Origin of the sequence: Peribacillus simplex (assembly GCF_030123325.1) — a bacterium.
GTDB lineage: Bacteria > Bacillota > Bacilli > Bacillales > DSM-1321 > Peribacillus > Peribacillus simplex_D.
Genome location: NZ_CP126106.1, coordinates 5215001 through 5272671 on the forward strand (window position 1 = coordinate 5215001; position 57671 = coordinate 5272671).

The following is a 57671-nucleotide window of genomic DNA, read 5'->3' on the forward strand; positions in this document are numbered from 1 at the left end:
CTTTACTTATTCAGTACCGCTTTTTATGAAGCCATCAAGTTCAGCAGAGAAAAAGGCAAGGTGAATGGTACGACGTTTTTATTCAGCTTTACTTTTGCTTTGATCTTCACACGGATCACCTACTTGTTTCACCCCTATTAAATAAAAGCAGTAAGTCGGGAGACTTACTGCTTTTATACGGAAATGTGCGCTTCTTTATTTACCTTGCTTTTCTTTTCATCCTTTAAGAACATCATCAAACCACCCAATATGATGGTACCTCCAAGGACCTGCGTCCAGAGTATCGGTTCATCCAATATGAAGTAAGCCAGAATTGTCGCTCCCGCCGGTTCTAGTAAGATCCCCATCGAAATCGTAGAAGTGCTTAACCACTTCAGTGACCAATTGAATAAAGAATGCCCTAATAAAGTCGGGAAAATGGCAAGCAAAACGAAATAGATCCAATCGGAAGCAGGATAAGGCGCCAATGCCTCTCCTTTGAAGATCACATAGAAAAACAATGCGACAGCGCTGATTGCATACACGACAAAAGTATATGTTATAGAAGAGATGCGTTTTCGAACATTTTGACCAAACAGTAAATAACCGGTTACCAGCGCACATGCGATAAGCGAAAGAATATCTCCCCAAAGCGCCATACCGCTGATTCTAAAATCACCCCAGCTAATGACAAGGCTGCCTGCTATTGCAATGACGCCGCTCAATATCGCCTTCATTGAAAATCTTTCTTTAAAAAACAGGTAGGCCCCGGCAAAAGCGAATAAAGGCTGGAGGGTGACAAGCACAGTTGAACTCGCGACCGATGTGTAATTAAGCGATTCAAACCATAAAATAAAATGAAAAGCCAAAAACACTCCTGCCACAATCGAATACAGCCAATCCTTTTTATTAATGAACTTAAGTTCATGACGGTATTTCACCAAGAAAACCGGCAACATAAGAAGGACAGTAAATAATAAACGGTAAAAGGCGATAACACCCGATGGAGCGGTCGCCAATTTAACAAGGATGGCCGAAAACGATACGGATGCCACACCGATCGCTAACGCTACATAAGGATTCACTTTTGGCATTTGACTTAAATTCCTCCTTTCAACGGAATTACGTTTCATTGAACTCTATTCTACTATGTTAAAATTATTAGGGTAGCTTTTTTTAGAAAACGGGTATATGGCAATAGACGATCTTATTATTCGATAATAATTCGGAAGTGGTGAAACAAAATGGAATGGACATTCGACCCTCAATCGGAATTGCAAATCCTTATCAAATTGGGGATTTCGGCTCTCCTTGGACTAATTATCGGACTAGAGCGAGAAATGAAACGAAAACCCGTTGGATTAAAAACAAGCCTGGTCATTTCAATCGTCAGCTGTTTATTAACGATCGTTTCCATGGAATCCGCTTATAAGTTCCCGGGGAGCGACGACGTAAATATCACAATGGACCCCTTGCGTCTAGCGGCTCAGATTGTTTCCGGCGTCGGCTTTATCGGCGCAGGCGTCATTCTCCGGAGGGACAACAACAGCATATCCGGTTTAACGACAGCCGCCATCATCTGGGGAGCGGCGGGAATCGGAATCGCCGTTGGAGCAGGATTTTTTCTCGAAGCAATAGCTGGTGTCATCCTATTGATCATAAGTGTCGAATTGGTGCCCGCAATCGTCACCTGGCTCGGACCGATGAAGTTAAGGCAAAAAGAAATCTATCTGCAGCTGGTAGTACAGAATAAAGATGACATTGCCATCGTACTGAAAAAAATCAAAGACGAAAAAATATTCATCAAAAACCTTAGAATCAAAGATGTAGCAAATGACAACCACCTTTTGACGCTTAAAGTTCTGGTCGATCATAAAATCAGAACATCGGAAGTGTATTACACCGTCTCCAATCTTAAGGAGATTAAAAGGGTAGAGATCGAAAATACATGATAATAAAACCATTTGACTGCCCTCGAACAGTTCACTAGAAAAAAGGGGTTCGGAATTAAACAATCCGAGCCTCTTTGAATTTCCCTCAACATTAAGAGATCAAGCCTCTACAAGCCCACTATGCTAGATCACTTTTGACCCTTGGCAAAGTCCAATTGGGCATCCTCTAATACTAATGGCTAAGTCTTGCCTGCACAAAGCAATCGAAACTTCCGCAACAATGAAAAAGGTCTAGTGTTACGAGACTTCACTGTGGCCTGATCCATTACTTATTATTTAAGGGGTCCACTACATACATATTTTTTTAAATTTGCAAAATAATCAAACCGATATCCTTCTCTATACGTTTATATAGTGAAAGGATGAACTCCGGCTTGATTAAATTTTTCAAAGGAAGGTGGGCAGGACAACCAGCAAGAAATTGACAGGGATTTAAACATTATCAAGAAAATAATTCCCCGAGGTGAGTCATGTTTAAAAAAATGAAGTTAAAAAGTATATGGATTATCCCCTTACTATTTGTGTTTTTTATACCAAATGTAATTGGAGCTACTTCTACTAAAGGTAAAAGCCCGGTGTTAGGGACAGGCTTTGACACCCACATCACCAACAATTCCCTTGCAGTAAGTCCGGATGAGCAAATAGCGATTGTCTCGGATAGCCGTGAACAATCCATCCTGGTCTATGATCTCACCAAAGGTAAGTTGCGCAAAAAGATTGATGGTTTCGTTTCCCCAAGAAACATCGTGTTCATTGATGGCGGTTCAGAGTTTGTCGTCTCAGACAGTACACTCGGCACACTTCGCTTTTACAGCATTAAAAATTTCACCTTAAAAAATGAAGTTGTCGTTGGTCCAGGGGCATTCGGGACTGCTGTCAGTCCCGATGGAAAGACATTGTATGTGAATAATCAAGCACATAATTCCGTCACGGTCGTCGATCTGGAAAAACGAAAACCGATTGACGTCATTACAGGTTTCGCCCAACCAAGGCAAGGCATCAAAGTCTCTTCAGACGGAAAATATATCTTTGTCACGAACTTTCAAGGAGATAAAGTGTCCATCGTTGATGCCACCACTAAAAAAATCATTCGTGAAATATCAGGGTTCTCCAGTATACGCGGAATCTCGATTACCGCTGATGGAGGAACATTATATGCCGCAAACAGCGGACGCAACAGCATTTCCGCAGTCGATACGTTAGACGGTAATATAAAGGGTGAAATCAAAGTGGGACGTGAGCCATATGGCGCGGCTCTATCACCTGATGACAAACTCCTCTTTGCAAGCAACAAAGCTGATAATACGATTGACGTGATCAATGTCGCTGATCACCGTGTAGTTAAAACAATTGGGGGTTTCAAAGAACCAAGGCAAGCAATCGTCTTTAGCCATGATGGGGACCAGGCTTATGTACTGAATCGGGATCTCTCCATTGCACGTGTTGATGTTAAAACATACACCATCACGGATATGATTCAGGATAAGCCAAAAAAATATAAGCTTAAAATACTAGAATCTGACGAAGCGGGCAAATATTTAGCAGATCAAGACGGAATGACACTTTATCATTTCACAAAAGATGATTCTAGTGTCAGTAATTGCAAAGGCCCATGTCTTGAAATTTGGCCGCCATTCCATGCAGATAACATCATCTCTCATAATGGATTCGACAAAAATGACTTTAAAACAATCATAAGAGATGACGGACAAAAACAAACCACATATAAAGGGCATCCACTCTATTACTATGTGAAAGATAAACAGGCAGGTGATATAAATGGGCACGGCGTCAATAATGTCTGGTATGTATTGAATAAAAAGATTTTTGAGGAATAAGCGCAATAACAAGGAATCAGGAACGCTAATAAGCGGCACATAGAAATCTAATGTTGAAAAAGCCAATGAAAGGACCATCCCTCCTTCTTAATGATTACATTTTGCGGCTAGTCTCAATCGTATAAACAAAAAAACTGTAGGTTAACTCGATTCATCGAGTCTATAGTCTGATCCGTTTGACTGCCCTCAAACGGTTTTTTTATCATTTTTGCAAAAATCTCATATTTTATATTGACTTTTCACCAAAATCCGATAAAATAATTATTGTACCTAATACGGGGCATTAGCTCAGCTGGGAGAGCGCTACGCTGGCAGCGTAGAGGTCAGCGGTTCGATCCCGCTATGCTCCATACCAAAAACCCTTGCATAGCAAGGGTTTTTTTCTTTGGCCTAAAAGAAATAAACGAGCGGATCAAGCCACTTCTTCTTGCATGTTCGGAAGTATATCTCCTTTTATTAACAAAATGCACCTACCTCCTATACGGAAGCAGGCGCATTCAAATTCATTAAAAAAAAGCTTTGAAATAGCTTGGAGCTTACAATCCTTCAGGAGAATCTATGAAAAAAGATGCGATAAGCTGTCCTAGTCTTCGAATTCCCTCATCTATTTCTTTCTCATTGGCATAACTGAACGAAAGCCGGAGAAACTCGGTTCCATCGTTTTGATCCAAGAAAAAGTATTTCCCTGGAACATATGAAACACCCTCAGCCAGTGCCTGTGATAATAGATGCGACGTATCAACACCCGGAACTCTCATCCAGACAAAGTAACCACCATCTGGTACATACCAGGAAACGGATTCTGGAAGAAATTGTTTCATCGCACGGATTAACGCAGTACATTTAGAACGATACACATCTTTTAGTAGGTCGAGCCGTTTCTCAAAATCAGTGTTTTCTAGGTATACAGCCATTGTACTTTGAGCAAATGGATGGTCTAGATCTTTTTTAAACCACTCGAAAGCCTTAATGAATTCACTTTCTCCTGCTATCCATCCAATCCGCATTCCTGGCGCAACAACCTTGGATAATGACCCAAGTTGGAGGACTCGCCCGCATTTATCCATAGATTTTATTGGCACCGGATTTTTATCGAAGGATAATTCCCCGTATGCATCATCCTCTATAATGAGGAAGTCAAACTCGATGGAAAGCTCCAATAAATGCTTCCGGCGCTCAATTGTCATGGTCGTCCCAGTTGGATTTTGAAAGGTTGGGATTGTATATAGAAAACGCGGGAGGGTTAGACCTGTACGTTTCCTCTCATCCAGCATTTCTTTTAATCGGTACGTTTGTAGTCCCTGTTCATCTATCGGTATACTAATAATCTGCTTCGTATAGTTTTGAAAAATCTCTAAAGCTTCCATATAGGTGGGAGACTCTACCACTACGACCGCTTTATCATCAAGAAGAATGCGGGCAATAAGATCAATCCCCTGGCAAGCTCCTGATGTAATCAAAAGCTGATCTTCCAAAATGCAAATTCCACGCTCTCCCAATCTTTTTCGGATTTGATGCTTAAGTCTTGCAATTCGTGGACTCCCGATATAATGGAGCGGCAAATCCTGCTCCTCATCAAGAAGTCTGGCTACAGCTACCTTGAGATCCTCGGCAGGAACGAGAGCAGGATCAGGATAGCCTGAACTCAAGCGAATGCAACCATCTGGCAAATCTGGCATCCATGCACCGGGCGGATCATTCTTAAGTGCCGCTTTAATGTTCTCAGAAAAAAAAGATTCAACTTTCACTCAACCATACACCTTTCCGTCAATCAAACCCGATTGATTCTCGCGATTTTTGAAGATAGCTGCTTATTTCATGATGCACGCAGATAGTCATTCTTTTGTAAAAAAAACTGAAATTAATTTTAAACTTTCGTCTGATGAGAGACAACAAAGCCTCTTTTAGGAAATTCCGGAGTCTCTTTTACACAGAACTCTTTTGGCCGCTCCAATGGAATAGGAGCCATTTTCTTTAAAACTCATGTGTATAGATGAAGTGGTTTTTGCCTATCAGTACCTGTAAAGCTGATAAAAGATCCTAAAAAGTGAAGAAAGGCAGATCGTCCGCCTTTCTTCACTTTTTATGCAGCTCATTCCATTTCTTAACCAAACGCTTCGGTGCCGCACGTAAATAGGCTTCTTTAATTAGATAGGTTAATTCATCCCAGTCTCCCCTATCCGGATTTTGAATAGAAACCCAACCGTGATGTCCTATATATGGGGTTTTGAAAAAATTCTCTTTCTGTAGCAATAATTCTTGAGTTTCTCGATCTGACTTGAACGACAAGTTGAATCCTTCCTCGCTTTCACCTGAAATCACGAAGGACTTTCCACTGATTTTAAAAGTATTGTGACCGAAACCGTCAATATGTTCAACAGCTTCGGGCAGTGCAAGACAGATGGTGCGTGCAATTTCAAGCATGGCTTCCGTGTTTTTTGATTTCATGTTTTAATTCACCTATTATCAACTCTATTTTGCGTTCACATCGGGTTGATGAATTCCGAATATATTGCCCTCTGTATCAATATAGTATCCTTGCCAAGCCATACCAGGCAGGGCATATTTGGGCATTGCGACCTTGCCGCCATTCTCAATAATTTTAGCTTCCGTTAGATCGTAATTTTCCACGCCCATTGTACAAGCAAATGCATTTAATGCTTGGTCTGTATCCGGCGGAGCACTTTGACGCTGCATCAAAGCACCATCGATCCCAGGTTCTTTCTCATCGCCAGTTACCGCTCCAAAGTAAGGCATACCTGCATACTCACTCCAATCTTGAAATGACCATCCAAATACCTCTCCATAAAACTTCTTTGCCCGTTCCATGTCATTCACATGAATTTCGAAATGAACTATTCTTCCCATGATTTCCTCCTAAGTTATATATGAATTAATCATTTACTTACATTATTCAGTCTGTGTTCGCTAACCATCTATTATTATAATTTAAATGGAAATAAATTCAAAGAAATTGAAGCTTCATCATACAATCTGTCATAACCTTTTAGAAAGACCCGGGAGCCGCTTTTCAAATACCGAATAACCGTTTGTTTATCAAAAATTTGCGAAACTATGCGTATAATTTTGTGAAAGTTGGACTAGACTGCTAGTAAATAATTCTAGGAGGTTATCAAAATGTTTAGATTCGGGAAGAGAAAACTGCGGAGCAAGGTCGGTAAATTAATCGATAAGCACGGATATACACAAGAAGAGTTTGTAAGTGCATCAGGAATCTCACGTAATACGATAAGCAGAGTTTGCAGCGATCCTAAATATGTGCCGTCGGCCGGAGTTTTAAAGAAAATCATGAAGGCGGTTCGCAGCATTGATGCTGGCGCAAAGGCGGATGACTACTTTGATCTGTAAACAAAATGGGCCCTAGCGTAATGGCCGGGGCTAAATGTATTTGTTCCATTCTTGTTCATGCTCTTCATATCCATGCCCCCCTAAACCATGCTTACCTATCGCTGGAATAAAGTCACCCAGCAGCTGCATATCCTTAACTTCCCAAGCGAACCCTCCCACTTTGAAGTCACCTAGTTTCCGTGTATATATAAGATTCAACGACATCCCCCGAATTTGAAAATTAAAAACCCCCACTTCCATTAGGAGCGGGGGTTTTCGGATGATATGTATATCTTGCGGTTCTTTTGTCCCTTTTAGACAAACCCCCTGCAGTGATTTCCTTAAACAAGTGCTTGTTATCGATCAGGGACAAAAGGTTATGTATTCCGCTTGAGCTATTTTCGACTAACCATTTTCTTTATGAACCGCACCACAGGTGACACAATGGATTCATGTACATTCGTAAGGGCATAACCGATCAGACCCATTATTACCAGGGCCAAGATTAATCCTATTATCAATCCTGATGTTTCTCTAAGTTCTTCAAGTACAGCATCCATCATTCCTTACCCTCCCCGGCTTGCCGATGCGACTTAATTTTACGGTTTTACATCCATTTTACTTCTGAAAGCTTCATTTATCGTTTTTTCTTGGACTTTGCCCAATCTGTTAAATAAGGTTCATTATAACGTATTGGATGATTATGGTCGAGATGCCACTTTTTAAACGCATTCATTGATGTCACTCACCATCATTACTTACTGATAAAGGCTTTATCTCTAGCGTTTCTCTTTAAGTTAAATTATAAACCTTCGTTTCATCCGAACATACAAGAGAAAATGTAAACCTTTTCATTTGTCCAAAACCGACAAACAAATGACAGAATTATTGTTTTTTAAGAACATTGAGAATATTGTCGAAAAATCGTAAGCTTAATTTATTGAAATACATCTTCTTAGGGGGTGCGCTTTATATGGAAGCCATTACAAGGGACTTTTTCTTATTTTTATCTAAAAATAATCTGCTTAATAATATTGCTAAAAAAAGCGGAGGAAGTTTTGCTGCTGGAAAGATCATCGGCGGAACTGATTTCCAAAGTTCCATTAAATTCATTAAACAACTTAACAATAGCGGCTTGTCGGTTACAGTAGACCATCTTGGGGAATTCGTTGATTCTAAGGAAGTGACTCAGGAACGGACGGCAGAATGCATCGAAACCATCGAAATGATCAGCAGGGAAAAACTTGATTCACAGGTTTCTCTGAAGATGACTTCTCTGGGACTTGATATCGATCATAAACTCGTAATCGAGAATATGACGAAAATTCTTGATACAGCCGAAAAACACAAAGTCATGGTCACGATCGATATGGAAGATGAAGTTCGCTGTCAGGCAACAATCGATATCTTTAGACAGTTCAAAGAAAAATACAGCTGCATAAGTACCGTTCTACAAGCATATCTATTCCGCACAGAGAAGGATTTGGAGGACCTTGCCCAATATAAGCCATTCCTCCGTCTTGTAAAGGGTGCCTACAAGGAATCTGCCGAGGTGGCTTTTCCCGAAAAGAATGATGTAGACGAAAACTATAAAAAGTTGATTAAGCAAAGTCTTCTTAACGGAAATTATACGGCCATTGCCTCACATGATGACAAAATCATCGAATATACAAAAGAGTTGGCCAAGAAGTTCGACATCCCGAATACACAATTCGAATTTCAAATGCTTTATGGCATGAGAAACAAAACTCAATACGAATTGGTCAAGCAAGGTTACAAAATGCGCGTCTATGTACCATATGGTCTGGATTGGTATGGATACTTCATGAGAAGGCTTGCAGAAAGGCCATCCAATATTGCCTTTGCCTTCAAAGGGATGGTCAGGAGCTAAATATACATTCAACATTATTAATTGCTACAAAAAATCTATTAAAAGGTGTGATTATCAATGATTTCATATAAACACGAACCATTTGTTGATTTTACAAACGAGGAAAACAAAAAAGCATATCAGGAAGCACTTCAAACTGTTGAGGGCTACTTAGGGCAAGACTACCCTCTTTACATCGGGGCAGAGAAAGTGACGACTGATGAGAAAATCGTTTCATATAACCCTGCAGATAAACAAGAGGTCATCGGCCGGGTATCGAAAGCGAACAGGGATCTTGCTGAAAAAGCCATGCAGGAAGCTGTTACCGCTTTTGAAAGCTGGAAAAAAGTGAAGCCGGAAATCCGTGCTGACGTTTTATTCAAAGCTGCTGCCATCATTCGCAGACGCAAGCATGAATTCTCTGCGTTATTGACGAAAGAAGCGGGAAAACCTTGGAATGAGGCTGATGCGGATACAGCGGAAGCGATCGATTTCCTTGAATTCTATGCCCGTCAAATGCTGACGCTTAAAGATGGTGTGCCTGTTCAAAGCCGTCCGGGGGAATTTAACCGCTATGATTACATTCCATTAGGGGTAGGCATCATCATTTCTCCTTGGAACTTCCCATTTGCGATCATGGCAGGTACAGCTGTTGCCGCTATCGTTACTGGTAACACGATCCTTTTGAAACCAGCTTCGACTACTCCAATCGTTGCTGCAAAATTCGTTGAAGTGATGCTTGAAGCCGGCCTTCCAGCAGGTGTGTTGAATTTTGTTCCAGGAAGCGGAGCCGAAGTGGGCGACTACCTGGTTGATCATCCAAAAACACGTTTCATTTCCTTCACCGGTTCACGTGATGTAGGTCTGCGCATTTACAAACGTGCTTCTGAAGTGAACGAAGGCCAAATTTGGCTGAAGCGTGTCATTGCTGAAATGGGCGGAAAAGATACGATCGTCGTCGACAAAGAGGCAGATCTTGAATTGGCTGCTCAGTCGATCGTGAAATCTGCATTTGGCTTCTCGGGACAAAAATGTTCTGCTTGTTCCCGTGCTGTCATCGTAGAAGATGTATACGATCAAGTATTAGATCGCGCTGTTGAATTAACAAAACAACTAACAGTTGGTAATCCTGTAGAAAATCATTTTATGGGACCAGTTATCGATCAAGCTGCTTTTGACAAAATCATGAGCTATATTGAAATCGGGAAAGAAGAAGGACGCATTCTCGCTGGAGGAGAAGGAGATAGCTCTACAGGCTACTTCGTTCAACCGACAATCGTTGCTGATGTCGATCCGCAAGCCCGCTTGATGCAAGAAGAAATCTTCGGACCAGTCGTTGCTTTCACAAAAGCGAAGGACTTTAACGAAGCTCTGGAGATTGCCAATAACACTGAATATGGTTTGACTGGGGCTGTCATTACGACAAATCGCCTTAACATGGAAAAAGCACGCGAAGAATTCCATGTGGGGAACTTGTATTTCAACCGTGGCTGTACTGGTGCAATCGTAGGTTATCAGCCATTCGGCGGGTTCAACATGTCAGGAACTGATTCCAAAGCAGGCGGCCCGGACTACTTGCAGCTTCATATGCAAGCCAAAACAACATCCGAAACATTCTGATAATGTTCGATCAAGCAATTTGAAGATGATTTGAACCCTCTATGGTTTTCGTATCTTCCATTCTGGATACGGGAACCAAAATGAGGTTAAATGGAGGAAGTGACAAATAGGTTGCTTCCTCTTTTAAAACAAAAAATTATAAATTTCAACCTGAAGGGAGTCTTTTATGGATTACGCATTAATACTTTCGATCAGCATTTACATGGCTGGCATGCTTCTCATCGGTTACTTCGCTTACAAAAGAACCTCCAATTTAAATGATTACATGCTGGGCGACCGAGGTCTTGGACCTGCTGTCACTGCATTAAGCGCCGGTGCAGCGGATATGAGCGGTTGGCTTTTAATGGGTATGCCTGGTGCCATGTTCGCAACAGGTCTAAGTTCCATCTGGATTGTAATCGGTCTCACATTAGGAGCCTATGCGAACTGGCTGTATGTTGCACCAAGATTGAGGACCTATACGGAAGTCGCCAATAACTCGATTACGATTCCCGCTTTCCTGGAAAATCGTTTTGGTGAGGGCTCACGGATCTTAAGGTTCATTTCGGCATTGGTTATTCTCGTATTCTTTACCTTTTACGTTTCTTCCGGAATGGTGTCCGGCGGAGTCTTATTCCAAAGTACATTTGGCCTTGATTACCATACAGGTCTATGGATCCTGACAGGCGTCACCGTTGCCTATACTTTATTCGGTGGATTCCTGGCAGTAAGCTGGACAGACTTTGTTCAAGGACTGATCATGGTCGTGGCCCTGGTTCTTGTACCGATCGTCACCCTTTTCCATGTTGGCGGTTTCGGTCCATCGATCGACACGCCACGTTCCATTGATCCAGCCCTATTGAATATTTTCACAGGGACGAGCTTTTTAGGCATCATCTCATTATTTGCATGGGGCCTGGGTTACTTCGGACAGCCGCATATCATTGTCCGCTTTATGGCGATCAGTTCTGTTAAGGAAATAAAGAAAGCCCGTACTATCGGGATGAGCTGGATGATTTTCTCCACTGTTGGTGCCATGCTGACCGGATTCATCGGAATCACTTATTATCACCAGAACGGACTCAAGTTAGCTGATCCTGAAACGATTTTCATTGAGTTAGGGGAAATACTATTCCACCCATTCATTACTGGCTTCTTGATTTCAGCCATACTGGCAGCCGTCATGAGCACGATTTCTTCGCAGCTCTTGGTCACAGCCAGCTCTTTGACCGAGGATATATACAAAACCTTCTTCCGTCGTACCGCTTCAGATAAGGAGCTTGTCTTCCTAGGCAGACTTTCAGTACTGATCATTTCAATCATCGCGCTTATTCTCTCTTGGGAGAAAAATGACACGATTCTTGGACTTGTCGGGTATGCTTGGGCTGGATTCGGTTCTTCATTCGGTCCATTGGTCTTACTAAGCCTCTGCTGGAAACGCATGACAACATGGGGGGCATTAGCGGGGATGGTCGTCGGTGCCGCTACTGTCATCCTCTGGTCGATGGCAGGATTATCAGATACGCTTTATGAAATGATTCCTGGTTTTGGTGCAAGCTTGATTGCCATCATCGTGGTCAGTCTTCTTACAGCGAAACCATCAAAAGAAGTAGAAGCGGAATTCGAAGAATTCAAAAGAACATTAAAACAATAATAAATCCCCTAAAAGGAACGGTATTTTTTCATATACCGTTCCTTCTTTGTTCTTGCCCCTATACACATCATTAGTTTAAAAGTATTATTAAACTAAGTTGTCATACACTTCAAAAAAATACAGGGGGCCATATATGTCATTAGAAAAAATCCTGACTCTCACAAACATCAACGATATAACGGATATGGTCAGCACTTATTTAAAAAAACCAGTCGTCATCGAAAATGACCAATTTTTATTGCTGGCATATAGTTCATATTATATCGAGCACTTCGACCAAGCCAATCGGCAAACCATCTTCACAAAGCATTGGCCGATTCCAATTCTGGAAAAATTCATGGATGAGGGCATTGTCGAGCAGCTTAAAACCGTGGAGCATCCATTCAGGGTGAAACAAATCGAGGAAATCGGATTAAATCAAAGAGTCGTAGTGAGCGCCGTTCACAAAGGACAGGTATTCGGATTCATTTGGGTCCAAGAAACGGAAATGATGACCGATTCCGATTTGGAATTTTTACATGAAGTTTCCCATCATATCGGCAAGCTCCTTTATCAGAAAAAACAGATAAACATGAAAAAAGATGAAGAAAAAAATGAGTTTTATCAAAAGGTCATTGACGAAGTCTATCAAACGGAAAATCAAATAAAATGGGAAGCCGCCAATATGAGTCTTCTCATTCCCGAAACTTTCCTTGTCAATGTCTTTACCATCGCTCAATCCGATGCGGAACATTTCGATGAATTAGCGGATACAGTCAGTCTATTCGCCAATGCATTGAATCATTTTACCCATGTATTCACAAACCAATTGAAGATCATCGTCTTGATTGGCAGCAACGGAAAAGGGAAGGATCTGCTTACCGATAGCGCCAATGATTTAACGAACACCGTTCTTTCCCAATTCAATGACAAAAAGGTATTCCCGGGAATCGGAAATGAGTACTCTTCGATTCTTCAATTAAGAAAATCCTATCTCGAAGCCCTGGAAGTGATCAACGCAGCCAAGTTCATCGGTGAACCTGAACAGCTTCCCTTCCAATATAGCAAGCTTGGGATTTTCCGTTACCTCGAAATGATCTCCAACCATCATACTAAAACGAATTATATCAATATGGATTTAGAGATTCTTCAAAAGAAGGACCAGGAAAGCCAAACCAAACTCCTTCAAACACTGGAAATATATCTGTTGAACAATTGCCGGATCAAACCTACAGCTGAACAGCTATACATTCATACCAACACATTGAAATATAGATTGAATCAAATAACCGATCTCACCTCAATCGATTTTGATGACTTTCATTCGAGAATGCAACTTTACATCGATTTACAGCTTATTAAGCAGAGATCTTAAAGCGTCCGGTTTTTGAGTTTTGGAAATTCAATAAGGAGAGAAGAAATGCGGCTGTGTCTGCCGTATTCCTCTCTCCTTATATATGTTTCACCTATTATCTGTCTAAAGGGTAATTACGGTTTTACTAGACTCACCTTATATGGAAACTTTATGCGTCCCAGTAAGAACGAAATCCATGATTTCCTCTTTCGATAGTTTGCTAAGACCAAGAGTTTCAATGGTTCTTCCACTTTGCGGAATGAAACAAGAAAAGGGGCCATGAAAAAAACGCCAGCGATGCCGCCGGCGTCATGTTAATGCATATAGGTCAAGATACTCTAATCGCACCCGATATTTCTTGTTCCAATTGATTGGTTCTCTCCATTTTTGTTGATTCCGTCCATCTAAAATATCCAGCCATATAATCGATCACTGCATGTTTATGCGTTTGAACTAAATCGATATCGAATAATAGCGTCCCTGTCCTGCGGAAGAAGAAATCAACTGGAGTTGCGGCCATTTCATGATCTAGTGCGTATTTCAGCTGTACGAACAGTTTCTTTGGAAGGCCACTGCTTGCTCCTCCGTCTCCTTCGCTTTTTGCGATATCGAATATTATAGGTGCGTTGGACCCATACATGGCCAATATCTCTTCGGTTTCCTTAACTGTGAGTCCTGAGTCAACTCCCATTTGGATATGTTGCTTGATATAATCGGTGAAGTTGCTTGATCCCCCGACATCCCCTCCGGAAATCGGCATTCCTTTAGTGCTGCTGGCTGGGTAAGTTTTATTGGATTGCTGGGCAAGCTTCCCCGCCAAAAGGTCGACCGTCGTTTTTGCCATCTTGCGATAACCGGTCAATTTCCCCCCCGCAATCGTGATAAGGCCCGAATCGGACTCCCATATTTCATCTTTCCTTGATATCTCAGAAGGATCCTTCCCTTCTTCAAGAATCAATGGCCTTACTCCAGCCCAGCTTGATTCAATATCATCATCCGTAATGTTCACTTCTGGGAACATATAATGTATCGACTTTAATAAATAGGCACGGTCTTCGGAAGTAACGGTCGGCACTGCAGGGTCACCATCATAAAAAGTGTCCGTTGTCCCTACATAGGCCTTACCGGCTCTCGGGATGGCAAAAATCATCCGGCCATCAGGCGTATCAAAATAAAGCGCCTGCTTCAACGGGAATTTCGATTGGTCGATGACCACATGAACACCCTTAGATAACTTCAGCGTTTTCCCTTTTTTCGATTGGTCTTTTTCACGAATGGAATCGACCCATGGACCTGCTGCATTAATGACTTTGTCTGCGAATATTTCATAAGAATCACCTGAAAGTAAATCGGCAACTTGGACGCCGTTCACCTTGCCATTGTCATATAACAATTTCTCCACTTTTGTATAATTTATCGGTGTTGCACCTTTATCGACAGCCGCCTTCATCACTTCAATCGTCAGACGTGCATCATCTGTCCGGTATTCAACATAGTAGCCTCCGCCCTTCAGTCCCTCTTTTTTAACGAGCGGCTCCCGTTTTAGGGTTTCCTCCGCCGAAAGCATTTTCCTGCGTTCAGCTTTTTTAACCCCCGCAAGGAAATCATATACACGAAGGCCAATGGAGGTACTGAATTTCCCGAAGGTGCCGCCTTTGTGCATGGGTAACAGCATCCATTCCGGCGTGGTAACATGCGGTCCATTTTCATAAACGATTTCCCGCTCTTTACCAACCTCTGCAACCATTTTTATTTCAAATTGCTTCAAATACCTCAATCCGCCATGAACAAGTTTTGTCGAGCGGCTTGAAGTACCTGCTGCAAAGTCCTGCATTTCAACCAAAGCCACTTTCATTCCACGGGTCGTTGCATCCAGGGCAATCCCTGCACCGGTAATTCCCCCGCCAATGACAACCACATCATATTTCTCTTTTTTCAGAAGTTCGGTCGTTTCTTCCCGATATATATTTGAAAACCTCATGCATGACTCCTCCTTTGGAAAATTGCATTCTATTTTTTCTTGAATTCTGCGTTTACTCGTGAATTTGCTCTGTTTACTCGTGAATTCGCACGGTTTACTCGTGAATTCTGCATTTACTCGTGAATTCACACGGTTTTCTCGTGAATTTGCTCTGTTTACTCGTGAATTCACGCGGTTTACTCGTGAATTCGAACGGTTTACTCGTGAATTCGAACGGTTTACTCGTGAATTCGAACTGTTTACTCGTGAATTCTGCGTTTACTCATGAATTCTTCACTTTTACTCGTGAATTCGCACGGTTTACTCGTGAATTTGCTCTGTTTACTCGTGAATTTGAACTGTTTACTCGTGAGTTCGGTCATTATATTCAATTGGTTCTTTGTTCGCATAGTTTATATAGATATTAATATCCCTAATCTGCCATTAAAAACAAAAAGAGAGACCACAAATGACATTATCGAATTAACGATAACGCATTCATGGTCTCTCCTGTTCTCCGGCCGAGTTATTAACTTGATTTCATTATAGCATACTCCAGCTCGTTTGAGAAAGAATACATCTTGTTTTTTATTTAAATGCCATAGCGGCATGTACAGCTTTTTTCCAGCCTACATATAATTTTTCACTTTCTTGCTCTTCCATGGATGGTTTAAAGGTTTTGTCCACCGCCCATTGCCGGGAGATTTCTTCTTGATCCTTCCAATACCCGACAGCAAGGCCAGCTAAGTATGCAGCACCCAATGCTGTGGTTTCGTTTATGGTCGGCCTCTCCACGGGCACCCGTAATAAATCGCTTTGGAATTGCATCAGGAAGTCATTCTTGACTGCCCCGCCATCCACTCTTAAGGTCTGGAGCTCGATTCCTGAATCCGCCTCCATTGCATCAAGGACATCCTTCGTTTGATATGCCAGTGATTCAAGTGTGGCACGAATGAAATGTTCTTTGGATGTGCCGCGCGTCAAACCAAAAACGGCTCCCCGCACTTCGCTGTCCCAATATGGAGTTCCAAGTCCTACAAAAGCCGGTACCACATATACTCCATCCGTACTTTCCACCCGTTTTGCATAGGTTTCGCTGTCCTTGGCATCATGAAGCATCCGCAGACCATCGCGCAGCCATTGGATTGCAGAGCCCGCTACGAATATACTGCCCTCCAGTGCATATTCGACCTTCCCATTCAGCCCCCAGGCAAGGGTCGTCAATAGTCCGTGTTCGGAACTGACAGCCTTGGTTCCTGTATTCATGAGCATGAAACAGCCTGTTCCATACGTATTTTTAGCCATTCCTTCATTAAAGCAGGCTTGGCCGAATAATGCTGCCTGCTGATCACCGGCAGCCCCGGCGATCGGAATCGATTGGCCGAAGAAATGATATTCGATCGTACGTGCATATTCCTCAGAGGATGGTCTCACTTCCGGCAGCATCGACTTTGGTACAGTCAATATCTCAAGTAACTCTTCATCCCATTTCAGTTCATGGATATTGTACATCAATGTCCGAGATGCATTGGAATAGTCCGTTACATGAGCCTTGCCTCCTGATAGCTTCCAGATCAGCCAAGTATCGATGGTACCGAATAACAGCTTGCCTTCATCCGCCTTTTGCCGTGCCCCATCCACATTATCGAGGATCCATTTCACTTTCGTTCCGGAAAAATAAGCATCTATCAACAATCCCGTTTTATCCCGGAATAGATCATTAAGTCCCTTTTCCTTCAAATCATCACAGATTTCACTTGTTTGCCTGGACTGCCATACGATCGCATTATAGACAGGGGTACCCGTTTCCTTATCCCAAACGACTGCCGTTTCACGTTGATTGGTGATCCCGATCCCGGCAATTTGCTCTGGCTTTACACCGGATTCAGATAGTACACCGGCAATGACCGCCAAGATCGAACCCCAAATCTCATTGGCGTTATGCTCGACCCAGCCTGGTTTAGGGAAATGCTGCGTGAATTCCTTTTGGGAGGAATGAACGATTTCCCCCTTTTCGTTAAATAAAATCGCCCGCGAACTCGTTGTTCCTTGATCTAATGATAAAATGTATTTTTCCATTGTGCATGCCCCTCCTTTTAATTAACTGGCAATATTTCTGCTTTCCAATTCATGTGACTGTTTTTTACCAAATGCATAGGCTAATATCAATAGTACCAGGCTTGCACCCAAAACAGACCAAAATCCTGCTGTTATTTCTCCCATAAAGAATGCTTTATAACAAACGGCACCGAGTGAACCCCCAATAATCGGTCCAACGACCGGAATCCATGAATAGCCCCAATTGGAATTGCCTTTACCCGGTATCGGCAGCAAAAAGTGAGCGATGCGCGGCCCCAGATCGCGGGCCGGGTTAATCGCATATCCTGTCGTTCCCCCAAGTGACATCCCGATCACGACAATCAATAACCCGACAGCGAAAGGGTTTAGACCCTCTGTAAAATTATTGGCACCTATAAATAATAAACCAAGAATAAGGATGAAAGTTCCTATCATCTCACTTAATAGATTTGAAAATGTGTGCGGGATCGCAGGTGATGTCGCGAACACACCAAGCTTCGCTCCTGGATCATCCGTAGCCTTCCAGTGTGGCAAATAGTGCAGGAATACTAGAGTTGCGCCAAGGATTGCGCCAATCATTTGGGCAACGATGTAACCGGGCACATCACTCCAAGGAAATTCCCCAATAATGGCAAACCCTACAGTGACTGCCGGGTTTAAATGCGCCCCGCTTATGGAGCCCACTGCAAAAACGCCCATGGTAACGGCCAACCCCCACGCAATCGTGATTACGATCCAGCCGGCATCTTTTGCATAGGATCCCTTTAAGGATGAGCCAGCCCCAATGCCTGCACCGAATAAAACTAATATCATCGTACCTAACACTTCTCCCCAAAATGGAGTCATGAATAAAACCCTCCCCTGATAAATTTCTTTAACCTTGCCGACAAATAAAAGGAGATCCACAGCAGAACTATCCTCATAAAATAAATTATGAATAGATCTGTTGTGAATCTCCTAGTCTCCGTCACATCTATTAACTTGTACTGTAAAATATACTAGTTTATGAAAACGCTGTCAATATTTCGTGAAAAATTATTCTATTTTTCTGTAATTTTTTTCAATTTCTCCTATTAGACGATATCCCATAATTCAGTTTTGGAAGTGGTGATTGACGACGCTCCGGCATCCAGGGCGTTCAGGACCTCATCCGAAGTACGTATGAGTCCGCCCGCAAAAATCGGTGTCTGCAATCGTTCCTTCACTTCTTTTATCATCCATGGCATGGCGCCCGGCAATACTTCGATATAATCCGGCTTGGTTTTCTGTACCAGCTTATAACTTTTCTCAAGCGCATGTGAATCTATTAAAAAGATTCGCTGGATGGCAATGACTCCCTTTTGCTTCGCCTTCAATATAACGCTTGATTTAGTCGAAATCAGCCCATATGGATTATATTCCTGACAAATGAATTCTGTCGCGTACTCATCACTTCTTATGCCATGGATCAAATCGACATGATAAATCATTTTCTTATTATGCTGCTTTGCCAACATACTTACGTTTTTCAATTGTGATATATGCAAATCAAGAAACACACCTATTTCATAGGAACTCTCTAAAAATCTTTCGAAATCCTTCATGCTTGCTGAAGCAGGCAAAATCTTCTGATCCATCATTATCCTCCTCATTCCCCGAAAAACTCAAAACTTCAAGTCATTTAGTATATTTTAAAGAGCTTGATTTATCAAACACATTTTTTCATGACCAATGTCACCATAACACTATCATACCTGGCACTCCCTTTATAGTTTTCGGCTAAGGATGTATGTAAACTCGATCATAAAGTAAGTTTCATTTTCAATGCACCTTCGACGAGTTCATACGATTTAATGGTGCCAACGGGAATTTTTCTCACGATGCTCCAAGCATTAACATTCATTTTGATCGTTCTTTTTTCAAATTCAAAAAATGGCGGTCTGTTAAATATCCTTTGGTTGATGAAATTCCTGTCAATCGGTTCCATTTCCACTAATTCAAATACAATCGTTCTTTTTTCCACAGAAACCGGTTTTAATGTAATCCGAAAAGCTACGTTTTTCTTAAACATCATTTTTTTCACTTCCGTCGTTCCTGAAAGCACGATATGCTTTGGCGTAATCTCGACTTTAATATCCCGACCATATGATTTCATTCTTATGATTTTCTCTATCATGGCTTCAGTTACCGTTATCGGTATGCCATTTTTGAATGGATTGAATGTACTCATCCTTGCATTCCCCCCCTGCCGCTCATACGGAACGTCGGTTATAGCATATGCCGGGTTCCCTGATGCAGTAACACATATTAATAATCGGTATATTCGAAATCTTCCACCTTCGACCCTTGACCTTTATAAAAACTACCTGTATAGTCATAATTAATTTAATAGACAACTCTTATCCAGAGAGGTGGAGGGACTGGCCCTTTGATGCCTCAGCAACAGACTGATCAAGTACTGTGCTAATTCCAGAAGTGTAAAAACTTGAAGATAAGAAGAGTATATAGCTTGGTTGCCAACACCTCTTCTTATTTTTAAGAAGAGGTTTTTTATTTTTAAAAGGAAAGAAGGAATGCAACATGTCAATCACATTAACGAAAGCACCATTCAGGGCCGATCACGTCGGAAGTTTATTAAGACCAGAACGTTTACATATTGCCAGAAAGCAGTTTAAGGAAGGTACCATTTCAGCAGAGCGGCTTCGTGAAGTTGAAACCGAAGAAATCAATCGGATTGTCGAAAAACAAATTGAAGTTGGATTGGAGGCCGTGACGGATGGTGAGTTCAGACGAACATGGTGGCACTTTGACTTCCTCGAACATTTAAATGGCATCGAGGGATATGTGACTGAAAAGGGACTCACGTTCGATGGTGTGGAAACGGAGAGATATAACGTTCGCAATACCGGGAAGGTTTCATTCAACCCTGAACATCCCTTCATTCGTGATTTCATTGAATTGAACAAAATCGTGAACGGACGTGCCGTTGCCAAGCAAACCATTCCCAGTCCGAACCAATTATTTGCTGTAGGCATTCATAACGAAGACATCTATCCTGATATTGAAGACTATGCCAATGATATCATCAAAGCGTATCAGCAGGCTTTGAAGGCTTTTTATGAAGCAGGTGTGCGTTATCTTCAATTGGATGATGTATATATTGCCAGACTTTCATCTCCGGATTTCCAGTTCAAAGATGGAAAATATACGAGGGAACAGTTAATCGATCTTGCACTTCGCGTCATTAATGGCGCATTGAAAGGCAAACCAGAAGATCTTGTCGTCACTACACACCTATGTCGTGGGAACTACCAGTCGACTTGGGCGTTTGAAGGAAGCTATGCCCGTATCGCCCCAACGTTATTGGCAAAAGAGAAAGTGGATGGATTCTTCTTGGAATATGATGATCAACGCTCAGGGGATTTCAAACCATTGGAATACATTCCAAATGGCGGGGCACAGGTCGTACTGGGTGTCGTCACTTCAAAAAATGGGGATATCGAAGACAAGGAAGCTGTAAAGGCACGCATTAAAGAAGCCTCGCACTTCGTTCCGCTCGAACAATTATGCTTAAGCCCGCAATGCGGCTTCGCCTCCACCCATCACGGCAACAAGCTGACCGAAGAACAGCAATGGGAAAAGCTGAAATTCGTCGTTGATGTAGCAAAAGAAGTATGGGAATGATTTTTTAGCAGAGACTTTAATCCATTCGAACAACCTAATCGGCATCAATATAAGCGCGCCGATTAGGCTTATAATAAAAAGCGTAAAAGACATTCATCCTAAATCCGAAGGCAAACAAAAAAGAACGGTCACCGGCACGTCCCCTTTTTACTTGCAGCTATCATCATCATCCATTTTCTTCACAAATATATCATCCGTCACCCTATCTTCCAGCTTGTTCCTCAAGGCCAATTCCGCAGCCTTCCCATCACTAGGCGACCCGTCCGAGAAATACATCGGAAACAAGGAGAAAAACATAACATAGAAAGAAAAATAGATGAATTGATACCAGATCACCGAGCTGTCCAGGATATTCTGATACACTAAGCTATAGATGATCAGCATGCTGATTAAATTAAAGATAGCCCCCCCTAAATATATCAGCGTATTCGTCAATCGATTATCATGTTTCAATCCCTTGAACTCGCAAGTCCCATTCCAAAAATAATATTTCCTCACTTCTATGTTCCGAAAGGCGAAAAGTTTATTGCCGCAACCGATCAAGATTTTCTTTTCCGATCCCCCAAAGATCGTGACAAAGAAAATATGCCCGCTCAAATGTATCAGCGTAACGATCGGCATGATCAAAAAAAAGGAAAATAGAAATTTAATGATATCAGAGAGACCAAACATGTTTAAGCAACCCTCCTTACCAGAATTTCTTACCAGGATGCTACTCTGATACCCTGTCCAAACTCGTTATAACTAGTAAATTTTCACAGTAGCACTATGTTGCTTTCCACAAGTGCCATTGATTCCCCTTCTGCTTCATTTGGGCAGTTTCCAGCTTAATTTGACCTTCAAAAAAACAGGCTATCTCCTTCCAAAAAAACTCGGAAAAGTGATAGCCTTTACATCTTCATTTATCGATTGGGGGTGTGCAGAATTTCTGCGTTGTTTTGTCCCGGTCTCAAGCCTGCATGTTTATATTCAGGGGTGAAAACCGATGTTTTGATCGGGCAGGCGATTTGCTTCTGGGCCTTTCCTTTTCCGTCCGGTACCTCAACGATCATTCCCCTCTCCTTCAATTGGGGGTGTTCAGCCGCTTCAGTGAAGGTCAGCACTGGTTCTGCGCAGGCCTCGAAATCAGCGAATATTTCCTGCCATTCATGAAAATCTCTTTCACGGAAAGCCAATCGGATGGCCGTTTTAAACCTGATTCCGCTTTCTTCATCGCTTTTCATGCTCAGTTCATACAATTCGGGTGCACCGATCGCTTCACATAATGCTTTTCGAAAAGGGGGCTCAAGGCTTCCTACCGAAAAATGGCGTCCATCTTTCGTTTCGTAAAAGTCATAAAACGATCCTCCGTTCAACATCAGTTTTTCTGGTTCAAGCTCGAGGCCCCCTTGTAAACTTAGGGGTGCGGAAATGGCATTCAACGCAAAACTGCAGTCGGTCATGCTGATGTCGATGGCTTGGCCTTCACCCGTTCTTTCCCTATGAATGACTGCAGATAATATACCGATAACAGCATGCAGTGATCCTCCGGCAAGATCTGCTATTTGGGTTCCGTTTTTTGCCGGGCCATCCTTTTTCGTACCGGAATAGCCTGATAAGCCTGCAATCGAAATATAATTGATATCATGTCCCGGCCGGTCTTTATAGGGACCGGTCTGGCCGTAGCCCGTGATGGAACAGTAAATCAGCTTCGGATTGATCCATTTTAGTGCCTCATAGCCCAGTCCTAGGCGTTCCATGACACCTGGACGGAACTGTTCAATGACGATATCGTATTCCTTCACTAGATTTTTCACGGATTCGATGGACTCAGATTGTTTTAAATCAAGTGTGATCGACTTTTTCGATCTGTTAAGATATTGGTTCACACCCCATGAATCCGTTGCTCCCGGCCTCTCTACCTTCAAAACGTCCGCTCCTAAATCCGCTAGCATCAAAGTGGCAAATGGGCCTGGCAGTAACGTTGAAAAGTCCAATACTTTTAAATGAGTCAATAAGGTCATCGGCCGTGCACCTTCCCTTTCCATTGGAAATATTAAAAGCTTTCCCCGTCGTTCTGTACATGCAATTTAGCAGAGTTTACGATTATCATATAATACCTCCTGTAATATTTGTATAAATTTCCATTTTAAAAAATAAAAAACCAGGAATCAGCTTCCTGGCTTTTGATAACGAGCCTAAAGAACACAAGTAAAAGCCGGACAATTTAAAACTACATTGTCCGGCTGATTTTACTTTAAGCTTTTTCATTCATATTTTTTGTCAAAGTCAAATTCCACTTCATCAAGTTTAACGAATTTAGTTTTTCTTACTAGTTTATAACCAAACCATAGACCAAGGAAAAGCGGAATCCCCAGGTATGCAGCTATAACACTGCCCCAATCGATGTGGTCTGAGAAAAATGCTTGAATATTTTGGGACAGGATGACGATCATGCCAATTAAAATGGCAAAGATCGGTCCAATCGGAAACCATAATGCCTTATATGGCAGTTTCTCCAATGAATGGCCTTGAGCGATGAATGCTTTCCGGAAACGGTAATGGCTGATGGAAATGCCGAGCCAAAAGATAAATCCTGTAATTCCAATGGCATTCATTAACCAAATATACACTTTACCATCACCGAATATGGAGGCTAAAAAGGCCAGCATGCCGATGGAACATGTCAAAATCATGCCTGCAACCGGCACTCCGCGTTTATTAAGTTTTGCAAAAATACGCGGCGCTTGTCCATCTTTGGCCATTGAGTATAACATACGCGTTGATGCATATAGACTTGAGTTACCTGCAGATAATACCGCGGTTAAAATGACGGCATTCATAAGCGAAGCGGCAAAGGCCACTCCAGCTTTTTCAAAAATGAGCGTGAATGGGCTCACCATGACGTTATCACCTTGTAAGCTTGAGCTCGTATAAGGGATAAGCAGCCCAATTACAAAGATTGCCAATACGTAAAAGAGCAAGATTCTCCAGAAGACACTTTTAATGGCCTTCGGTATATTCCGTGCAGGATCTTCACTTTCCCCTGCAGCCACGCCGACAATTTCGGTACCTTGAAAAGAAAAGCCAGCCGCTATGAATACGATGAAGACACCCATGAACCCACCCGGGAAAGGAGCGTCATCGACGGTGAAGTTTTTAAACCCTACCGCTTCGCCGCCCATAATGCCGACGATCATTAGCAGCCCGACGATTATAAAAATGACGATGGCCGTTACTTTTATGAACGAAAACCAATATTCCCCTTCACCATATCCTTTAACGGATAAATAGTTCAATAGGAAAATGAGCACCAAGAATGATGAACTCCACAACAATGATGGACTATCCGGAAACCAGAATTTCATGATCATTGTCGAGGCTGCCAACTCTGCGGCTATCGTCATCGACCAATTGAACCAATACGTCCATCCCAACGCAAACCCAAATGCCGGATCGACGAATTTCGATCCATAGGTACTGAAAGAACCGCTTGTAGGCATGAATGCTGCCAGTTCCCCTAAGCTTGTCATCACAAAGTACACCATTGCCCCAACTAAGGCATATGCAAGTAATGCGCCGCCTGGCCCAGCTGTATGAATGGCTGCCCCGCTGCTAAGAAACAGCCCGGTGCCAATAGCCCCGCCAATGGAAATCATCGTTAAATGACGGGATTTTAAACCGCGTTTTAGTTCTTGTCCTTCTTGCTGCGGAGGATGTTGAACGATGTCATGTTCTTGTTTTGGTATCATAAATTTTCATCCCTTTCTATATAAGCGCTTTCATATATGGGAAATCCATTTAATAAATTTTCCTATTTCATAGACTTTCAAATAGATCTAATTTACAATTCGAATTCCTTTTCTGAATATATGCAATTTTCGTGCCAAATTTACAAAACACAATATTCAACAAATTATCAAAAAAAGCGCCCTCAATAGACAAATTTTTTTGCACTTTACGCCACATTTTTTTGCACATTATGCCATGTTTTTTTGCACTTTTATTCATTTGGTTAAATTTAAATACATTCCAAATATTACTAAAAGAATATATTCAGAGAATATTCCTATCAAAATCCATTTTTCTCCATTTTATTACTTTAAATGTCATATTTTTGTGACTTTTCTCTATTTGTCAATAATATAAAACGATGTAAAAATGAGGTATTCTCATGAAGGAGTTGAGTGTTATGAAAGGTAAGGTATTTTTAGGAACTGCACTATCTCTCGGTCTATTATTTTCTGCCATTCCCCATCAAGAAGCTTTAGCGGCAAAAAATGTGTTAAGTGTTGAAAAGTACAATAAGCATAAGGATTCGCTAGAATTCAAGTCTGGGAAACTTACGGACCCTTCGAAGCAAACGGCAGAAGATATCATTCTTACCTTTTTTGATGAAAACAAAAAGTCTTACAAGCTTGAAAAGCAAAAGGCTAAAGACTCCTTCACGATCCTGAAAGAAAGCAAGGATGAACTGGGCAATACCGTCCTCAAATTGCAACAAACTTATAAAGGCGTACCTGTATGGAATTCCACACAAGCAGTATTGATCGACGCTAAAGGGGTATTGACGGTCGTGTCCGGAACGGTTGAAGCCAATCTAAACACGAAATTAGGGAAAAAGGCTAAAAAAGGCATCAGTAAAACCGAAGCCATCAAAATAGCTGAAGCGGATCTTGGATTCACTCCTGCCTACGAACAATCACCGGAATCCGACCTATATGTATACGCAAATGAAGGCAAGGCCGATTATGTATATAAGGTCAATTTGAAATTCTTAAGTCCTGAACCAGGAAATCATAATTATTTCATATCAGTCAAAACAGGTAAAATCCTGAATAAATTTAATACACTAGATGAAGTGACGGGGACCAATTCCGTCGGAACGGGCACCGGCGTCTTAAACAATACCGTTTCATTGAACACTACCTTATCCAGCGGCCGATATTATTTACAGGACAATACACGCGGTAAAGGCATCTACACGTATAATGCCAATAACCGTTCAAGATTGCCTGGTACACTCTTTTCCAACACGACAAATGCTTTCACTGCTTCTACCGATAAAGCTGCGGTTGATGCCCATTATTATGCGGGTAAAACCTATGATTATTACAAATCCACATTTGGACGGAACTCTTATGATGGAAATGGAACCATCCTGAAATCGACCGTTCATTATGGCTCAAGATACAATAATGCATTCTGGGATGGCACCCAAATGGTTTATGGTGATGGTGATGGCACGACGTTCATCCCATTGTCCGGCGGTCTGGATGTCGTTGCACATGAACTGACGCATGCCGTGACTTCCTCGGAATCGAACCTTACCTATCAATATGAATCCGGTGCTTTGAATGAAGCGATTTCTGATATTTTTGGCACCGTCGTCGAATTCAAGAACCAAAGTGCCAAAGCCGATTATTTGATCGGAGAAGATATTTACACACCTAACATTTCCGGTGATGCACTCCGTTCAATGGCTAATCCAACATTGAATGGTGACCCTGACCATTATTCGAACCGCTATACGGGAACGGGTGATAACGGCGGAGTGCACACGAACAGCGGAATCATCAATAAGGCGGCTTATTTGATCTCTGCAGGCGGAACTCACCATGGCGTGAGCGTATCCGGGATTGGCATCGATAAACTGGGCGCCATCTTTTACCGGGCAAACACGATTTATTTAACTTCCTCGTCGACATTTTCACAAGCCAGGGCGGCAGTCGTACAAGCTACCTCTGATTTATACGGTTCTAGCAGTGCAGAAGTCACAGCTGTCAAAAATGCCTTTACATCTGTCGGTGTGAATTAAGGATTTACCTATATGACCGAAACCTCCCTAGCTTCACTTCTAGCGGAGGTTTTTTTATTGTATTGGATAAATGGGGCTATCCCGATTATTTCAGCCGTTCGCTACCTTTTTTCGTCCTTCATGTGAAGAATTCCGTCCTACGGTACCGGTAGAGCCGCAATAAAAAATAATCATGCCGTTTGGTAAAATCAATTAATTCCGTAAAATAGTTGCTTTTCTTCTTATTAACTGTCAAGCTTAGATGATCTGGACTATATTGAATAGAACAAGTAGGTGACGAACATGATTGAAGTTAAAACTTCCACACTCAGTGATGGTGAGTTCAATAGAGGCGTATTCGCAACACGAGACATTAAAAAAGGTGAGCTTTTGCATGAGGCACCTGTCATTGCTTATCCGAACGAGGAGCATGTTTTCATAGAGAAGACATTGCTGGCTGATTATGCGTTTGAATATGGAATTAACCATACTGCCATGCTTTTAGGTTATGGCATGCTGTTTAATCATTCTTATACACCCAACGCTACGTATGACATAAACTTCAAGAATCATACGTTTGATTTCTTTGCTTACACCGACATAAAAGCAGGGGAAGAAATCCTGATTAATTATAATGGTGAAGTCGATAATGAGGACCCGCTTTGGTTCAATAAAGAAAATGACGGTGAAGATGAAGCTGATTGATCATCGACCATTCATGAAAGCACTTGTACTTTTGAATACCTCTCCATGGTCTTCGAAAGAAACGAGTGCTTTTTTTTTTTACTTTTACCGGCTTGGTAACGCCATTCACTGCTGATACTAATCGGCGATATTAAAGCAATAAAAAAGCCCCATTAAGAACTACTTATGGGGACAGTTTGATGACAAAGGAAGTTCGAAATGCTCTCACCCCGAACCATGATTTTATTATACGAATGAACCCTCCCAAGAGAAATGCGACACTCCTGCCGAATAACTGGCTAGCCAAGGCCTCACAGACGCTTGCGTCGAGGAGGCTTGCGTCGAGGAGGCTTGGCAGACAGTCGGCGGAAAGGGAGCGGATTTCTGAAATCAACTGGAACTTTTTTAAGAAAAAAAATGACTGTAAACTAGTTCTTCCCTAATTTACAGTCAGGCCCATTAAAAATTTTAATGGGATCATTTTACCTTAACGTACGGATGGGTTACTTGATTTTGTTTTGGTTATTGATTGGAATTGACCCTTAACCTTATCAATGGTTTCCGGTGTGGCTAGGGACCTTATTTGATTCATGGTTTTTTCACGGGTTTTCTTATTGCGCATTAAAAATGCGGCTGCTCCTATCAGGACGGTTCCAAGCATTTTGTTTGATGGCATGTTAGTTTCCTCCTTCAAGTTAGTCATATATAGTATTCCCTCTATCAGCTGATTTAAACAAATGCATCCTTTTGAGAGAGTGGTTTCGCTTTTATTCATCCTCGCCCAGGCTTTCGATATACTTTATGCTTTCGGGATTTTTCACCACTTTTTCAGCTTGATCCGGGTCAGCTTTCGTTTGCTTCATATTGTAAAGTTTATATGTCAGCACTCTTTTCACTGACTCGTTAATTCTATCCATTGGAACTTCCCCTGCTTTCACCGCTTGCAGTAATCCGTTATATACTTCAAGCTCATGGGAATATTCATGACAGACAAGTAATAAATCAGCTCCTGCAAGGATTGCCTGCTTCCCCATCTCTTCATAGGAGTAATACTTGTTCACAGCACCCATTTCCAAATCGTCTGTAACGACAAGTCCTTCATATTTGAGTTTCCCTCTAAGCAGGTCTTCTATGATGATTTTTGAAAGGCTTGCTGGTTTTTCTGTATCATAGGCTGGATATTTAATGTGGGTCACCATCACGAAAAACTTTTGATTATCCATTTCCCTTATTATTTGCTTGAAAGGATAAATATCCGAATTTTCCAGATCAAGTTGGTTTGCCTCCACGGAAGATGTTTCGACATGCGGATCGATTTCGCTGCGTCCGTTTCCAGGAAAGTGCTTCAATGCACCGGTTATCGATACATCGCTCAAGCCTTGAATGGCTTTCTTTCCGTATTGATGGACCTTTTCGGGATCTTGCCCAAATGAACGCTTATCCGTTTTAGATAGATCAAGTACAGGGGCGAAATTAATGTTAATTCCCATGGAGCCCAGTTCTGTCCCATTCAATTTGGCCACTTTGTACACATCTTCAATAGAGGCATTTTTTCCAAGATCCTGTTGCGATGGGATTGGCGATACCCTTTCCTTCATCCTGATGATGTCCCCGCCTTCCTGATCGATGGCCACCATCAACGGAAGCGAATGTGTACTTTGATCGGCCGTTTGCTGAAGCGAATTGGATAACCTAGCCACTTGTTTAGGTGATTTCATATTGCGGTCAAAATAAATGACGCCTCCTATATGTTTTTGTTCGATAAGCTCCGTAATTTCTTTGCCCTTTTCAGTTCCCTTGAAACCGACCATCATAAGCTGGCCGATTTTTTCTTCAAGCGTCATTTTTTTCAGCAGTTTTTCTATTTTCTCATGACTATCCGCATCGGCGTCTTTCCCTTTTTCCGCTCTGAAATTCCCATCGGTATTCAGCTGAATGAACAATATTGAAAAAGCGAGGATTGCGATTAAAAGCAGGCCCATATAAATTTTTTTATTCTTCATGCTTTGACCTTCATAGACATTTTCTCTGTCCTTCCTTGATTGCCTTTTTTTAAATTCGTTGCACACTTCTTAATCATGTTCATAAAGTGACAATTCTATATCATCAATGCGTATTTTTTGCATAAAGCATTAGCCGCGTACCATACTACAAACATAGCCTATTTAAAAGGAGATGCCCTCATGAGCGGAATGTTGAAGAATCTTGCCGGTACCTTCAGTCATGCAGTCGATTATGCAAAAGAAAAAATAACAGCCATTACAGGAACAACCTCTGTTACGATAGCGGAATTGAGTGAGCACATCATCAATCAGCCTGAAACAAAACTAATCAGGAAAAACCTTTTAGGGATACCCTTTTCTTTTTATCATTTACAAAAAGAAGACGTTTCGTACTATTTGGAAATGAAAAGCTCACAGGTTCTCCAGTTGGATGTTCAAGCGCATAATCATCCGGTTGTGTCTTACAGATCTTATCGAGATAAATCCAGCTTGCCCACGTCCATTAGATTTCCTAAAACCCTTTTATCCGAATGACTTTTGGTACAAAAATAAAGGCTGTTTTCGCATACTTTGTTGCTATTTACCAAGTAAAGCGGTGTGGTTGATTTCCCCTCCAGATGCTCGCTTTCCGCGGGGCGGGCGGTGAGCCTCCTCGGCGTAAACGCCTGTGGGGTCTCACCTGTCCCGCTGCTCCCGCAGGAGTCTCGCACTTGCGCTCCAATCAACCTTAAATCGTTTTGTTTTAAAAACAACAATCTTTACGAAAAGAGCCAAAATAAAAAAGCTGATATCCCTGCAATGGGGTTATCAGCTTTTTTCAAATCTTATAGGGAGAAAAAATGGTCTCTTTCACTTGAAATCCATTTCTCAGTATCTTCTTCATCCTTTTTAACCAAGCGGTTAACGAGGATATCATGCCAAATGTAATTTTCGAGAAAATTGATATGAATGGGATCATCTGTGTAGAAAGCCGTTTCTCTCGTTTCGGGAGAAGGTCCGTAAATCGTCTCCTTGCCATCAATGGATAAGATGAACCATTTGTTTTCTCCGATATTTTCCACATAGCTGGTTTTGCGATGTATATCTATACCTGATAATGGGTTTTCAACCTGAAATGCAATCCCCTTGAGAGTGCAATGCGCGGCGGCCCCCTTTAGCTCTTGTTCAAGTTTTCCATACATCTCGTCCCATAATGAAACCACCACCCTTTTCTCGGCCTTGTGAATCAAAGTACGGCAAAAGGAAAGGATATGCCCTTCCCCTTTAAGCGTCATTACACGATTGTCGGACATCGGTTCGATTTTCTCGAATTGTTTTAGTGTATCGCTGATGGATTGATAGGTATTGTTCCATTTTGATTGAACCGATTCCAAAAACACATCGACTGGCAGCGGTGAATATTTTATCGAGTCATTGATTTCCTCTTTTAAGACGATTCCTTCTTCTTGCAGTCCGTTTAATATTTCATAGATGCGGGCCCTTGGAATTCCTGATTCCTTGCTTACTTGATAGGCACTGGTTGGACCTTGGCGAACCAAAGAAACATAAGCCTTTGCTTCATATTGACTAAACCCGAGAGACTGTAGTTTTTGAATGATATCTTGCATAGTACCTCCTAGTGCTTTTAGTAGATGATATGCCTATCATACCAAATCTCTTATCTAAATCTAATCGATTTCAAAAGGCATGGCTCATAAAATTCTTATTTACAGAACGATTTCTATTAGTTACTATCTAAATAGTGACTAATAGAAAAACTTTGGATTATGGCTTCGGCATAACAAGCATTTCAGCCATAATGCCATTGATACGGAGGCTTCTTGGATGGAGGATATACAAACTTCAACACTCTTGCTGCTGATGTTTTTCGGATTTTTGGCAGCATTCATTGATTCTGTGGTAGGCGGCGGAGGCCTGATTTCCATACCCGCTTTATTATTTTCAGGACTCCCCCCCTCTCAAGCGATCGCAACGAATAAGTTAGCAAGTTCCATGGGGTCTTTAACAAGTACCATTGCCTTCATTCGCTCAGGTAAGGTTGATTTTCGATTGGTTTCCAAACTTTTCCCACTGATTTTCATAGGTTCCCTTCTAGGCGCTTTGGTAGTTAATTTCGTCTCGCCTGAATTATTAAAGCCAATGATCTTGGTTCTATTAATAGCTATTGCCATTTATACCATTTTTAAAAAGGACTGGGGAAAGAAATCGACTTACCATAAACTCACATGGCAAAAGGCTGCACTATTTGCGTTCGCTATATTTGCCATTGGTTTTTATGATGGGTTTTTGGGCGCTGGAACGGGATCTTTCATTCTATTTGCCTTTTTAATGATTGGCTTTGATTTTTTACACTCTGCAGGAAATGCGAAATTTTTGAACTTCGGAAGCAACCTGGCCGCACTGATCATGTTCGTATTCCTTGATACCGTCAACTTTTCCTATGGAATACCAATGGGAATCTCCATGATAGCAGGAGCATTGGCCGGATCTAAATTCGCCATTAAGAGGGGAGTGGCATATGTAAGGGTTTTATTTATCATGGTGACCGTCATTCTGATCGTGAAAAATATAATGGATTATTTAATGGGCGGCTAATTTTTTTAAAAGGCCGTTTTCTTATACTTTGTTGCTATTCACCAAGTAATGCGGTGTGGTTGATTTCCCTCCAATGCTCGCTTTCCGCGGGGCGGGCGGTGAGCCTCCTCGGCGTGAACGCCTGCGGGGCCTCACCTGTCCCGCTGCTCCCGCAGGAGTCTCGCAATCCGTTCCAATCAACCTTAAATCGTTTCGTTTTAAAAACAACAATCTATACAAAAAGAGCTTTTTTAAAAAAATGGAATACAGCACTATGTTCCTGCCACAGAATGTGACATATAGGAATTATTTGGGTATATGATAGGTATAGACTGTGTGGGAAGGTGTGATTGGATGATTGAAAAGTGGAATGGCGAAGAAATGGCAGATGTATCGGGGCAAACCATTGTGATTACTGGGGCAAATAGTGGAATTGGCTTCGAAACGGCTTTTGCCCTGGCCGGTAAGGGGGCAGAGATCATCCTTGCAGTCCGGAATGCTTCAAAGGGTGAAAAGGCAGTCGATAGAATCTTATCGGTCCATCCTAAGGCAAATGTACACGTGATGCAGCTGGATTTAAGCGATTTAAGCAGCATTCGGCATTTTGCTGATTCCTTTCAGGAGAACTATGACTCTCTATCCGTCCTCATCAATAACGCAGGTGTGATGATTCCGCCATACAGTATGACGAAAGATGGTTTCGAGCTGCAATTCGGCAGCAATCATCTCGGTCATTTTGCTTTGACGGGTCTCCTTCTTCCGCGTATCCTTTCCACGCCAAAATCGCGTGTGGTCACATTGAGCAGCTTGGCCGCCATCAATGGATATATAGACTTCGAAAATCTAAATGGTGAAAACGGATATAAACCAATGAAATACTATGGGCAAAGCAAGCTGGCCAATCTACTCTTCGCCCGCGAATTACAGAATAAATTCAACCAGCATGATGCAAGCCCGATGAGCATTGCCTGTCATCCGGGCCTTTCCCATACAAATCTCATGTCTCGCGGATCTGGAAAACCCATAAATAGATTCGTGCATTTTCTTTCGAAAACCATCACCCAGCCGGCGAGTATGGGAGCATTGCCTACCCTTTATGCCGCAACGGAACCTACATTAACAGGCGGTGAGTATATCGGACCCGATGGGAAGAAGAGCAGAAAAGGTTTTCCGAGAAAGGACGATATCATCGATTCCTTATATAATGAAGAAACCTCGAAAAGATTATGGGATATTTCAGAAACCTTGACAGAGGTCAAATATCGTTTCACTGAAAGCGTGACGCCAAAATGACATTCCCCTGTTTTCGCTCATGAACAGTGCAAAAAGAAAGAGGGAGCATAATGCCCCCTCTTTTCGCTTTCATCATTCAGCGTCAAAAACTTCGACTTTTTCCATTTTGTCGCCATTTTTCATGGCTTTGGCTGTTTCAAGTCCAGATGTCACTTTACCGAATACTGTGTGAACACCGTTAAGATGCGGTTGTGGTTCATGCACGATAAAGAATTGGCTTGAGCCTGTGTCTCTTCCGGCATGTGCCATCGATAGGCTTCCTGCCTCATGTTTGTGAGGGTTTCCTTCTGTTTCACATTTGATTTGCTTGCCGCTTCCGCCTGCACCAGTACCTGTTGGATCTCCTCCTTGGCTTACGAAACCAGGGATTACACGGTGAAAGACTACGCCATTATAAAATCCTGTGTTTGCCAAGTTTTCGAAGTTAGCCACTGTGTTCGGTGCTTCGTTCGGGAAAAGGTCAAATTCGATTTTTTCTCCATTTTCCATAAGTATGTATCCTTTTTTAGCCATGTTAAACATCTCCTTTAATATGAACTGAATCAAATCTAATAGTACCATTTTTAGAAGCAGAAAGAAAAGCAAGCGCTACTTATTTTGAATTGTATCATTATACATTCCTATATTTTTTCTTTTATAATGGGATAGATTCATTATTTTAAGGGGGAACGAACCATGATACAGCAATTTGATGCATTGGTCGTGAACAAGCAAGATGATCAATTCACCGTTAACATTCAGCAACTGTCACTTGATGACCTACCTCAAGGCGAAGTGCTCATCCGTGTTCATTATTCCGGTGTGAACTATAAAGATAGCCTTGCGGCAATTCCAAATGGAAACATTGTCAGCAGCTATCCGATCGTTCCGGGAATTGACATGGCTGGTGTTGTCGTTTCATCTGAGGATTCCCGCTTTAAAGAAGGAGACGAAGTCATTGCGACCTCCTACGGAATTGGCGTTTCCCAATCAGGGGGCTATAGTCAATTTGCCCGTGTTCCTGCAGAGTGGATCGTCCCGCTTCCTGATGGCCTTACAATGAAAGAGGCGATGATCATCGGAACGGCCGGTTTCACCGCAGCCTTATCGGTTCTGCGACTGGAAGAAAATAATCTCACCCCTGAGCAAGGAAGCGTTCTCGTCACTGGTGCAACTGGCGGGGTCGGCAGTTTCGCCGTCTCGATCCTTTCCAAACTTGGCTATTCCGTTGAGGCGAGTACAGGAAAAGAATCGGAGCATGAATACTTGAAGAAAATCGGTGCGGCGACCATCGTTTCGCGTGAAGAAGTATATGATGGCAAGCTGCGGGCACTGGGAAAACAGAAGTGGAGCGGGGCAATAGATCCCGTCGGCGGTGAACCGTTAGCCTCGGTCCTTAGCCAAATCAAGTATGGCGGAGCTGTGGCGGTCAGTGGATTGACTGCTGGTACAAGCCTTCCAGCCACCGTCTTTCCATTCATTCTAAGAGGGGTTAATCTGCTTGGGATCGATTCGGTCAATTGCCCGATGGATACAAGATTGAAAGTTTGGCATCGCCTTGCCACCGACTTTAAACTCGACCATTTAGAACAGCTCATCCAACAGGAAATTACACTTGAAGAATTGCCGGACGTCCTTCCCACCCTATTAAAAGGGGAAGCAAGAGGCAGGACGATCGTTAAGCTATAAACCAAAAAAAGTGACGAGAGCATGGCTTCTCGTCACTTTTCATTGTGAACTTTCATTGATAGGAAGACTGATATCTACAATCGTCCCTTCTCCCACTTCGCTGCTGAAATGAATTTCCCCATTATGCTCATGGATGATTTTAGTACTGACCATGAGCCCAAACCCCGTTCCTTTTTCAGAGGTGCTATAAAAAGGCTGCCCTAGATGTTCCATGCGCTCATTTGAGATTCCGCAGCCTGAATCAATGAAACGGATCATTGCATAGTCTCCTCCATGATGTAACTGTATATGAAGTTTGCCGCCATTCGGCATGGCTTCTATCGCATTATTGACGACATTCGTGAATACTTGTTTTAACTGATTCGGTTCTCCAAAGACAGATACCGACTCCGTCTTATATTCCTTGATGATTTCAACATCATTCAAAATCGCTTGAAACTCGGCTAACGTTATCACACTATCCAATATATCGTTAAGCTGGATGTATTCACAAACCTTCGCTTCAGGCTCTGCTAAACTTAAAAATTCATTGGCCAGGGTTTCGATTTTTTCAACTTCACTGACCGTCATTTCAAGATAATCCTTTTGCTCAGGATTTTCCCTTAATAATTGTAAAAATCCTTTGACCGTAGTTAATGGATTTCTTAATTCGTGTGCGATACCCGCAGCCATCTGTCCTACCGCTGATAACATATTGGATTTACAGAGCAGCTCATCGGTCTTTTTACGCTCCGTAATATCCCTGCAGAATACCTGTATGGCCGGTTGACCTTTATAAATAATCGGAAGACCGAGTGTTTCTCCATAAAATACTTGTCCGTCAAGTCGAATGAACTTTTGCTCCAGTAAACCAACCGCCTGGTGATCATCCCTCATGATATCGATTCTTCTTTGTACACTCTCCCGGGACTCCAGGTGAACGAACTGAAAAACCGATTTACCAATAATATCTTCCACACTATCCATCCCAAGCATTTTTGCCCCCATGGGATTCATATACTCGATGATCCCATTGCGATGTACAAAAATCGCTTCAGGTGACACCTCCACTAAACTGCGATACCTTTGCTCACTTTCCTTCAAGGCAGCTTCGGCAAGTTTTTGGTTCGTGATATCCCGATAAACGAAAACCAGAGCGCACGGCTCATTTTCATCATCCCGAATATTGAACAGGGAGATGCTTACATCGATTAACTGGCCATCCTTCCTTAACCTGACCGTTTCAAAGCCTTTCTTTTGTACCCCTGCCTTAATCTGGTCATGCAATTCATTGACTGATTCCTTCAAGAAATCAGGAATAATAGGAAACGGCATGCCAATGAGCTCATCATTCGTCCAACCGAAAAACTCTTCAAAAGCTGCATTCACCTGAAGGGTCTTTCCTTCCAGATCAACAATGGAAATGGCGTCCGGGTTGTTCTCCATGAAAGACTTAAATTTCTCGGTATTATCCTCCGGCTGTACTCCCATTTGCCCTTTTCCATAATTAATAAGCCTTTTACTCATCAATTTTTTATTCCTTTCTTATCCGGAAATTTACAGTCTCAATTTTACAGTATCAGTAAATCATTTGCCAGTTTTATCATATGATTTTTCCTAGTTAAAGACTGATGCACAAAGAGGCCAAACCTCCATAAGGTTCAGCCTTCTCCTTAAAATGTATTATAAATGTTCGGACATTCCGTACCTGTTGGTTCATTAAAGCAATGAAGCTTGAAACGCCCAACCAGGGGCTGATTATACCAGGTTGCCGGACAATCTCCCGGTGGCCTGAAGTACCATAGGCTAAATTTCGAGGGCCATAGCCTTTCACCATTTACGTTCCGGCGCGCAAGCCTTTTTTCCCTATCCCTTGCCCGCTGATAAAAATACCCCTTCTGTACAGCTTCAAAGGCATGCTCCTGATAAATCATGTCTGGAATCGTCCTCAACCCTTTGAAATCGGAACAATTCGACCTAATCCGATTGATCCCTACATTACCGATCATCAACATGCCTTGATCACCTTCACCCTCACCTTCCGCCCTAAGCAATCTTGCCAATAAGGAAATATCGGCATCAGTGTGCTTAACAACGGCCATCCCATCACCTCCACTTTTTTATCCTATGCCTTGGAGATGGAAAAATACTCCGTTTATTAACAAAATCTTCATATATAGTACACGTCCAATCAATAATATACCCCTATACTTAAGTAAGGCTGGATAGCACGCGTGGCTATCATGGTATTTGGCGAAGGCGGGGCCAATACTTTCTTTATACATAAAAAAGGCAGCACACAATGTGCCGCCTTTATCTTGTCATTCTTTCGCTTCAAATGCCGCTTCAAACGCCATTGATACCTTTTCGAACTCTTCATCCGATTCGATATCGAGCAGGTCACCTTCGCCTTCGACCCTGAAAAAGAAAATATCGATATCTTCATCTGTATCCTTTTCAATATCTTCAAGCAAACCTACTGCAACATATTCCGTTCCTTCTACATCCAATGATCCTAAAACCTCTACTTCATGACCTTCATCGCTGTCATCGGTAAGGGTGAAAACTTCACCTTCACGAATTTTTCCCATACTACCTCTCCTCTCATATCCATTAATAATGGAGTTGTTTGTAATAGTATATCGACTATTCCATTTAGAAACAAATTTTTGCCATGGAAATGATGAATTCCAATCTTTCCAAGAAAAGAATCTTACAAGAAAAATTATGGAAGAAAACTATTATCCCATAAGCCATTTATCATTTTTTCATTATTCACCAAAACTTTCCCTTTGTTAACATCACCTAAAAAATTATCTAAAACGCAATAAAAATGTAATTCAATTCCGAATAATCTTATATATACTAATATTAGCTATATTGCATCTGGCTATAATGAAGGAGGAAGGTTTCTTGGCTGTGAAAAGGGTCGATCACATTGGCGTCGTTGTAAAAGATCTTGAAAAATCCATCGCCTTTTATCAAGATGTGCTGGATTTAAAATTAAAAGCACGCATGACTCATACTAATGGGGTAATCGAACTGGCATTCCTGGGTTACGAAGAGTCGGACGAAACAGAAATAGAATTGATTCAGGGATATAGCGACACACTGCCATCCGAAGCAACGATCCACCATTTTGCCATTACCGTGGATGATATCGAAGAAGAATATGCCCGGATCAAAAGCTTGGATAATACTGAGCTGATTGATGAAGAGATTGTCACCCTTCCAAATGGTTATCGCTATTTCTACGTATATGGACCGGAAAAAGAGTGGATTGAATTTTTCCAAAGGTAAAAAGCAGAGTCTTAAAGACTTCTGCTTTTTTAACGTTCACTTTACAAGCCGCTTCGTCAATGTCCAACAAAATCCACAGATAAAAACCCTTTCTTGTTCAACAAAGGCTCCTTTTCTTATAAATGATTTCCATAAAAAGTGAATGAAAGAAAGACTATTTAATCACCTTTCATCCCCCATCTTCACCAGCTTGACTTTTTGACACCCGGCAGTTGCCCTTTATGAGCAAGCTCTCTAAAAACGATACGTGACATGTTGAATTTGCGCATATATCCACGAGGCCTCCCCGTTACTCCACAACGATTGTGGACCCTTGTCGGCGATGAATCACGAGGGAGTTTAGCCAATGCGGCATAATCCCCTTTCTCCTTCAATTCCTTTCTAAGTTGTGCATACTTTTCGACCATTTCCAACTGTTTTTGCGCTTTTATCACCTTGGATTTTTTCGCCATTCATATTCTCCTTTTTTAAAGATTTTTTTTATAGATTCTATAAACTGTTCACAATTCGTTCCGCTGCCTGTCTTGCTCCCGATATATTCCTGGATATCTGGAGCATGTTCACCAACACCAGTTGAAATCGCAAGTTTTTGTCCTACATGCCATCGATTGTTTTGCAATTGGATTTTTTATCCCTATCCCTTTTTGCAGGCACAGAGGTGACTTCCCCTTGCACCCACGCCTAATGGATAAATCTACACCATGTTCATTGAAGGATTTCCGTAAAAGTTATTGTTCCAGGCTACCGTTTCCACTTATTTCTGCAGGCTGAATGGATTCACATCCAGATGGTGTACGGATGGAGAATGTTAAAAGGGCGTTGAAATGACTTCCGTACAAATGCCATGCCTCCGCCAATAATGATCATTCCAACCTGAACCTCTCGCCTTTAACACCATTCTCTTCAATAAATCACAATCATTACGATTTAAACCTTAAAATTACTTCGTTTCACGGTGAAGCGTGTGTTTCTTCAATCGCGGGCAGTATTTTTTCAATTCGATCCTGTCCGGGTCATTCCGCTTGTTTTTCGTCGTGATATAATTTCGGTCCCCTGATTCTGTGCATGCTAAAGTAATGTTTACTCTCATTTTTGTTTCCTCCTAAAATTTTTTAATGAACGTTTTCCGTGAATGCAGGCAATTGATCTTCGTACTTAGACCAATCCTGCTGCAACTCAGTTTCCGTCAATAAGCATTGATCTAATTCAGTTTCGATTTCCTGTTGATTCATTTGAATGCCAATCATCACCAGCTCCGTCATCCTGTCACCGTATACTGCATCCCACCGTTCCAATAATTCAGGTGCCTCCTTTAAAATTTGGCGCTGTTCTTCCTCAGGGTATGCTGCAATCCATTTACCAGCTGCTTGTAAAGTTAATGACGGTCCTGCCTGCGATAGTAAACCTGCCGTATCATTTCTCGATGCCAGCCAAAGGAAGCCCTTCGCCCTCACCACTTGTACGGGCCAGTTTTCTACCCACTCCATCAGCCTCTCGGGATGAAAGGGTATTTTCCTTCTGTAAACGAAGGAAGAAATCCCGTACTCCAGGGTCTCCGGGATATGCACTTCATTCAATTCCTTTATCCAGCCAGCTCCTTGGCTTGCCTCTTCAAAATCAAATAATTGCGTATTCAATACATCCTTTAGCGGCACCTTGGAATGGTTTGTTTCGATGATCCTCGCATCCGCATTCATTTTTTGAAGAACCGCTTTCAATTCCTCAACGGCGTCAGCATCAATTAGATCGATTTTATTCAATAGGATGACATTGGCGAACTCTATCTGATCTATTAATAGATCGACCACTTCCCTGCCATCCGCAGCATCAGTTGCCTGCATCCTGTCAATGAGTGTTTCTCCTGAAGTGAAGTCTCGCCAAAAGTTATACCCATCAACAACGGTAACCATCGTATCAAGCCGGCAATATTCCGCTAAATCAATTCCCATGCTTTCATCAACATACGAGAAGGTTTGAGCTACAGGTACCGGTTCACTTATCCCAGTCGATTCAATCACGATGTAATCAATGTCCCCTTGTTTCGCCAATTTCTCCACTTCAATCATCAAATCCTCACGAAGCGTACAGCAAATGCAGCCATTCTGCATTTCCACCAGTTTTTCATCCGTCCGGGTGAACCCTCCCTGCTTGACCAGAGAAGCATCAATATTGATTTCACTCATATCATTAACGATGACGGCAACCTTCAGATCATTCCGATTTTCAAGAATATGATTCAAAAGCGTCGTCTTTCCCGCACCAAGGTATCCACTCAATACCGTAACCGGAATTTTCTTCATCTCCATCGCTTTCCACTCCTTTACCTGATACCTTCCTATAAATCAAAATCATTACGATTTAAATACCGAAGCTATCTCTCATGTAAAAACACCCTTTAATAATAAAACGTAATCATTACTATTTGCAAGTTTTTTTCGAAATTGCCTCCGAATACTTTTCCTGACAAATGTAATCACGATTGCTCCAATACTGCTCCAGGTGCAATCACGGATAAATGAAAGGAAGCCCCATCACACATAACTTCATGTGTAAAGAACCTCCATTGAGTTATATCATTTAATGTATTTTTGACAAGCTGCTGATCATCAACAATGTTTCATTTCCCAATACATTTTTCTTTTTCTTTGTTGCAAATCGAGAAAAAAATCATTCGTCACTATGCTTATTCCGCCATTTCCCACCCTGAGGATTTTACTGTCTTTTGTTCAAAAGTTTCAATTTCTCTCTGTTTCGCCAATTTAGAAGCTTGTGACACGGACCACGTTAAATTCCCAAAGGCAATCACTGTCCCGATCGAGATAACCAACACCTTTTTACAAAGTATTTTCTTCAATAGCTTCCTCCTGAGAATGTATTGGAATACTCTAAATATAAACCAACATTGTTAACCTAACATGTAGCAGATGTTAATGTACGAAATTATTTTTGGACATATGTGAACTTAAGTTTGCACACAAAAAAGCTGAGTGCATATGCAGTCAGCTTTTCATAGGTACTTCTTATTTATAAAACACTTTGTCGACGTTGTATTTAGCATGAAGCTTATTGATCATGTACGTTTCATAGATTTCACGTTCCATAGCGTCTTCGACTAAAAGAATGTCAATTTTCTTGACTTCATTACGATGCTCTTTAATCGGAGAAACATTATCCTCGAAATGCTTCTTGACCCTTGGTCTTAATTTACGGGCTTTACCGACAAAAATCAGTTCATCATTTTCATTGTAAAACAAGATGATGCCGCCTTTATCACGGGGAATCAAATGAAAATCGATAAACCCGTAAATTTCAGGAATAGCAGGTTCGTCTCCTTCTATAACTTGCTTTCTTTGTTTGATGCTTATATCCGCTGCAGGGATTTCAATTTTAATCATTACAATTCACGTCCTCTATTTGTATAAAGTGAAACGTTCAATCGGAATCGGATCTCGAGTTTCACGCCAAGCTCATCACTTCAATCTTAAAGGTAAATGGTATCATAATTATGAGTGAAAAGCCATGTATGCCTTGATCTGTTTTCTCGATTAAATATAAAGAAGAAGACTCGCTGGGAGCCTCCTTCTTTGTCGGAAATATCCGTTACCACCTGTGAGCCTTTGCATTGCTTCTTAGTATAATGTTCGTTTGTGATTCTTGCGTATGACCATTAACTTGAGATTTTGAACGCTTAGGTCTTGTCCAATTATGGTGAAACTTTTGAGAATGTGGATCTAATTGATCTTTATAGCTCATTCTGTGTCACCTCATCATTAGGATTTGGATATTCCGTTCAGTGATAGTAATCCCATCACTTGTTCTAGTATTTTATTTTTCCAAGGCATTTATACATACTCTTTAAAAAGCGAATTCAGCTGATTTGCCTTTTGCAAGGACTTTCCCTTCTTCATCCACCGCATCACTTGTCATGACGGATACGCCCTTTATGTTTCCATCATTTAGAATGAAACCGATGTTTCCGCTTTTTGAACCGTTTCCTTCTATTTCACCAGCAAGTTCTTCCAAGTAGATATCATCTTCCCATGTCAGATGTTCTCCTCTATCCGTTTCAAGGAAGGCAACTGGGGAAAACATGATTTTTTTATCCGTATTATTTTTGATTTCCACGTTCATTTTTACGATATCGAAATCTTCATCATGCGTATAGCCGTGGAAGAAATCAATCATGCTGTAATCCGGAGTGGCATGCATCACTTTCATTTCTTTGACTTTAACCTCGATAGGGCCAACATTCAATGTTTCATTCACTTTTTTATAGGCCTTCAAAGTTAATTCGCCCTTTGCATCGGAAACGTTCTGACCGATCTGGTTCAATTTTATATCATCAGGAAGCTGTGGATTCGGAACATAGACATCCTTTTTTACCAGTGGCCGGGCAACTTCCTCTGTTTTTTCTTTAGCGGTCGTTTCTTCTTTGTAAGCTGGTTGGGTATTAAGAGCACCAAATGCCGTTAATAACAGGGCACCAATCATCAGTCTTTTCATCGAATCCCTCCCTGAAGTGTTTTTACTTCTTTAATAGATCAAAGATGATTTTGGCTTGATCCGTGTTATCGACCTGCCCTGCAAAACGTTCTTTATATGGTCCATATGCGTAGACCGGAACATCTTCACCTGTATGTCCCCCGGTAGTCCATGCAGTATTGGTCCGATTGTCGAATATGGCTTCGATGGCGTTATCGATGTTCGTCACATTTTTTGATTTGGCAGCTTCTGTTACCGTTTTGATTTCACCGTCAGTTAGTTTCACTTCATTTTGATCAATATATTGCTTTAATGTCTTTTCAACATCGGCCCCTTTTACGATGGCATCCGCCATGAAGTCAGGGGTGCGTTTGGCTGCCTTGATCGGTTCACCATACCAGTTATATATTCCTTTTGCCCCGATCGAGAATCCTCCTGTAGAGTGATCCGCAGTAGCCACAACTAAAGTATGTTTGTCTTTCATCGCAAATTCAATGGCCGCTTTATATGCTTTTTCAAAGTCTTCCATTTCACTCATTGCCCCTACGATATCATTATCATGTCCGGCCCAATCGACCTGGCTTCCCTCGACCATCAGGAAGAATCCATCTTTGTCTTTATTCAAGCGCTGGATCGCCGAACTTGTCATGTCTGACAAAGAAGGCGTTTCACTTGGGCGGTCAATCATTTTCGGGAGTCCTTCAGAAGCGAATAAACCAAGTACCTGTTCATTTTTGTCCTTAAGCATTTGATTTTTATCAGTCACATAACTGTAACCGTCTTTTTCGAAGGCTTTCGCCAAATTGACATCAGGCCGGACAAAATTTGACTTTCCACCGCCCAATAGGACGTCAATTTTATGTTTGCCCTTGACTAATTCATTATAATAATCGTCTGCGATTGAATTCATGTTTTTCCGATTTTCATCATGGGCGCCAAAAGATGCAGGTGTAGCATGAGTGATTTCTGAAGTGGCAACCAATCCTGTCGCTTTTCCTTTTTCCTTTGCTGCTTCCAATACGGTTTTGACTTCAGATTTATCGTTATCCACTGCAATAGCAGCGTTATAAGTCTTCACTCCGGCAGACATTGCCGTTGCGGCAGAAGCTGAATCCGTTATATTTTGTGCAGAGTCTTCTGGGTAAGTCATCTGCTGGCCAACCAAGTATTTATCAAACTCTGTCCGTTCTGCCACCTTCGTACCAGGGTTATCTTTTAAATACCGGTAAGCGGAGGTATAGGAAACACCCATGCCGTCACCGATCAGGAATATCACGTTCTTGATTTCCGGGTCTTTTTTTGTCTTATCCTTTGCCGAAACACGATCCGCTGCGGACCATGATAGACCTCCAAATGCTAATGCTGAAGCCAGTGTGATGGGCAATACCTTTTTACTCCATGTGCGATTCAAATGAATAGCCTCCCTTTAATTTTTTCTATTTAATTAAACTATAGGTGAAGAAGATGAACCCAATGTCAAGGCTATGTAAAAATGCAGCAGGATAATTGTTAAGACAAGGTAAAGGGACATGACGCGGAATGGCATGCCACTTTTATGCGGGTTGTTGGTTGTTCAGGAAAATCACCAGTAGTGGGGCCATTTTACAGGGGTTGGATGAGTGAAAAGATTTAGTTAACACGAGCGAGGGTAAGTGATCTTTTTTTATTCGATGTCTTCAAAACAGGGTGAATTGTGAGGAATTTGAAAGTGCTAAAAAATCAGTAGAGAAAAGAAAATAAAGCACCCTATCACTATCAGGATGCTTAAGAGTCAGACTGTAGACAAATTCTCAGTTCGGGATGAGACCAGCCTACAGTTTTTCTTTTAAAAGATATTCAATTTGGTTGGAAAGGTTGTTCAAGACTCCTGCTTAGAAATGCGGGTCCAAGGGGAATCCCACACGCAAAGGGCACCGAGGGCGGACCTCCCGCGGAAAGCGAGTGCCTGAATGGAAATCAATTTTGGTTAAAGAAATCCGCTCCCTTTCCGCCCCCCTTTGTCGACAAACTGAAGCTTTCTACCCAAAGGGCTTTTTAAACGATTACTTCTCTACAACTAAACATTCCAGAGCACGGGCCGCATTCACTCTCGCCAATTCGATTGAATCGGCAGACGACAGGGCGACTGCGACCCTTCTACCTGCCTTTGTAACAGGTTTTCCGAAAAGGCGCACTTGTGTATTAGGTAGAGCCAAAGCCTGTTCAACACCGACTATAGAATATTCCGATAACTCATCCTGCGCTTTTAATGGACGGCTGGCACCTGGACTGATCAGCGTGATTTCCGGGATGGGAAATCCTAGAACCGCCCGAATATGCAGGGCAAACTCCGACAGATTCTGAGTCACTAAAGTCACTAGCCCCGTATCATGCGGACGAGGGGAAACTTCACTGAAATAGACTTTATCCCCTGAAAGGAAAAGCTCAACCCCGAATAATCCGTACCCCCCAAGTTCATCCGTAATGGCATGCGCAATTCTTTTCGCTTCCATTATTTGTTCTCCTGTCATATCATGCGGCTGCCAGGATTCAATATAATCCCCGCCCTGCTGAATGTGACCGATGGGGGCACAAAACATGGTACCATTTATGGCCCGGACAGTAAGCAACGTGATTTCCGAATCAAAACGGATAAACTCTTCAATGATCACCCGTCCATTTTGAACCCGGCCGCCTTCCATCGCAATCCTCCAGCAATCCTCCAGGTCACCTTCCGTGCGGCACACACTTTGCCCTTTACCTGAGGAACTCATCAGCGGTTTTACCACATTGGGAAATCCAACTTCCTTGGCAGCTTGGACAAATTCTTCATATGTATCTGCGAATTTGTAGGCTGCGGTCGGAATCTCCAGGGTTTCAGAAGCCAATCTCCTGATTCCTTCACGATCCATAGTCAATTTAGCCGCTCTTGCCGTCGGAATGACATGAAAGCCTTCCTCTTCCAATTTGATTAATTCAGATGTAGCGATGGCTTCGATTTCCGGTACAATTAAATCGGGTTGTTCTTTTTCCACAATTCCCCTTAATTGTTCCGCATCCAGCATATCGATCACATAACTGCGATGAGCGACTTGCATGGCAGGTGCATGTTCATAGCGGTCTACAGCAACGGTCTCCACACCAAGTCGCTGTGCTTCAATTATGACCTCTTTCCCCAATTCACCCGAGCCCAATAATAAAATCTTTTTCGATTTATACATTCAGTCTCTCCTCCTCCATATCCTCAAAATCATTATATACGAACTATAAACGAATAAACATAAATATTTATTCGTATTTTCATTTAAATTGCATCAAAAACAATAAACAAAATTATTCATTTAAGTTTTTTTAAATACACACTTGACAAGTAGGAATAATAAGTTTTATGCTGGATGAAAATATATAAGCTGACCAGTTCACTGGAGGCTCCCTATTCAGCATGAGTAGGGAGCCTTTTCGTTTTTATCAATAAGGGAGGAAAAACACTATGCAAAAGGAATCAGTAAGGCCCATTTTCCCTATTTTGAATGAGAAGAAAAATGGCCGCCTTGAGGATATGAAGTACATCAATCTGCCTGACAGATTATTTTTTGAATGGTGCCGGCAGCAATATGACCTGAATAGAGGGGTTTACAATGCAATCGATAATTGGTTCTATCAATATGGCATTGACCATATACTTTACCGAAGGATCAACCTTTTAGCCTTTTTGGAATTTGCTGCACCCCCGGCACAAGAGGCCGGAAAGACAAAGTTCATTAAATTCGGCAGTGGCGGACTATCAAAAAAGTTGCAGGAGTTCATTGCAGATTAACCTGAATCTTATTGGGCCCTTATCAGTAATACGCCCATTATCCACCTACTGGTAAGGGACACTTATGCGAATGTCGAAATTTGCATTACGATTATTTTTGAAAATGTAAGCGCTTTCTATTATAATGAAATTAGGTTGGATGGCATGCGTGGCCGTCACAGTATCTGGCGTAGGTGGGGCCGATACTAAAGTTAAGGAAGTTAAACTTCTTACCGTAAAACGATTAGAATTCCTTTTGGTAAGGGCTGCAATATTACTGGGACATGGAGAATGTCCGTTAATTTCAGGCTTAAAAGCGTGTCAATCATGCAATCGATAAGTAAAGCATGACTTTACTTATTTTTTGCAGCAGCCCTCATCGTTTCAAGTCTAATAGTTTATAAGACTAAAAAGCTCTTCCCCATGGTAACGGAGTTGAGCTTTTTCATTTGGTCAAAATTCACATATATAACCCTGCCAAGAAAATCCCAAGCGACTTCTGATAAATCTCATCGAACTGTGATATAGGGAGGGGATTCGTTCCTTTGCCCAGCTCCACGGTAAACCCCGGCCTGCGCCAATCCTGAATGAACCAATCCTTATACCCTGCGTAACTATTGGCTGATTTGACAGGCTCATATCCACTGACCCTCGCAAACTCATTGACTATCGTTTCCGACTCGGGCGGTTCCAAACCTTCAAAGCCCCAATAAATGACCTCTCCTTGGGTATGGAACGCAAGGACTTTGCCAAAATCACGTTTTCTTGTCAACTCTGACATTGCAATGGCTTCTGGCTGTGTAAGCGGCCCTTCCCCGGGATAATTTGCCGGACCTGGCTCCGTTACATTATTGCGTTCTTTTTCCAGTTCCCATTTGGCGGGAAACTGATCATTCAGATCCACTCCGTTAATATTTGCTTTCCAGCCAGAGAAGTCTTCGCTTCCATTATTCCATTCCACGAGCCGTCGTCTCAATGACTCATCTGCAGGCGGCCCTTTTAGAACCAACTCCACTCCGTCCGGATTCACCATTGGGACGATCGACAGCATCGTCTGTTGATAAAAGGGAAACAGAGATAGACCGCGGATGTCGGCCTGATTCGTGATTGCGAGTAAATAATCATTTAAAAAGGTCATGATCACAGGCGTCGTTATCCACTCATTCGCATGAAAGGAACCATTATAGTGAACTCGTTTGTTGCCATTACCAATCAGCACTTCGGGGATATCCCTTTCAAGCACAGAATCACCGATCGGGGAGGTTTTAATAAATGGATAGATAGTTTTCAAACGTCTTACATCGGTCATCATCGTCTCATAATCATATTCCCGGTTTCCTTGAATTAGCCTCCACGTAATCCTTAATGGCACAGAAATTGTCTGACCAACTTGCAGGGCGTTCGGGTTGAGATTGGGATTAACCAAAAATAGGGCATCCAATGAAAGATGACGTGACCTGGCAATTGCCCATAACGAATCACCTTGTTTAATGTTATAACCGGTCGTCGTAAAGCCAGGAATTTTGATTTGTTGGCCAATCATAAGTGCAAGTGGATCGATTCCACTATTGGAATCAATGATAAGTTGGTAATTCACCTTGAATAATTGGCTATAATACCACAAGGAATCATTTTGCCGCACAAAAACGTCCATACTGCACCTCCTCTTAACCAAATGTATGCTGATTCGATTTAATAATTGCTTTGACATTCTGCTCCTGACTGAAATCTTCGAGCATCTTGCTTGTCATCAATTAAGAGCAGGCCAAGCTTTTAAGTGAGAGCAGGAACTTTTGTAAAATATCTGGTTTCTGGTAAATTGGACTGCCTTTTACTAGTCATAAATTCCACCCTTTATCGATAATTTAAGTAACTGGCACCCAATTAATCTGACCGCATGACTTCCTTACAAACATTTATAACTATATATTCTTACCGATCTTGTCGGGTGTCATTTATATAACGGAGCCCTCCATAAAACAAACAAAGCAGGCACCCATTCATGAATGGATGCCTGTCTTCATTTAATAGATTGAGAGTCCCATATTTTACGCTTCTTGCGGTACTGGCAAACCTAAACCTTCGGCTATGCGCGTTCCGTATTCCGGATCGGCTTTGTAAAAATGACCGATTTGACGAATCTTGATTTCTTCCAATTCCACAGGTTTCATTGCGCCCACGATCGTGTCAACAAGTCGAGTTTTCTCTTCGGCACTCAGTAGACGGTATAAGTCACCTGCTTGAGTGTAGTGATCATCACTATTATGACCAACTTGTGCAGCTTTCCCAGTCACCTCGAAAGGAGTGACTTTATTTTCCGTTGTTTCGGCAGGGCCGCCAAAACTATTCGGCTCATAATAAACAGATCCCTTGCCATTGTCATCAGCACGCATGAAGCCATCACGTTGATAGTTGTTCGCCTCCACTTTCGGACGGTTCACCGGAAGCTGGTTATGATTTGAGCCCACACGGTAACGGTGTGCATCTCCATATGCGAATAGACGTCCTTGAAGCATCTTGTCTGGGGAAGCTTCAATTCCCGGTACGAATGTTCCTGGTGAGAACGTGGCTTGCTCTACTTCAGCAAAATAGTTTTCAGGATTTCTGTTCAATACCATACGGCCAAGCTCGATCAGCGGATAATCTTTTTGAGACCATACCTTCGTCACATCGAATGGATCGAAACGGTATGTATCCGCATCTTCCAGAGGCATGATCTGAACATATAATTTCCATGCAGGGAAGTCCCCTTTTTCAATGGCATTGAAAAGATCTTCCGTATGGTAATCAGGGTTTTCACCTGCTAATTTTGCAGCTAGATCCACATCAAGGTTTTTGATGCCCTGTTCTGTTTTGAAGTGGTATTTCACCCAAACGCCATTTCCTTCGGCATTCACCCATTTAAATGTGTGGCTTCCGAAACCATGTGTATGACGAAGTGTAGCAGGAATGCCCCGATCGGACATCAGGATCGTCACTTGGTGCAGAGATTCTGGTGAATGTGACCAGAAATCCCAAACAGCCGTAGGGTTTTTCAAATGGGTTCTAGGATCTCTCTTTTGTGTATGGATGAAGTCAGGGAACTTAATCGCATCGCGAATAAAGAATACAGGAGTATTATTACCGACGATATCGTAGTTTCCTTCTTCCGTGTAGAATTTAACAGCAAATCCACGCGGGTCACGGACTGTATCAGCAGAACCCAATTCACCTGCAACTGTGGAGAAACGGATAAAAAGATCTGTCTTCTTGCCCACACCATTGAAAAGTTTAGCTTTCGTGTACTGAGAAAGGTCGTTCGTTACTTCGAAAGTTCCGAAAGCACCGGCACCCTTCGCATGAACTACACGTTCAGGCACACGTTCACGGTTGAAATGGGCTAGTTTTTCCAATAAGTGTACATCTTGAATGAGTACCGGGCCGCGTTCGCCAGCAGTAATCGAGTTTTGATTATCTCCTACTGGAGCTCCCCAGCTTGTAGTAAGGTTTTTCTTATTCGACATAATTGAACCACCTTTTCATTAATATTTATGTATATAATGATAAAGCTTATCAGAAAAAAATCAATACTTATTTATAATAATTTTAATATAATAATCAATTCATTATTTTTCTGTTGATGATATGACCTCACGTCCAACCATAATATGGTAAATGCAGAATGTATACACGTTGACGGAACAACTTAAAGGCATAATCGAATTCCTAATAATGGTATACGACCCTTATAACCAATATTCCTTCATGACAAGTGATTTTATCATTTCCCCTACCAATGGGATAGTAATCGAGAATGATAACGAATATATGAATACTTTGCGCTACTTTACCTATTTCCTTCTATTTATCTTATAACAAACCGAACTGTTCTCCTGTGACTTTATTCACTTCATCAGGCTTTATTTACATGACGAATGAAGGAGGAGGCATAGAAGCTGAATTTTTCATTGCATTGTGAACCTTAACTTCAGCAGAACTCTTCATAAACAGACTGAAACAAAAGGCCTTCACCCTTATTTCACTGGAGAAATTGTAAACATACTGGTTTGTGTTCGTATAGAAAATAAGATACTATTACGTTAAAATGACCGTCCAATAAGAGTAAGGGTGATATATATGAATGAGCGCAAACAACTGGTAGTTAAATATGCACACCAATTATTTATTGAAAAGGGTTATCAAGCCACTTCCATTCAGGATATTTTAGATTATAGCGGCATTTCAAAAGGAACATTTTATAACTATTTTTCTTCTAAAAGCGAATTGCTTAAGGCAGTCTTCCTGACTTCGCAAGAAAAATTACAAAAAGAGCGGAATGAATTGCTGATTGGGCAAAACCTTGCAGATATTGAAATATTCATTAAACAATCCGAATTACAAATGCACTCCAACCAAAGCAATAAAATCTTTTTCTTATATGAAGAAGTAATGATTTCAAATGACACCGAACTTAAGAACTTCATCACGCATGCTAAATTCCAGCATATCCATTGGCTATCAAAACGGTTTCTGGACATTTTCGGTGCTGATAAAAAACCTTATATTTTGGACTGTGCCATTATCTACTCGGGGATGATGCATCAAACGATTCATTTTAATGCCTTGGCTAAAGAGCCCGATTTCAACCCTACTGAAATTATCCGTTATTGTGTCGATAGGATTAAATCGATTTTTGAAGATGTCAGCTCGTCAAAAGCACAGCTTTTGGAACCCGATCTCATCAAGCAATGGCTGCCAGAGTGCTTCCATACACAACAGGATTTTCATACAGCACTCCTGCACTCTGCAAACGACCTAAAAAAGATGATCCTGAGGCTATGCCAAGATGATGAAGCAGAGCGGGTCAAAAACTTGAAATTGATTCACTTTATCCAAGAGGAATTATTACAAAACGTTGAACCGCGGATCTTTCTCATCGAAAGTGCCCTGCTTTCCTTAAACACCAACCCGAAATTGAAAAACACATTGGAATTAAGTGAATTCGAAAAAATCATTGCCAACAACTAAATAGAACCTACTGGGTCGCATTTTGCAGACAAAATGGGGTTCTTACGGCGGAAAGGGAGCGGGTTTCTGAAAACGAATGGACCTTTTTAAATGAAAAAACTGTCGAACGTTGTTTTTAAAAAGACTTGCTTATCCTTCATGGTTTACTTTTTATATCGGATGGAACCTATATAGGATGGAAGAAAGTTGCGACACTCCTGCCGAATAACTGGCTAGCCAAGACCCCACAGGCGCTTGCGCCGAGGAGGCTTGACAGACAGTCGGCGGAAAGGAAGCGGATTTCTGAAATCAACTGGACTTTTTTAAAAAAAGACTATCGAACGGTGTTTTTAAAAGACTTGCTTATCCTTCATGATTTACTTTTTATATCGGATGGAACCTATATAGGATGGAAGAAAGTTGCGACACTCCTGCCGAATAACTGGCTAGCTGAGACCCCACAGGCGCTTGCGCCGAGGAGGCTTGGCAGACAGTCGGCGGAAAGGGAGCGGGTTTCTGAAATCAACTGGACCTTTTTTTAGTAAAAAGGTCCTTTCGATTCTGGGGGAATACATATCGTATTCCTCTTTTTTTTGTGACAATTCAGCAAACATATAACTGAAATTCATGAAATTTTAGTATAATGACATATAGAAAGTGTCTTCAGGAGGAGTTATTCATGAACATTATAATGCGTTTTCTTATCAACGGGCTGGTATTGCTCGTTATTGACTGGCTTCTCGACTCCATCACGATTAAATCTTACGGAACAGCCTTGCTGGCGGTTTTTATATTATCGATCATGAACTTGCTGGTTAAACCCATTCTCCTGCTTATCACATTGCCGATCACCATCCTGACGTTCGGGTTATTTTCTTTCATTATCAATGCCTTCACATTCCAAATCACTTCCTATGCCGTCAGTGGCTTTGTAATAAATTCTTTTTGGGGAGCTTTAATCGGATCATTGTTATTGAGTTTCATTCAAAGTCTTCTTATAAAACAGAGTAAAAAAAACCTTCAGTAGCATGCTGTTGGTTAAAACTGTAGACAAACTCGACTTCACCGAGTTTGTCTACAGTTTTTTTTAGGATCTACATACTGAAACAGAAAATCCGATTCCTGACGGTTTTTCGTATCATCTTCATTTCCATAACAGCCTTCGATATTTCCCGGGCTATTCCCCTAAATTCCGCTAAGCTTCACTAGCTGTTTTCTCTCATTTTTGACAATACTTTTCCCCATGACGTTACATAAAATATCGACTTCCGTGGAAATCAGTATCAAACGATTCATGGAATCTACCAGAGTGGTATGAACAGGATCCTTTAGATGCCCGTTCCTTGTTTTGGGCCAGCTTATCCATTATTAAAAGTCTAAATTTTTAGAAAAATCACATAATTATACTTTGTTTGAATAGCATTCTATTTGTTTTGAAAGATTATAAATACGATGAGAATAGATTGAATCACTTTGTAGTAAGCGTTTTCATTTTTTACTTTACATTCTTCCTATTAAAATATATTATTTAGTTGTAATATTATGTGAAAAATCAATAAATTATATGTATTCTCCTCTACTAGTGATAAAATGCTAGATAGAGAAAATTAAACTCCAACATAGAAAAGGGGAAAATTATGCAAAACTCCAAAGAATCTCAACTGCATAGAGGTTTGGAAGAAAGGCATATCGCATTAATGTCTCTTGGCGCAGCCATTGGAGTCGGTTTATTTCTCGGCTCGGCATCTGCGATAAAATTAGCCGGCCCAGCCATCATCATTGCCTACGCCATTGGCGGGCTTATGATCTATCTTATCATGCGTGCACTTGGGGAAATGGCGATTAAAAATCCTGTCGCTGGCTCTTTCAGTCGCTATGCTAGCGAATTTGTCGGTCCTCTTGCCGGATATATAACCGGATGGAATTACTGGTTCGTTTGGATTGCCACCTGTATGGCTGAAATTACGGCAGTCGGAATCTATATGCAATTTTGGTTCCCTGATACCCCGCAATGGGCTTGGGCGTTAGCCGCTCTTGCCATCATGACGACGATTAACTTTCTTGCAGTAAAAGCATATGGTGAATTGGAGTTTTGGTTCGCCTTAGTGAAAATCATTACGATCATCCTTATGATCGTCCTTGGCTTCGGAATGATCATCTTCGGACTGGGGAACGGCGGAATCGCGGTCGGATTCGGCAACCTGGTTGGACATGGAGGGTTTTTCCCTAATGGGATTTCCGGTGTCATCCTCTCTTTCCAAATGGTCATGTTCGCCTATTTGGGAATTGAAATGCTTGGAGTAACCGCAGGTGAAGTTAAAAATCCTGAAAAATCTTTAAAAAGAGCCATCGATACCGTTTTTTATCGGATTTTACTTTTTTACGTTTTAGCTCTGACAGTCATTTTATCGATCACTCCATGGGATGAAATGAATGGAGAAAACAGCCCATTCGTTATGATGTTTGATAAAATCGGTATACCAGGTGCAGCAGGAATCATTCAGTTTGTCGTACTGACAGCAGCCCTTTCATCTTGTAACAGCGGGATCTTCAGTACAGGAAGAATGTTATTCAACCTGGCGCAGCAAGGTGAATCACCAAAAAGTTTCGAACGTACTACAAAGTCAGGCGTTCCTGGCGTTGCCATCATCGTTTCGGCTGTCGTGCTTCTTTTCGGTGTTTACCTTAACTACATGGAAGCCGATAAAGTTTTCACTTACGTCACAAGTGTCGCTACATTCGGTGCCCTCTGGACATGGGGAACCATACTTGTCACACAGATCATGTCTAGACGGAAATTGAGTCAGGGAGAAAAGCAAGGCTTGTCTTACAAAATGCCGCTTTTCCCATTCACTTCTTATTTCACTTTAGCCTTTTTAGTATTCGTAATGGTCGTACTCGGTTTTTCAGCAGATACAAGAATCGCTCTAATCGTTGGTCCGATTTGGATCTTACTGTTGGTAGCCCTGTATTATGTGACTGGCTTGCATAAACGGAATAGATAAATGTCAGAGGGTGCCCAATCTAATTGGCACCCTCTATTTCTGACTTTCACCCTTTACCCCTTCTTTTGAACACCCAATGGACCACAGCACCCGCTCCGCCTAAAATAATGAGGATAGGCAAGTTTCCTATTATGAAAACAATGATTCCTGAACCCGCTTTAAGTAATAGATTCGCACTCGTTGCAAGTTGTTTCTTCGTTCTCTCCCATGTATTCAATTCCTTATTATCAATGCCCGGCACAACTATCCGGTCCTGTGATAACGTAATGGTGACCGTCGAATATGAGGTTTGGTTTTCAAGATACTTCATTTGCCCGGTCAACTGTTCTATTTCTTCTTGCACCATGGCAAGATCGGATGATATTTTCAGTAAATCTTCCGTCTTCTCAGCGTCCTTCATGAATGCAAGTAACCTTTCCTCTACTGCCCTCTTTGATTTCAATCTTGCTTTTAGATCTACATATTGCTCGGTTACATCCTGTCCTGTCACATTCCTTCCGACCACTTCCGAAGCCTCGCCCTCGCTATCGGCTAGAAAATCCTGAAAATGGGATTCAGGGACCCGAACAGTGATCGATCCTTCCACCAGTTCTTCTTCTTCCCTGTATACATTGGACTCGACTACATATCCGCCATATTCAGCCACCTTATTCTCAATCTTCATTTGTGCTTTTTCAAGGTTCTTCACCTTCAACTCAAGCTGGGCTTGATGGATGACTTTTCTTTCATCCGTCATCCCTTCCTTTTCCGCTGCTTCTTCCTGCACCTTATTCCCGGAAATTGAAGCGTCCATTTTACTGTCCGCCGTTTCATCCTCTGCTTTAGATGCTGAATCTTCCTTTTCATTACTGCTGCATCCAGCAAGTAAAAGTAACAAACAGAACATAAGCATCATTGTTTTACGGTTCATCGGTATTCCCCCTTTTCTTAATAGTACCGACGTATAATCTGGAAGAAAGTTACACTTGGTCATTAAAGGACATGTTTTATTTTCATATGAAAAGGTAAAGGTATAAGAGCATCCAAAAATAAAGAAAGAAGTGGATCCATTATGAACTACGGAAAATTCGCTAAAAGATTATTGGTGCCTGTGGTCGGAGGTTCACTTGTGGGTATATTCGCCACAAGGAATTCAAAAGAAATTTATGATAAACTCAAGAAGCCTTCATTTGCGCCCCCTTCCTGGCCTTTCCCCGTTGCTTGGACAAGCCTTTATACGATTATGGGAATAGCGAAATATCGCATTGCATCCAAAGAAAAAGAATCGAAGTCCGCTGAACGCCTCTAAGATACCCAACTAGGGTTGAATTTCTTATGGTCTTTTTTATTCTTCAAATGGGGATTGCGCGGAACGGCCTTTATTGAAATGGCTGTACTGCTGACCCTTATTACTTTAACGGCATTCGAGTTTTATAGAATAGACCGTGCATCCGGTTTAGCGATGATTCCCTATATAGCATGGGTCACCTTCGCATTGGGATTGAACTTTTCCATTTTCAGAAACAATTAATCACATGAAGAAGCGCCCCTTGTATTAAGGGGCGCTCTATTTTAGAGTTTCACGAGTAAATGCCGAGAACTCACGAGTAAATATTCAATTTTCACGAGTAAACCCGCTAAACTCACGAGTAAATGCTCAATTTTCACGAGTAAACCTCAGTTAATTATTGATATTCGTAATCCTGCCTTCAATTTCAGCCGTGATCTTCCCGCCTTTAAAGGTTTCTTTCACATAGTTAACGAATGCTTCCAGGTCAGCATTTCCAAACACACGCTCTTTTCCTTTCAGGACGGTATAGTTATCACCGCCGCTAGCCATGAAATCATTGACGGCCACCGTATATGTTTCGGTATCCTTGATCGGTGTTCCGTCGGCTTCCTTCAATAAGGTGACACGTTCCATGACAGGTTTACTGAAGTCGGCTGTATAGCTCAGTCCAGAAATTTGCAAGGTTTTCGGAGATCCTTCGACTACCCATTGCTGTTGAAGCAGCGTTTTCACTTCTGCTCCAGTCAGTTCCAGCTTGACCAATACGTTTCCGAACGGCTGGATTTTCGCTAAATCGGAAAAAGTGACTCCCCCCTTTGGAATATCTGCACGAATTCCACCTGGGTTCATGAAGGCAAAATCGGAGTTCAAATCCGCCTTCATCGAATCGGCAATTAAATTCCCAAGGCCCGTTTCCTGTGTATAGGCATTGGTTCTTAAAATTTTCTCATCCGTTGTCCCAAGCGGGGCCTTCAACTCGGGGAACATGTCTAGGTAGTCGTTAATGAATTTCGTCGTCCCGGCATCAGGTGTGATGCCATCTTGCGTAACCGTAACAATCTCAGCTGACCTTTTGACGATATCCTTTGTGTTTGGATCGATTTCCAAATCCACATCTTCAAAAGCCGTTCCATAAGAGTAAGCTTGTACAATCAGTTTATCATCCACATAGTTGTTGACCTTTGCATGATTATCTCCGGCTAAGATCACATCTACTTCATCATCCACGGCATTAGCAAGATCAGCTACTTCGCCTGTGATGACCCCTTCCTTTTCCGTGCCTGGGTCATGTGAGATCACCACGATCGATTTGACGCCTTTATCCTTCAACTCTTTAACCGCCTTATTTACGGCAGGTGCCTGTTCTATGAATTCCACATTCTTAATGCCATCCGGACTTACTTTTTGGGGTGTGGCATTCGTGACTACACCGATGAATCCAATATCAACCCCGCCGACCTTGTTTATGACGTAAGGGTCCAATATCGGTTTTTTCGTGTCTTTATATACGACATTGGCCACTACATACGGAAAGTTCAATTTATCGAATACCACATCGGATGTTGGCGACTTTCCGCCATTGATTTGAGCCATCAAGGTTT

Annotated in this window: 57 protein-coding genes, 1 tRNA gene, 1 pseudogene and 1 riboswitch (2 of these 60 running past the window's edge); of the genes and pseudogenes, 24 read left to right on the forward strand and 35 right to left on the reverse strand. The window is 41.8% G+C overall.

Annotated features, from left to right (window positions below):
• Positions 1–141, forward strand: partial view of a hypothetical protein gene (locus tag QNH43_RS24825; protein WP_076368033.1) — the 3' portion only. The gene continues 45 nt to the left of window position 1, outside the view; the window shows 141 of its 186 coding nt (coding positions 46–186); its start codon lies off the left edge, out of view; the stop codon is at positions 139–141.
• A gap of 32 nt (positions 142–173) precedes the next feature.
• Here the strand turns inward: QNH43_RS24825 and QNH43_RS24830 are convergent, their stop codons facing one another.
• Positions 174–1073, reverse strand: a complete 900-nt coding sequence (locus QNH43_RS24830) for a DMT family transporter (RefSeq protein WP_283916092.1) — start codon at positions 1071–1073, stop codon at positions 174–176.
• 150 nt (positions 1074–1223) lie between these two features.
• Between QNH43_RS24830 and QNH43_RS24835 the strand changes: the two genes are divergently transcribed.
• The 3 genes from QNH43_RS24835 to QNH43_RS24845 all read left to right on the forward strand — a co-directional run bounded on the left by QNH43_RS24835 (position 1224) and on the right by QNH43_RS24845 (position 4119).
• Positions 1224–1931: an MgtC/SapB family protein gene (locus QNH43_RS24835; protein ID WP_283916093.1), complete on the forward strand. Its 708-nt coding sequence runs from the start codon at positions 1224–1226 to the stop codon at positions 1929–1931.
• 470 nt (positions 1932–2401) lie between these two features.
• Complete coding sequence (locus QNH43_RS24840) at positions 2402–3769, forward strand: beta-propeller fold lactonase family protein (RefSeq protein WP_283916094.1); 1368 nt, start codon at positions 2402–2404, stop codon at positions 3767–3769.
• Between the two features lie 277 nt (positions 3770–4046).
• Positions 4047–4119: transfer RNA gene (locus QNH43_RS24845), tRNA-Ala, on the forward strand.
• Positions 4120–4305: 186 nt separating this feature from the next.
• On the opposite strand, the gene QNH43_RS24850 is transcribed toward QNH43_RS24845, so the two are convergent.
• From QNH43_RS24850 to QNH43_RS24860, 3 genes are all read right to left on the reverse strand, one after another.
• Positions 4306–5517, reverse strand: a complete 1212-nt coding sequence (locus tag QNH43_RS24850) for an aminotransferase-like domain-containing protein (protein ID WP_283916095.1) — start codon at positions 5515–5517, stop codon at positions 4306–4308.
• 328 nt (positions 5518–5845) lie between these two features.
• Positions 5846–6217 carry an MmcQ/YjbR family DNA-binding protein gene (locus tag QNH43_RS24855; protein ID WP_283916096.1) on the reverse strand — a complete coding sequence of 124 codons (372 nt, stop codon included), beginning with the start codon at positions 6215–6217 and terminating at the stop codon, positions 5846–5848.
• 24 nt (positions 6218–6241) lie between these two features.
• Positions 6242–6637, reverse strand: coding sequence for a VOC family protein (locus QNH43_RS24860; RefSeq protein WP_283916097.1), 396 nt, complete (start codon positions 6635–6637; stop codon positions 6242–6244).
• A 270-nt stretch (positions 6638–6907) separates the two neighbouring features.
• Here QNH43_RS24860 and QNH43_RS24865 point away from each other — a divergent pair, with 270 nt between their 5' ends.
• Entirely contained in the window at positions 6908–7138 is a 231-nt protein-coding gene (locus QNH43_RS24865; RefSeq protein WP_141992925.1) for a helix-turn-helix transcriptional regulator, read from the forward strand.
• Between the two features lie 30 nt (positions 7139–7168).
• Here QNH43_RS24865 and QNH43_RS24870 read toward each other — a convergent pair whose 3' ends face one another.
• A complete protein-coding gene (locus QNH43_RS24870; RefSeq protein WP_283916098.1) occupies positions 7169–7336 on the reverse strand; it encodes a hypothetical protein in 168 nt (55 codons plus the stop codon).
• Between the two features lie 176 nt (positions 7337–7512).
• Positions 7513–7680: a hypothetical protein gene (locus QNH43_RS24875; RefSeq protein WP_179086059.1), complete on the reverse strand. Its 168-nt coding sequence runs from the start codon at positions 7678–7680 to the stop codon at positions 7513–7515.
• A gap of 410 nt (positions 7681–8090) precedes the next feature.
• Between QNH43_RS24875 and QNH43_RS24880 the strand changes: the two genes are divergently transcribed.
• The 4 genes from QNH43_RS24880 to QNH43_RS24895 all read left to right on the forward strand — a co-directional run bounded on the left by QNH43_RS24880 (position 8091) and on the right by QNH43_RS24895 (position 13594).
• Positions 8091–9008, forward strand: coding sequence for a proline dehydrogenase (locus tag QNH43_RS24880; protein WP_283916099.1), 918 nt, complete (start codon positions 8091–8093; stop codon positions 9006–9008).
• Positions 9009–9065: 57 nt separating this feature from the next.
• Entirely contained in the window at positions 9066–10607 is a 1542-nt protein-coding gene (gene pruA, locus QNH43_RS24885) for an L-glutamate gamma-semialdehyde dehydrogenase (RefSeq protein WP_283916100.1), read from the forward strand.
• Between the two features lie 166 nt (positions 10608–10773).
• The gene (gene putP, locus QNH43_RS24890; protein WP_283916101.1) at positions 10774–12240 is read left to right on the forward strand and encodes a sodium/proline symporter PutP; all 1467 of its coding nucleotides are present in this window, start codon (positions 10774–10776) and stop codon (positions 12238–12240) included.
• 133 nt (positions 12241–12373) lie between these two features.
• Complete coding sequence (locus QNH43_RS24895; RefSeq protein ID WP_283916102.1) at positions 12374–13594, forward strand: PucR family transcriptional regulator; 1221 nt, start codon at positions 12374–12376, stop codon at positions 13592–13594.
• A 307-nt stretch (positions 13595–13901) separates the two neighbouring features.
• Here QNH43_RS24895 and QNH43_RS24900 read toward each other — a convergent pair whose 3' ends face one another.
• The 5 genes from QNH43_RS24900 to QNH43_RS24920 form a co-directional block, all read right to left on the reverse strand.
• Positions 13902–15554, reverse strand: a complete 1653-nt coding sequence (locus QNH43_RS24900; RefSeq protein ID WP_283916103.1) for a glycerol-3-phosphate dehydrogenase/oxidase — start codon at positions 15552–15554, stop codon at positions 13902–13904.
• 567 nt (positions 15555–16121) lie between these two features.
• Positions 16122–17612 (reverse strand): glycerol kinase GlpK, encoded by a 1491-nt coding sequence (gene glpK, locus QNH43_RS24905; protein ID WP_283916104.1) that lies wholly within the window; start codon positions 17610–17612, stop codon positions 16122–16124.
• A gap of 21 nt (positions 17613–17633) precedes the next feature.
• Entirely contained in the window at positions 17634–18458 is an 825-nt protein-coding gene (locus QNH43_RS24910) for an MIP/aquaporin family protein (protein WP_076368047.1), read from the reverse strand.
• Positions 18459–18685: 227 nt separating this feature from the next.
• Entirely contained in the window at positions 18686–19228 is a 543-nt protein-coding gene (locus tag QNH43_RS24915) for a glycerol-3-phosphate responsive antiterminator (protein ID WP_283916105.1), read from the reverse strand.
• 164 nt (positions 19229–19392) lie between these two features.
• Positions 19393–19821, reverse strand: coding sequence for a hypothetical protein (locus QNH43_RS24920; RefSeq protein WP_283916106.1), 429 nt, complete (start codon positions 19819–19821; stop codon positions 19393–19395).
• A 166-nt stretch (positions 19822–19987) separates the two neighbouring features.
• Positions 19988–20089: riboswitch (SAM riboswitch) on the forward strand.
• Between the two features lie 82 nt (positions 20090–20171).
• Between QNH43_RS24920 and QNH43_RS24925 the strand changes: the two genes are divergently transcribed.
• Complete coding sequence (locus QNH43_RS24925; RefSeq protein WP_283916107.1) at positions 20172–21275, forward strand: 5-methyltetrahydropteroyltriglutamate--homocysteine S-methyltransferase; 1104 nt, start codon at positions 20172–20174, stop codon at positions 21273–21275.
• A gap of 147 nt (positions 21276–21422) precedes the next feature.
• On the opposite strand, the gene QNH43_RS24930 is transcribed toward QNH43_RS24925, so the two are convergent.
• The 3 genes from QNH43_RS24930 to QNH43_RS24940 all read right to left on the reverse strand — a co-directional run bounded on the left by QNH43_RS24930 (position 21423) and on the right by QNH43_RS24940 (position 25006).
• Positions 21423–21947: a hypothetical protein gene (locus QNH43_RS24930; protein ID WP_076368051.1), complete on the reverse strand. Its 525-nt coding sequence runs from the start codon at positions 21945–21947 to the stop codon at positions 21423–21425.
• Between the two features lie 230 nt (positions 21948–22177).
• Positions 22178–23278, reverse strand: a complete 1101-nt coding sequence (locus tag QNH43_RS24935) for a CaiB/BaiF CoA transferase family protein (RefSeq protein ID WP_283916108.1) — start codon at positions 23276–23278, stop codon at positions 22178–22180.
• Between the two features lie 243 nt (positions 23279–23521).
• On the reverse strand, positions 23522–25006 hold the full coding sequence (locus QNH43_RS24940) for an amino acid permease (RefSeq protein WP_283916109.1): 1485 nt from the start codon (positions 25004–25006) through the stop codon (positions 23522–23524).
• Between the two features lie 440 nt (positions 25007–25446).
• Here QNH43_RS24940 and QNH43_RS24945 point away from each other — a divergent pair, with 440 nt between their 5' ends.
• The 3 genes from QNH43_RS24945 to QNH43_RS24955 all read left to right on the forward strand — a co-directional run bounded on the left by QNH43_RS24945 (position 25447) and on the right by QNH43_RS24955 (position 28178).
• The gene (locus QNH43_RS24945; RefSeq protein ID WP_283916110.1) at positions 25447–27072 is read left to right on the forward strand and encodes a M4 family metallopeptidase; all 1626 of its coding nucleotides are present in this window, start codon (positions 25447–25449) and stop codon (positions 27070–27072) included.
• A 282-nt stretch (positions 27073–27354) separates the two neighbouring features.
• Complete coding sequence (locus QNH43_RS24950) at positions 27355–27756, forward strand: SET domain-containing protein (RefSeq protein WP_283916111.1); 402 nt, start codon at positions 27355–27357, stop codon at positions 27754–27756.
• Positions 27757–27935: 179 nt separating this feature from the next.
• On the forward strand, positions 27936–28178 hold the full coding sequence (locus QNH43_RS24955) for a hypothetical protein (RefSeq protein ID WP_283916112.1): 243 nt from the start codon (positions 27936–27938) through the stop codon (positions 28176–28178).
• Between the two features lie 44 nt (positions 28179–28222).
• Here the strand turns inward: QNH43_RS24955 and QNH43_RS24960 are convergent, their stop codons facing one another.
• On the reverse strand, positions 28223–28411 hold the full coding sequence (locus tag QNH43_RS24960) for a hypothetical protein (protein ID WP_076368055.1): 189 nt from the start codon (positions 28409–28411) through the stop codon (positions 28223–28225).
• A gap of 91 nt (positions 28412–28502) precedes the next feature.
• A complete protein-coding gene (gene nagZ / locus QNH43_RS24965; protein WP_283916113.1) occupies positions 28503–29738 on the reverse strand; it encodes a beta-N-acetylhexosaminidase in 1236 nt (411 codons plus the stop codon).
• 180 nt (positions 29739–29918) lie between these two features.
• Between nagZ and QNH43_RS24970 the strand changes: the two genes are divergently transcribed.
• The gene (locus QNH43_RS24970; protein WP_283916114.1) at positions 29919–30272 is read left to right on the forward strand and encodes a hypothetical protein; all 354 of its coding nucleotides are present in this window, start codon (positions 29919–29921) and stop codon (positions 30270–30272) included.
• A 290-nt stretch (positions 30273–30562) separates the two neighbouring features.
• Here QNH43_RS24970 and QNH43_RS24975 read toward each other — a convergent pair whose 3' ends face one another.
• On the reverse strand, positions 30563–31345 hold the full coding sequence (locus QNH43_RS24975) for a TrmB family transcriptional regulator (protein ID WP_283916115.1): 783 nt from the start codon (positions 31343–31345) through the stop codon (positions 30563–30565).
• Positions 31346–31562: 217 nt separating this feature from the next.
• Here QNH43_RS24975 and QNH43_RS24980 point away from each other — a divergent pair, with 217 nt between their 5' ends.
• Together QNH43_RS24980 and QNH43_RS24985 are read left to right on the forward strand one after the other, a co-directional pair.
• The gene (locus tag QNH43_RS24980) at positions 31563–32333 is read left to right on the forward strand and encodes a sulfite exporter TauE/SafE family protein (protein ID WP_283916116.1); all 771 of its coding nucleotides are present in this window, start codon (positions 31563–31565) and stop codon (positions 32331–32333) included.
• A gap of 333 nt (positions 32334–32666) precedes the next feature.
• Positions 32667–33605 (forward strand): oxidoreductase, encoded by a 939-nt coding sequence (locus tag QNH43_RS24985; RefSeq protein WP_283916117.1) that lies wholly within the window; start codon positions 32667–32669, stop codon positions 33603–33605.
• A 72-nt stretch (positions 33606–33677) separates the two neighbouring features.
• Here the strand turns inward: QNH43_RS24985 and QNH43_RS24990 are convergent, their stop codons facing one another.
• Positions 33678–34118, reverse strand: coding sequence for a peptidylprolyl isomerase (locus QNH43_RS24990; RefSeq protein WP_283916118.1), 441 nt, complete (start codon positions 34116–34118; stop codon positions 33678–33680).
• A gap of 162 nt (positions 34119–34280) precedes the next feature.
• Here QNH43_RS24990 and QNH43_RS24995 point away from each other — a divergent pair, with 162 nt between their 5' ends.
• Positions 34281–35273: an NADPH:quinone oxidoreductase family protein gene (locus QNH43_RS24995; protein WP_283916119.1), complete on the forward strand. Its 993-nt coding sequence runs from the start codon at positions 34281–34283 to the stop codon at positions 35271–35273.
• A gap of 39 nt (positions 35274–35312) precedes the next feature.
• Here QNH43_RS24995 and QNH43_RS25000 read toward each other — a convergent pair whose 3' ends face one another.
• The 3 genes from QNH43_RS25000 to QNH43_RS25010 form a co-directional block, all read right to left on the reverse strand.
• On the reverse strand, positions 35313–36779 hold the full coding sequence (locus tag QNH43_RS25000; protein WP_283916120.1) for a PAS domain-containing sensor histidine kinase: 1467 nt from the start codon (positions 36777–36779) through the stop codon (positions 35313–35315).
• Between the two features lie 146 nt (positions 36780–36925).
• Positions 36926–37354, reverse strand: coding sequence for a cell wall hydrolase (locus QNH43_RS25005; protein WP_283916121.1), 429 nt, complete (start codon positions 37352–37354; stop codon positions 36926–36928).
• A gap of 219 nt (positions 37355–37573) precedes the next feature.
• Positions 37574–37843 (reverse strand): DUF1292 domain-containing protein, encoded by a 270-nt coding sequence (locus QNH43_RS25010; RefSeq protein ID WP_283916122.1) that lies wholly within the window; start codon positions 37841–37843, stop codon positions 37574–37576.
• 304 nt (positions 37844–38147) lie between these two features.
• Here QNH43_RS25010 and QNH43_RS25015 point away from each other — a divergent pair, with 304 nt between their 5' ends.
• Positions 38148–38552 carry a VOC family protein gene (locus QNH43_RS25015; RefSeq protein ID WP_434060143.1) on the forward strand — a complete coding sequence of 135 codons (405 nt, stop codon included), beginning with the start codon at positions 38148–38150 and terminating at the stop codon, positions 38550–38552.
• A 182-nt stretch (positions 38553–38734) separates the two neighbouring features.
• On the opposite strand, the gene rpsN is transcribed toward QNH43_RS25015, so the two are convergent.
• From rpsN to purT, 10 genes are all read right to left on the reverse strand, one after another.
• On the reverse strand, positions 38735–39004 hold the full coding sequence (rpsN, locus tag QNH43_RS25020) for a 30S ribosomal protein S14 (RefSeq protein ID WP_283916123.1): 270 nt from the start codon (positions 39002–39004) through the stop codon (positions 38735–38737).
• Positions 38983–39171, reverse strand: a complete 189-nt coding sequence (locus QNH43_RS25025) for a hypothetical protein (RefSeq protein WP_283916124.1) — start codon at positions 39169–39171, stop codon at positions 38983–38985. Before QNH43_RS25025 ends, rpsN begins: the two co-directional genes overlap by 22 nt.
• 321 nt (positions 39172–39492) lie before the next feature.
• Positions 39493–39642, reverse strand: a complete 150-nt coding sequence (rpmG, locus tag QNH43_RS25030; RefSeq protein WP_076368066.1) for a 50S ribosomal protein L33 — start codon at positions 39640–39642, stop codon at positions 39493–39495.
• 22 nt (positions 39643–39664) lie between these two features.
• Positions 39665–40858: a GTP-binding protein gene (locus tag QNH43_RS25035; RefSeq protein ID WP_283916125.1), complete on the reverse strand. Its 1194-nt coding sequence runs from the start codon at positions 40856–40858 to the stop codon at positions 39665–39667.
• Positions 40859–41235: 377 nt separating this feature from the next.
• The gene (locus tag QNH43_RS25040) at positions 41236–41406 is read right to left on the reverse strand and encodes a hypothetical protein (RefSeq protein ID WP_181762212.1); all 171 of its coding nucleotides are present in this window, start codon (positions 41404–41406) and stop codon (positions 41236–41238) included.
• 166 nt (positions 41407–41572) lie between these two features.
• Positions 41573–41953 (reverse strand): nucleotide excision repair endonuclease, encoded by a 381-nt coding sequence (locus tag QNH43_RS25045; protein ID WP_283918449.1) that lies wholly within the window; start codon positions 41951–41953, stop codon positions 41573–41575.
• 199 nt (positions 41954–42152) lie between these two features.
• A complete protein-coding gene (locus QNH43_RS25050) occupies positions 42153–42305 on the reverse strand; it encodes a YpzG family protein (RefSeq protein WP_072272311.1) in 153 nt (50 codons plus the stop codon).
• A 102-nt stretch (positions 42306–42407) separates the two neighbouring features.
• Positions 42408–43055, reverse strand: a complete 648-nt coding sequence (locus QNH43_RS25055; protein WP_283916126.1) for a DUF4352 domain-containing protein — start codon at positions 43053–43055, stop codon at positions 42408–42410.
• A gap of 22 nt (positions 43056–43077) precedes the next feature.
• Positions 43078–44445 (reverse strand): alkaline phosphatase, encoded by a 1368-nt coding sequence (locus QNH43_RS25060; RefSeq protein ID WP_283916127.1) that lies wholly within the window; start codon positions 44443–44445, stop codon positions 43078–43080.
• A gap of 631 nt (positions 44446–45076) precedes the next feature.
• The gene (purT, locus tag QNH43_RS25065; protein ID WP_283916128.1) at positions 45077–46234 is read right to left on the reverse strand and encodes a phosphoribosylglycinamide formyltransferase 2; all 1158 of its coding nucleotides are present in this window, start codon (positions 46232–46234) and stop codon (positions 45077–45079) included.
• 269 nt (positions 46235–46503) lie between these two features.
• Between purT and QNH43_RS25070 the strand changes: the two genes are divergently transcribed.
• A complete protein-coding gene (locus QNH43_RS25070) occupies positions 46504–46830 on the forward strand; it encodes a hypothetical protein (RefSeq protein WP_283916129.1) in 327 nt (108 codons plus the stop codon).
• Between the two features lie 439 nt (positions 46831–47269).
• Here QNH43_RS25070 and QNH43_RS25075 read toward each other — a convergent pair whose 3' ends face one another.
• Both QNH43_RS25075 and katA read right to left on the reverse strand, forming a co-directional pair.
• A complete protein-coding gene (locus QNH43_RS25075; protein WP_283916130.1) occupies positions 47270–48463 on the reverse strand; it encodes a M14 family metallopeptidase in 1194 nt (397 codons plus the stop codon).
• A gap of 394 nt (positions 48464–48857) precedes the next feature.
• Positions 48858–50312: a catalase KatA gene (katA, locus tag QNH43_RS25080; RefSeq protein ID WP_283916131.1), complete on the reverse strand. Its 1455-nt coding sequence runs from the start codon at positions 50310–50312 to the stop codon at positions 48858–48860.
• 613 nt (positions 50313–50925) lie between these two features.
• Here katA and QNH43_RS25085 point away from each other — a divergent pair.
• From QNH43_RS25085 to QNH43_RS25100, 4 genes are all read left to right on the forward strand, one after another.
• Positions 50926–51816 carry a TetR/AcrR family transcriptional regulator gene (locus QNH43_RS25085; RefSeq protein WP_076368076.1) on the forward strand — a complete coding sequence of 297 codons (891 nt, stop codon included), beginning with the start codon at positions 50926–50928 and terminating at the stop codon, positions 51814–51816.
• A 125-nt stretch (positions 51817–51941) separates the two neighbouring features.
• Positions 51942–52337: a hypothetical protein gene (locus tag QNH43_RS25090; protein ID WP_283916132.1), complete on the forward strand. Its 396-nt coding sequence runs from the start codon at positions 51942–51944 to the stop codon at positions 52335–52337.
• A gap of 137 nt (positions 52338–52474) precedes the next feature.
• Positions 52475–52822 carry a phage holin family protein gene (locus QNH43_RS25095; protein ID WP_283916133.1) on the forward strand — a complete coding sequence of 116 codons (348 nt, stop codon included), beginning with the start codon at positions 52475–52477 and terminating at the stop codon, positions 52820–52822.
• A gap of 610 nt (positions 52823–53432) precedes the next feature.
• A complete protein-coding gene (locus QNH43_RS25100; protein ID WP_076368080.1) occupies positions 53433–54800 on the forward strand; it encodes an amino acid permease in 1368 nt (455 codons plus the stop codon).
• Between the two features lie 46 nt (positions 54801–54846).
• Here the strand turns inward: QNH43_RS25100 and QNH43_RS25105 are convergent, their stop codons facing one another.
• Positions 54847–55710: a DUF4349 domain-containing protein gene (locus tag QNH43_RS25105; protein ID WP_283916134.1), complete on the reverse strand. Its 864-nt coding sequence runs from the start codon at positions 55708–55710 to the stop codon at positions 54847–54849.
• Positions 55711–55851: 141 nt separating this feature from the next.
• Here QNH43_RS25105 and QNH43_RS25110 point away from each other — a divergent pair.
• Positions 55852–56310, forward strand: a pseudogene (locus QNH43_RS25110) (TspO/MBR family protein).
• Between the two features lie 150 nt (positions 56311–56460).
• Here the strand turns inward: QNH43_RS25110 and QNH43_RS25115 are convergent.
• Positions 56461–57671: the 3' portion of a bifunctional 2',3'-cyclic-nucleotide 2'-phosphodiesterase/3'-nucleotidase gene (locus QNH43_RS25115; RefSeq protein ID WP_283916135.1), read on the reverse strand. It continues 2608 nt past the right edge of the window; only the last 1211 of its 3819 coding nucleotides appear in the window; the start codon falls outside the window, past its right edge — the gene reads right to left on this strand; it ends in the stop codon at positions 56461–56463.

Bases quoted from the DNA above. Each gene is read 5' to 3' on its own strand.
- QNH43_RS24915 (WP_283916105.1), bottom strand. From the start codon at position 19,228: ATGGATCAGAAGATTTTGCCTGCTTCAGCAAGCATGAAGGATTTCGAA.
- QNH43_RS24835 (WP_283916093.1), top strand. From the start codon at position 1,224: ATGGAATGGACATTCGACCCTCAATCGGAATTGCAAATCCTTATCAAA.
- glpK (WP_283916104.1), bottom strand. From the start codon at position 17,612: ATGGAAAAATACATTTTATCATTAGATCAAGGAACAACGAGTTCGCGG.
- QNH43_RS24950 (WP_283916111.1), top strand. From the start codon at position 27,355: ATGATTGAAGTTAAAACTTCCACACTCAGTGATGGTGAGTTCAATAGA.
- QNH43_RS24985 (WP_283916117.1), top strand. From the start codon at position 32,667: ATGATTGAAAAGTGGAATGGCGAAGAAATGGCAGATGTATCGGGGCAA.
- QNH43_RS24960 (WP_076368055.1), bottom strand. From the start codon at position 28,411: ATGCCATCAAACAAAATGCTTGGAACCGTCCTGATAGGAGCAGCCGCA.
- QNH43_RS25015 (WP_434060143.1), top strand. From the start codon at position 38,148: ATGAAGGAGGAAGGTTTCTTGGCTGTGAAAAGGGTCGATCACATTGGC.
- QNH43_RS24895 (WP_283916102.1), top strand. From the start codon at position 12,374: ATGTCATTAGAAAAAATCCTGACTCTCACAAACATCAACGATATAACG.
- QNH43_RS24900 (WP_283916103.1), bottom strand. From the start codon at position 15,554: ATGAGGTTTTCAAATATATATCGGGAAGAAACGACCGAACTTCTGAAA.
- putP (WP_283916101.1), top strand. From the start codon at position 10,774: ATGGATTACGCATTAATACTTTCGATCAGCATTTACATGGCTGGCATG.
- QNH43_RS24975 (WP_283916115.1), bottom strand. From the start codon at position 31,345: ATGCAAGATATCATTCAAAAACTACAGTCTCTCGGGTTTAGTCAATAT.
- rpmG (WP_076368066.1), bottom strand. From the start codon at position 39,642: ATGAGAGTAAACATTACTTTAGCATGCACAGAATCAGGGGACCGAAAT.
- QNH43_RS25010 (WP_283916122.1), bottom strand. From the start codon at position 37,843: ATGGGAAAAATTCGTGAAGGTGAAGTTTTCACCCTTACCGATGACAGC.
- QNH43_RS24860 (WP_283916097.1), bottom strand. From the start codon at position 6,637: ATGGGAAGAATAGTTCATTTCGAAATTCATGTGAATGACATGGAACGG.
- QNH43_RS24855 (WP_283916096.1), bottom strand. From the start codon at position 6,217: ATGAAATCAAAAAACACGGAAGCCATGCTTGAAATTGCACGCACCATC.
- QNH43_RS24930 (WP_076368051.1), bottom strand. From the start codon at position 21,947: ATGTTTGGTCTCTCTGATATCATTAAATTTCTATTTTCCTTTTTTTTG.
- QNH43_RS24840 (WP_283916094.1), top strand. From the start codon at position 2,402: ATGTTTAAAAAAATGAAGTTAAAAAGTATATGGATTATCCCCTTACTA.
- QNH43_RS24865 (WP_141992925.1), top strand. From the start codon at position 6,908: ATGTTTAGATTCGGGAAGAGAAAACTGCGGAGCAAGGTCGGTAAATTA.
- QNH43_RS25055 (WP_283916126.1), bottom strand. From the start codon at position 43,055: ATGAAAAGACTGATGATTGGTGCCCTGTTATTAACGGCATTTGGTGCT.
- QNH43_RS25075 (WP_283916130.1), bottom strand. From the start codon at position 48,463: ATGGACGTTTTTGTGCGGCAAAATGATTCCTTGTGGTATTATAGCCAA.
- QNH43_RS24955 (WP_283916112.1), top strand. From the start codon at position 27,936: ATGACAAAGGAAGTTCGAAATGCTCTCACCCCGAACCATGATTTTATT.
- QNH43_RS24875 (WP_179086059.1), bottom strand. From the start codon at position 7,680: ATGATGGATGCTGTACTTGAAGAACTTAGAGAAACATCAGGATTGATA.
- rpsN (WP_283916123.1), bottom strand. From the start codon at position 39,004: ATGGCGAAAAAATCCAAGGTGATAAAAGCGCAAAAACAGTTGGAAATG.
- QNH43_RS25000 (WP_283916120.1), bottom strand. From the start codon at position 36,779: ATGAGTAAAAGGCTTATTAATTATGGAAAAGGGCAAATGGGAGTACAG.
- QNH43_RS24980 (WP_283916116.1), top strand. From the start codon at position 31,563: ATGGAGGATATACAAACTTCAACACTCTTGCTGCTGATGTTTTTCGGA.
- QNH43_RS24970 (WP_283916114.1), top strand. From the start codon at position 29,919: ATGAGCGGAATGTTGAAGAATCTTGCCGGTACCTTCAGTCATGCAGTC.
- QNH43_RS24880 (WP_283916099.1), top strand. From the start codon at position 8,091: ATGGAAGCCATTACAAGGGACTTTTTCTTATTTTTATCTAAAAATAAT.
- QNH43_RS25085 (WP_076368076.1), top strand. From the start codon at position 50,926: ATGAATGAGCGCAAACAACTGGTAGTTAAATATGCACACCAATTATTT.
- QNH43_RS24995 (WP_283916119.1), top strand. From the start codon at position 34,281: ATGATACAGCAATTTGATGCATTGGTCGTGAACAAGCAAGATGATCAA.
- QNH43_RS25105 (WP_283916134.1), bottom strand. From the start codon at position 55,710: ATGAACCGTAAAACAATGATGCTTATGTTCTGTTTGTTACTTTTACTT.
- QNH43_RS24925 (WP_283916107.1), top strand. From the start codon at position 20,172: ATGTCAATCACATTAACGAAAGCACCATTCAGGGCCGATCACGTCGGA.
- QNH43_RS24990 (WP_283916118.1), bottom strand. From the start codon at position 34,118: ATGGCTAAAAAAGGATACATACTTATGGAAAATGGAGAAAAAATCGAA.
- QNH43_RS25005 (WP_283916121.1), bottom strand. From the start codon at position 37,354: ATGGCCGTTGTTAAGCACACTGATGCCGATATTTCCTTATTGGCAAGA.
- pruA (WP_283916100.1), top strand. From the start codon at position 9,066: ATGATTTCATATAAACACGAACCATTTGTTGATTTTACAAACGAGGAA.
- QNH43_RS25035 (WP_283916125.1), bottom strand. From the start codon at position 40,858: ATGGAGATGAAGAAAATTCCGGTTACGGTATTGAGTGGATACCTTGGT.
- QNH43_RS24935 (WP_283916108.1), bottom strand. From the start codon at position 23,278: ATGACCTTATTGACTCATTTAAAAGTATTGGACTTTTCAACGTTACTG.
- QNH43_RS24940 (WP_283916109.1), bottom strand. From the start codon at position 25,006: ATGATACCAAAACAAGAACATGACATCGTTCAACATCCTCCGCAGCAA.
- QNH43_RS25070 (WP_283916129.1), top strand. From the start codon at position 46,504: ATGCAAAAGGAATCAGTAAGGCCCATTTTCCCTATTTTGAATGAGAAG.
- purT (WP_283916128.1), bottom strand. From the start codon at position 46,234: ATGTATAAATCGAAAAAGATTTTATTATTGGGCTCGGGTGAATTGGGG.
- QNH43_RS25100 (WP_076368080.1), top strand. From the start codon at position 53,433: ATGCAAAACTCCAAAGAATCTCAACTGCATAGAGGTTTGGAAGAAAGG.
- katA (WP_283916131.1), bottom strand. From the start codon at position 50,312: ATGTCGAATAAGAAAAACCTTACTACAAGCTGGGGAGCTCCAGTAGGA.
- QNH43_RS24910 (WP_076368047.1), bottom strand. From the start codon at position 18,458: ATGACTCCATTTTGGGGAGAAGTGTTAGGTACGATGATATTAGTTTTA.
- QNH43_RS24830 (WP_283916092.1), bottom strand. From the start codon at position 1,073: ATGCCAAAAGTGAATCCTTATGTAGCGTTAGCGATCGGTGTGGCATCC.
- QNH43_RS24920 (WP_283916106.1), bottom strand. From the start codon at position 19,821: ATGAGTACATTCAATCCATTCAAAAATGGCATACCGATAACGGTAACT.
- QNH43_RS25050 (WP_072272311.1), bottom strand. From the start codon at position 42,305: ATGAGCTATAAAGATCAATTAGATCCACATTCTCAAAAGTTTCACCAT.
- QNH43_RS24945 (WP_283916110.1), top strand. From the start codon at position 25,447: ATGAAAGGTAAGGTATTTTTAGGAACTGCACTATCTCTCGGTCTATTA.
- QNH43_RS25095 (WP_283916133.1), top strand. From the start codon at position 52,475: ATGAACATTATAATGCGTTTTCTTATCAACGGGCTGGTATTGCTCGTT.
- nagZ (WP_283916113.1), bottom strand. From the start codon at position 29,738: ATGAAGAATAAAAAAATTTATATGGGCCTGCTTTTAATCGCAATCCTC.